A 57,671-nucleotide genomic window follows, 5' to 3' on the forward strand; every position below is an offset into this window, starting at 1 on the left:
AAACACTCATGCGGGAGCCCTGATAACAATACGCAGCACTCGCTCCCTTCGGTCGCTGGGACGCCAACCCGCTGCGCGGCTTGTCGCCCGTGTGCTATGCGTTATAGCTTTTCAAGGGATATTCATGTTTGGCACCAAACTGAAGCATAAAATTTTTTCTAGTGTATTATTTTTGTTTGCTGCAATAGTTTTTATAGGTATAGCGCTAAGTGTTTCTGAGCATAGAGCAGTGTCTTTCGGCAATGTTTCAAGTTTCGGTGCTGCATTGGTGCTTTTATCTTTCGCATTAATTCCTGAGTTTGTCTTTTCAAACAAATTAAGAAAGCAAACCCAAATGGATAAAATCTCACAAAAGATTTTTTTTATTGGTATGTTGATAGTTGTTATAGGGTTTATTGGTAAATTCGCGCTATAACAAACGCCTTAAACAACGCGGCCTACGGCCGCTGGACTCGCAACAAGTTGCTCGCCGTTTAGGCGTGCGTTAGAAGCCAAAGAAACTACGGAGTAATCATCAAGTGCCGATTTTTGATATTTCAGGGGATAGACTATCTGCCGTAGAGCAGAAGAACTTCGCCCTGGAAAAGGACTTACAGACGCTGATTGAGAAAAATCTCGAAACCGTTTTCAATTGTAGGTTTGTTGCCAGCGAATTTTCAACGGGTGCTCAGCACGCTGGTCGAATTGATAGCTTGGCTTTGTCTGAGGAAGATAACCCTGTCATCATCGAATACAAGAAAGTCGAGTCATCTGAACTTATCAACCAAAGTCTTTTCTATCTGCACTGGATTCAAGACCACAAAGGCGATTTCGAGATTGCGGTTCAAAAGCGACTTGGAAGTGGCGTCAAAGTTGATTGGTCAGATGTCAGAGTAATCTGTATAGCTCCCAACTATAAAAAATATGACTTGCACGCTGTGCAAGTGATGGGTGCAAATATAGAGCTGTGGAAATACCGCTTGTTCTCCAACGATTCAATATATCTTGAGGAGGTTTTTCACTCTACAAAGTCGGCGGCTTCCTCTGTCGCAACCATGCCAGCAGAGAACGGATACAAAAACCCTGTCATGGTCGAGGCGGGCAAGAAGGCAGCTCTTACTCGCGCCACAGCGACCTATACATTTGATGAAAGACTTGACGGCAAAAGCGAAGATATTCGCGAGCTAACAGCATCGATCCGTGAGTTCATCCTCGGCCTAGATGAATCTATTGAAGAAGTGCCGAAAAAATTCTACGTTGCTTACAAAATCTCCCAGAACATCGCGTGTATGGAAGTCAAAGGTAAGAACATCAAATTGTTCTTAAAGCTCAAGCCGTCCGACGTTCCAGAGGGCACCAAAAACTATAGAGATGTAACATCAATAGGTCATTACGGTACTGGTGATGTTGAGTTTACTGTGTCTTCGGAAGCGGATTTTGAGCCGGTTAAAGAATTTATAGCAATGGCGTATAACAAGGTTGGTGGCTAATGGCTTCTAACAATCGCAGACACAGCGACGGCTTTTTCATTGCGGCTGCGCCTCCATTACAAAGCCGCGCGTGCTGCGGGCGTTATAGCGTGCGAATTGTTTTTGAACGTGCATCGTAGAAATTCTCTGCCAAGCAAATACTTTTAAGCTTTATCGTGATTTTCAAAGGGCGCTGTGTCGTTCCGGTGCTAATAGAAATTCAGCACAAAACGCACTTCGCATTACGGGTTGCCACTAAGTTAGTTTGCGGTGAATAATCGCAGTTGTATTTTTAATCGGTAGCTTCGGTTAGCTTTTCGCAGAAACGCAGTTTCTAAAAGCTCAAACCATCGCTGCCATAACAAGGCGCAGCAACACGCCACTGCGTGGCTGGACAGTTTGTAAGTCGCGCTTATGTGGTTTTGCTTCGCAAAAGTATTCCACAACGCGCGCCTTACAAACTGCCGTTGTGCTTGGCGTTAGCTTTCGCCGGAGTCCAAACATGGTTTCCAAAGAAGAAATTACAGAGTTCTTAAAAACGGAGTTTCCTCAAACAAAGTGTACGGTCGAGGAGATCGGTTCGCGTGGCGCTACGGTTAGGCATCGTATCGGTTTTGAAGAACTCCGTCCTGGCGGTACGGTCTCCGGTCCCGTATTGATGGCAGTTGCCGATGTGGCACTCTACGTAGCTATCCTGGGTGAAATAGGTTTGGTGCCGCTTGCTGTAACGACCAGTCTCAACATTAATTTCCTGCGTAAGCCGTCTTCCGATCGGGATATTATCGGGCGTTGCTCATTATTAAAGATAGGAAAGAGCCTTGTGGTCGGAGAGGTATTTTTATATTCGGAAGGTCTTGCTGAACCGGTGGCGCACGTTGTTGCTACTTATTCGGTACCGGTATCAAAAAGCTAACAAGTAAAGGCAGCGGAAAACCAAAAGCTCCGCTCTGCTACACTTTTGTTTTCCGCTGCTTTAAGCGTTATGTTTTCTAGGGAGGTTTGCGACATGTTTGGAAATCTGTTTTTTCTAATTATTGGATTGGTCGCTATTTTTGTTGGTATAAGAAATAGTGATGTAGTACTTATTTTATGTGGTGTTGTTAGTTCGCTGGGTGCTGTGGGGACTTTTTATTTTTTTAAAACAGGAAAAAGTCCTGGTCAGCAAGAGAAGTAGGCGCTATTAAATCGGCCGTCAACCTTATCAGGCTTTAGCTGCGATTGAGCAAGTATTGGGCCAGACAGATCTGACGATTGAGCGGCGCGCCTGGCTGGGAGCTGCGCGCGCTCAAGCTAAACGCATGCTTGGTCAGGAAAAAACCGAGCTACCACTTGCTTTAGAGGCGGCGCAGGCACTGCCGGCCGATCATCCGGCATTATTGCATCTACAGATTGCTCATCTTTACGGTGGCGGCTTGCGCGCCTCAGTTGACGAAACCCTCGATCGGCTGCTACCGCAGCTTGCCTTATTGCCTGTCAATCAACCGACCTCGCTTTGTCTGAAAATTCGTCTTGCCTCTGTTATGGCCGACATCGAAGCACTTAATGGCGAAACCTTTGAATTGGCTTCAAATGCTTACCGGAGCGCTGATAATGAGTCGCTGGCCTGGATGCGTGCCGAAGCAGCATCAGTGCTGGGGCAGATTGCCCTGAGAACAGATGGTGACTACGGTCGGGCGCTGAGCGAAGAGGCGCTGCGTTACTTCGAGGCTCAGCAAATGCACGATATGGTTGCCAATGAGTTATATATGAGTGCGTTTTCCTGGTGGAAGCAACGGGATAGCCAATCGCTGAAAAACGCCGAACAGCTCTTTCGCCGCTCTGCCGAAGCGGCACAACGGGCCGATAATCCTTTTGGTGTGGCCTATGCCGAAGCCGGGCTTTGTGGTGTGCTGGAGCAGCAGGGACGGGTGGCAGAGGCTCTGCTAAGCTGCCGCGCCAGCTTGCCTAAACTAAAGGGTATTCGGCATATCACCGAGTACAGCACTAACGTGAATTATGCGGCGGCGCTGCTGGCGAATAAAGAGCCGGGGCAAGCCATGGTGATACTTGAATCGTTAGCAAAGGACTGGCCAGAATGGGACGTCGGTTATCATGGCTATCGGTATTACTTTATCAGAGGGCAAACTTATGCCGCTTTGGATCATTACGAAGCTGCGGTGTCAGATCTTAATGTCGCCTTAAGCGAACTGTTGGAGTTTGGCGATAACAGTTGGGCACGTAATAACAGACTGGTACAGGCGCGGTTTCGTGTAGAACAGCTGGCACAAAGTCTGGAGCGCAAAACTCTGGAAGCAGCAGAAAAGGATCGCCGCCACCGCTTGCTCGTGGTCAGTGGTGTTATAGTGACGCTGCTGCTTAGCGTTATCGTGATGATGCTGCTGCGACACCGGCGTTTTTACCGGCGGATGGCCTTTACTGATCCCTTAACCGGCTTGGCAAACCGCCGCTACACAGAGGCACGGGCACAGGAGGCCTTTGTGCATGCGAAAGCCCGGCAACAGCCGCTCTTTATTGCACTACTGGATTTGGATCGCTTTAAAACCTGCAACGATCGTTATGGTCATGATGCCGGCGATGAGGCGCTGAAACGTTTCGCTTATGTGGCGAGTAAAATTCTACGTCCGGGGGATATATTCGGCCGTTGGGGAGGCGAGGAATTTTTGCTGGTATTACAGGGCGTTGATCGTGACGAGGCGAATACCATCCTGGAGCGGTTGCGCAGTGCCGCGGCTGCCGAACGATTGAAGCTGGCGCCGGATTATCCATTGCATTTTAGCGCGGGTGTTGTGGGATTACAGCACGATACCGAGCAGCTTGCTGAATTGCTGACTCTGGCAGATCAGGCGCTGTACCAAGCTAAGGAAGCCGGGCGGAATCGGAGTTATTTTGCGAAGGACTACGCAGTTTTAAATTGAAAGTGTTATCACAGTCTTGTCATACTGGCAGTTGGCCATAACACTGATTGCTTTGGCCCTGCACAGCGAATTATTCTCCCGTCGCAGGGCGCGTCATTGTGATTACCCCAAAATAGTAAAGGTTGCCTCTTTTCAGGAGCGGATATGCAAGGTAGCGCAGTAAAAAAATGGACATTGGTGTTGGGTTTTGTGCTCGCCATGGGGAGTGGTATCGTATTTTTCCATCAAAAGCTGATTTCGGCACTGATACTGCCGCAGTATATTGAATGGGCCACTGAGACTGAACTGCTAGGCCTGCAAACTGGCCAGCCGTTGGATGACATACAGTTGGCACTCGCCCGGGAAATTGGTATCAAGAACCCGCAACAGGTGAGGCTGGTCTTTGTTGATCAAGTCCCTTTTCCGTACGATAACCTGCTGTTAAAAACAGTGGGTGAAGCCGTGGGCTTTATCGGCGAGGGTATCGTCAATAATGCTCAGGTATTTGGCTACTCCATTTATGTCCGCGAAGACTACCCGCTTACTACGCCACGTCTGGCCCATGAGCTGGTGCATGTTTTGCAAATTGAACGTTCCAGTTTGCAGCAAGTTATCATACAGCATTTTAGCGATCTGGCGACCTATGGCTATGACAACGCCCCCCTGGAAGTGGAAGCATATCAGGCAAATGAAAAGTATCGTGATGTGTTATAGGCTAGGATTTTAAGTGCTTGCTGTTCAAACAAAAGCAATCCAGCGCCCGGCGAAAAGTATGGTTAGCCAGAGCAGTAGCGAACTGGCGGCGGTGAGCTTAAGACTGTTACTGACTGGCCCGCCACTGCAGGCCTGCTGCCAGGCCCGGCTCAGGTGCACTATTAGTAGGTTAAGCAGTGCCAGGGCCAGTAACAGCATTTTCAGCAAAAAAGCCTGATTACTCAGATATTGCAGGGGTTGCACGCTAAATAACAGCACGCCACTACCGATAGCCAGCAGCAAACCGATGCCCGCCAGCCGGCTAAACAGCTTGAATAAGTCTGATAACGCGCTTTGACGTAGCACTCCGAGTAGCCGCAGATCCAACAGCAGAATATTACCAAGCAGCAGGGCGATGCCCAGAATATGCAGCGCGCTCAGCGCCGGATACGCCAGTGTCGACTGGCGGATAAGGTTAATGAGCGCCAGTTCGGACAGGCTGGTCAGGCTGTTTGCCAGCAAGGCTTAGTCTTCGCGCAGCAGCTGCGGATAAAAGGTATACACCTTCCCATTAATGGTGGCGCGAACTGCTTTGATAATCCGCTCATCCGTTTTTGCCGAGCGATGGCCACGCACCAGCACGGTATCACCGACTGCGGCTTCGCCTTCGACAAAACCGGCATCCCGGGTTTGCCGTGGATTACCCAGGTCGACCTGCCAGGCACCATCCGGGGTGTTGATCATTAAACGCGGATGCGGCGGGCCAATATAGATTTCGGTAATTTCCCCGCTCATCTCGGTTTGCTGCTGTTCGGTCCAGTTCCAGCCGTGGTGGGCTGCGGCGCTTGCAGCCCAGAGTGCGGCAGCGATTAAACTTAACTGGCTGACTTTAGTAAGGGTGGTACGCATCTTTACCTCGTCTCCTTTGCTTTGTTCTCACCTTAGTATACGAAGCAACAGGCACTATGGCGCACAAAAAAGCCGCTTTTGCGACCACCCGACAATCAGATGGGATTTGTTACAGTGCTTCTGCGTAGCGATACAAGGCTTTTAAAATCGCCATTTTCTGCTCATCGGCGCTGTGCTCATGCGCCAGATTTTCCAGTGCCAGGCTAAACTGTTCCAGAGTCAGGTTGGGATTATCCAGGCCGTGCATCAGCTTGTCAGTGCGGTAACGTTGCCATTTTTGCAGCTCGCTATCGGTAAGACTGAGCGGGTAATTACGTGCCCGGTATAAAAAATATAAGCGGTTTAGCCGCTCTTCGCTAAAGATCAGGCTATCGGCGGTTAGGCTGGCCGGATCCAGCTGGTGCAGCTGTTGCATTTTTTGTTTATCGGCGTCGCTGATAAAGCCGTTGTACAGCTGATAATCGGGGTTGGTTTCAGCGCCGTAGTCGCCGGCTTGTTGATACAGCTCGACCACTTTTTGTTGTAACTGGCGATTTTGGCGCAGCCATTCCAGATGGTGCAGGCATTGGTTGCGGTCAATGCCAAGCTCGGTTGCGCGTTCGGCACTCAGGGTTTTCGCATTGGCCAGCACCGGGCATTTATTCAGATGGATCAGTTTTAACCCCAGTCGCTGTTCGCCTTCGGCCAGTTCACTGCTCTTACGGTAGAGTTTTTGTTGCAGTGTAGCCAAATCATCATCCAGCAGCGCTCTGGGGTCGAGCTGCAGGTTATAGCAGATAACCGCGTTCTTATTGCTTGGGTGGTAGGCCAGCGGCACTATCCAGCTGGCACAGCCCTGAGTCGCCGGGAACTTTGAAGAAATATGCACCAAGGGTGTTAAGCCTGCAACGTCAATCAGCTCGGCGACTTTTTGCTTTTTACGCAGTTCAAACAGATAGTGAAACAGTTTAGGTTGTTGCTGTTTAATCAGTTTGGCAATGGCGATGGTGGCGTACACATCAGACAGCGCATCGTGGGCGGCGCTGTGTTCTAAATTATTGGCTTTGGTTAGCAGCTCCAGCTTGAAACTGGGGCTGCCATCATCACGCAGTGGCCAGTTAATACCCTCAGGGCGCAGCGCGTAGCAGGCGCGCACCAAATCAATCAGATCCCAGCGGCTGTTGCCCTGCTGCCATTCCCGGCCGTACACATCATAAAAGTTACGATACAGGCCGTAGCGGGTGACCTCATCGTCAAAGCGCAGGCTGTTATACCCCAGCACGCAGGTATTGGGGGTACTAAAGGCGTTTAGGATCCGCTGCATAAACTCGGTTTCAACTAAGCCTTTTTTATTACAGAGCTGCGGGGTTAAACCGGTGATCAGGGCGGCTGCCGGATGGGGCAGGTAGTCGTTGGCGAGCTGGCAATACCACATCTCGGGCTCGCCAATAATATTCAGTTCATGGTCGGTACGGATACCGGCAAATTGGGCTGGGCGATCTTTTTTCGGATCGGCGCCCCAGGTCTCAAAGTCATAGAAATAAAAGCTTGGCGCTTGGCTCATGGCGGTTCCTGTCCGGAATTTCAGCAGCTTACTAGCAACATCAGATAGCCGCATCATAACCGATAGCCGGCCTGCAGGTACAGTCAGGCGGGAGTCCTCAGCATGGTAAGCCGCAGCTCACTTAATCGGATAAAAAGCGCTGCTACACGCTTTTCTACCTCCAAGGTGGTAAATTGCGCTACAATGTTTGATGTGTTTTTCTAATTATTTAAAGAGCTTACACCATGCGTAAAAACCTGCCTGTTACTAATCAACGCCGTACTTTTGGCCCTGAGGAGCGGTTAATCTCGGTTACCGATACCCGCGGTATTATTGTTGACTGTAATGAGGCTTTTGTCGCGGTAAGTGGCTACAGCAAAGAGGAGCTGCTGGGACAGCCGCATAATCTGGTACGGCATCCGGATATGCCTGCGGCAGCCTATGAAACCATGTGGCGTTACCTGAAGCAGGGTAAAAACTGGATGGGCCTGGTGAAGAACCGCTGTAAAAACGGTGATTATTACTGGGTGGATGCCTATGTGATGCCGATTTTCGAAAAAGGCCAGATCGTGGGTTATGAGTCGGTGCGTTGTGCGCCGAAAGAGCAGGATGTCACCCGCGCTGAACAACTGTATCAACACATCAATCAGGGCAAAGCTGCTGCAAAGCGCTGGTCGGTGGAGGCGGGGCTCGGTTTATTGACGCTGCTGGTCGCTAGCTTAGCGCTGTGGCAAGGCGGTTTAATGGCGCTGGCGTGGGTGCTTGCTGCTGCGACACTGACCTGGGCGCTGTTACAAAAATGGCAGCAGGCCAAACTCTTTAGTGAGCTGGATGCCTTATTACCCGGTGCCTTTGGTGATCGCTTGGCGGTGCTAAGTTATACCGATGATCGTAATGCGGTAGGCAAGTTAAAAGTGAATGTGCTTAGCGAACGCTCGCATTTGCGTGCCATGCTAACCCGGATTGAAAATGCGGCCAGTAGCGTAGCTAAGGACTCACTGCGCGGCTTACAACTGACGCAGGAAGCCAACCAGGAGATTGATCGCCAGCAGGCCGAAACCATGCAGGTGGCCACGGCGATGAATCAAATGACGACGACTATCGCCGAAGTGGCGCACCATGTTACTGATACTGCAGCCCAGGCCGATAAAGCCAACAAATTAGCGGCACGGGGCAATGAAATTGCCGGTACCACCCGCTATTCGATTGAGAAATTACGCGATACGGTCAGCAGTATCGGCCAGTCGGTGACTGAGGTGTCCGATCAAACCGATAAGATTGCCAAGGCGGCACAGTTTATCGAGCAGATTGCCGATCAAACCAATTTACTGGCGTTAAATGCAGCGATAGAAGCGGCTCGCGCCGGCGAACAGGGGCGGGGCTTTGCGGTGGTGGCAGAGGAGGTGCGTAATCTGGCGCAGCGTACTCAGCAATCGACCAAAGAAATTTATGCTATCGTCGCGGAGTTGACGGCGCGGGCGAATAACGCGGTACATGTCGCGCAGTTAGGGGCCCAGGATGCCGAAAATGGTTTACAAAAAGTGCTGGAAAGTGGTGAGATGTTAAGTGGTATCAATGGCGCAGTGAATGAAATTGCCCATATGTCAACCCAGATGGCAGCTGCGGTAGAGCAGCAGGCCCATGTGGCAGACGATATCAACCGTCAGGTTGTCAGCATTTCCACGTTGGCGGGACATAGCACTCAGGCGGCGACGGAAGCGGCCCATACGCTGAGCCAGCTGAAAAAAGTGTCGGATAATCTGGCCGATTTGGTTCATCGGTTTAAACGCTAAACGCAAATCGCAGGCCCGGGGGCTCGATGTTAAGGTCGTTACGTAGTCAGTTAACCTTATTGCTGGTCGGTTTATTGCTGTTGCTGGCTGTATTTACCGGTTATGCCACCCTAAATACTATGCGTAACGACAGTGAGCAGCAAGCACGACAGCTGCTCATGGTTGCCAGTAACGCCGCTGGTCAGACGCTGCAAGTGCGCAGTGATCAGTTAACTGACAGCGTCCGCCTGTTAGCGGCCGACTTTGGCTTTCGTCAGGCCGTGGCCACCGCCGAAGCGGAAACCATCAGCAGTGTTTTAGACAATCATGGCGCCCGGATTAACGCCGATCTGGCGTTTTTATTTACCCCGGATGGCCGGATGCTGGCCAGTACCGCTGCGGTGCAGGATAACGCCGTATTACCCGGTTTATTTGAACAAGCCCGTGCTCAGCAAGGCTCACAGGCCAGCGTGCTTAGCGTGGGAGAGCGTGCCTATCAGTTAGTACTGGTGCCGGTACGGGCGCCGCATATTATTGCCTGGGTTGGTATGGGCTTTAGTGTCGATCAGCAACTGGCCAGCCAAATCGCCGATTTAACCGGGCTGCAGGTGAGTTTTATCAGGCTCAGCGGCGAACGTTTGGTGCTAAGTTCCACGCTTTCGGCAGCGGCCAAACAGCAGCTGGCCGAGCAGCTGCAACATATCATGCTTGATGAACGCGTATTGCCGGAGTTGTTACCCCAGCATATCAGTCAGCTATTTGCGCTTAGTGAAACCCAGCAGTTATGGGGCGTATTGCACTTGCCAAATGCGCAGTGGCTGGCAAATTATCAGGCACTGCGTAATCAGCTGCTACAGATCTTTAGTCTGGGCCTGGCGCTGGCGCTGGTGGTGGCCTTTGTATATACCCGTAGTGTCACCCGGCCATTGGATAAACTGGTGCGCTACGCCAAGGCGATCGGGCGTGGTCAGGAAGTACAGCCGCCGGCGGTAGCCCTAGCTGAAGTGGGCTTGCTGGCAAATACCCTTACCCAGATGCGTGCGGCAATTCAGCAGCGGGAGCGGCAACTACTGGAGCAGGTGGAGCGCGACCCGTTAACCGGGTTAGCAAACCGGCTGGCGGTCGAGAAGCACCTGGCAGCCAGGCTGCAGCAACAGGCGTCGACTTTATTGCTATTAAATATCGCAAAGTTTCGTTACGTAAACGATAGTCTGGGCTATCACAGTGGCGATTTGTTATTGCAACAGCTGGCGCTGCGGCTTAACAATGAAACCACAATCAGTTTTTGTGCCCGGCTGGGGGCTGATGAGTTTTTACTGGTGATCCCCTCCGCGCTGGAAGAGGAGCAGATCAATAGCTTGCTGGTTAATCTGGCGCAACCCTTCGATTTGGCCGGTTCGGCGATTAATCTACAGTTGGTGGCCGGTGTCTATGCCACCACGGCGCTGGCGCAGGATGTCAATGCGATATTGCGGCGGCTGGAAATTGCCCTGGCTAACGCCAAAGCGGACAATCTGCCGCAAGCCTGGTATCGCACCGGGCAGGATGAAAGCCATCAGAGGGAGCTGACCTTGATCCGCGATCTGCCACAGGCGTTAGACAGTGGTCAGTTTTCTGTGGTATTCCAGCCGAAGGTCGATATCGTTGCCCGCCGCTGTCGGGCGGCAGAGGCGTTGATCCGCTGGCAACACCCTACACTGGGTTTTGTCTCACCCATGGAGTTTATTACCCTGGCCGAGCGAACCGGCAATATTAGCCTGATCTCGAACTGGATGTTACAGCAGGTGATCCGGCAACTCGCCAGCTGGCAACAGCTGCACCCGCAAGTGGCAGTGGCAGTAAATTTATCGGCGGCCGATCTGCTGGATGATGCTTTGCCGGCGCGTATTTTGGCCGCACTGGCTGAAGCCGCTGTGCCAGTGAGTGCCTTAACACTGGAAGTGACCGAAAGTGCGGTGATGCAGGATGCCAGCCGGGCTATCGCTAATCTGAAAGTATTAAAGCAGGCCGGGATCAAGCTGGCGATTGATGATTTTGGGACCGGGCAGTCATCACTGGCTTATCTGAAGAATTTGCCGGTACATGAAGTGAAAATCGATCGCGCCTTTATCAAAGATATCGAACACAACCAACAGGATGCGTTGATTGTGCAGGCGACCGCGCAGCTGGCGGGAGGGCTGGGGCTGACCGTTACGGCAGAGGGGCTGGAGAATCATGCCGGTTTAAGCCGGGTATTGGATGCCGGCTGTCAGCAGGTGCAGGGGTATTACTTCGCCAAGCCGCTACCCGCCAAAGATTTTAGCCAGTGGTTGCAGGATTTTGCGACCCAGGGCGAGCGTTTCTTTCCGCCTGCAGTGGATCCAGCCACAGCGCCAACTGCTGCTCAATAAAGCTGCCGAGTTTGACGGCGGCCTGCGGCAAGCGTTTATTACTGTGTCGTACCAGATACCAGTGACTTAGCAGCGGAAAACCGCTTACCCCCAGTACAGACAGCAGATGTTGCTGTCCCTGCAAGGTATGGGCAGATAACAAGGCTACGCCCAGACCTGCCATCACACTAAGCCGGATCGCTTCATTTGACTCCATTTGCATACTATATTTGATTTCAGTGGCCTGGCTACTGAGCCAGCTATCAAAGGTCATACGGGTGGCAGAGCCGGGTTCGCGCAGAATAAAGCGTTCCTCCTGCAGCATCCCAAAACTTAAGCCGCTTTGCCGGCTGGCCCAGTGCCCGGGCGGGGCCACCAGATACAGCGGGTTGGCGACTACGGCCTTGGCTTTAACATTCTCCCCGCCGGGTGGGTGACTAAATAAATACAGGTGATCCTGTTGCTGGGCGAAGCGGTTTAAAATATGGGCCCGGTTGCCGATCTGCAGGTTGATCACCACCCTCGGATAGTCACGGCTAAAGTCGGCCAGCAGTTGTGGCAGCAGATATTGGGCGGTATTGACTACCGCCAGCGAAATGGTGCCGGCATCGCCACGGCGCTGTTGATGTAGCTGCTGATTAAATTCTGATAGCCGTTCATCAATATCCAGCACCGCCTGATACAGCAGTTCACCACTGGCGGTCAGTTGTAAGCGTTGTTGCTGATAATCAAACAGTGGCTCGCCAATGATTTCACTCAGTTTTTTAAGTTGTAATGATACCGTGGGTTGCGTCAGGTGCAGTAAACGGGAAGCGGCGGTAATATTGCCACTTTCGGCAACCTGGCGGAAAACCTGTAATAGCCGGAAACTAAGATGACGGGCGTCCATAGATAATTATCAATAGTGATTTCTTAAATTATTAATTAGCATAAAGGGTAGGTTGCAGGCAAGATCGGCGCCGATATTTACACAACTTAAAACGATAACTAGAACAGGGAGAACTTAATGCCAGATGTGGTTATAGCGTTTTTTGCTTTGGGTTTAATTGCCGGCCTGGTGAAATCCGATCTCAAAGTGCCGGTGTCGATTTATGAAATCCTGTCAATTTTACTGATGTTGGTAATTGGCCTGAAAGGCGGTATGGCGCTACATGGTGAACCCTTGTTGCCGCTGCTGCCGGAGCTGGCGCTAATCGTATTTTGTGGTGCCCTGATCCCACTGCTGCTGTATCCGCTGTTAAGACGCCTGATTAAGCTGGATAGTGCCAACGCTGCCAGTATTGCCGCGCACTATGGCTCCGTTAGTGCGGGTACCTTTGCGGTGGTGCTGGCGGTTGCGATGGCGAATAATCTGGAATTATCCGCCCAGACCACACTGTATCTGGTGCTGCTGGAATTGCCGGCTATCGTGGTAATGCTCTGGCTGTACCGCTTTATTAATGGCACCAAGGCCAATGGTCTGGCAATTTTACATGAAGCCCTGACCAGCCGCGGTGTGCTGCTGCTATTGGGCGGCATGTTGATTGGGGCCTTTTATGGTAATGAGGGCTTATCGGAAATTACCCCGGTATTGCTGGGTGGGTTTAAAACCATGCTGGCGCTGTTTTTACTGGAAATGGGCCTTTGTACGGCCCGGGTCTGTAATCCGTTGCCGTGGAAGCATTGGCGGCTGATGATTTTCGCACTGGTTACCCCCTTGGTGCTGGCCAGTGTCGGACTGCTGGTCGCCGGCATCCTGGGCATGCCAGCGGGTAGTGCCCTGGTGTTTGCGACGCTAATGGCCAGCGCTTCTTATATCGCGGCACCCGCGGCGATCCGGGCCGCCATTCCACAGGCCGATATCGGCCTGTCGATGCTGGCGGCGCTGGGGATCACCTTCCCATTTAATATCTTAATCGGTATTCCACTTTACCAAAGCTGGATCCTTTAGGTACCACAAAAAGTCTGGCAGACGCGCTGTTCCGGGCGTGCTGCCAGGCTGTATGGCTCACCTGCTGCTGATGGCTGATAGGGTTGTTGCCATAGCTGCTGCAACTGTTGGAATAAAGCTAAATCACCATCCTGGCTGACCTGGTCTATCACCTGTTGGATCAGGTGATTGCGTGGGATCAGATAAGGGTTGGCGGTTGCCATAATAGCCTGCGGATCGGCAGTCTGCTGGCTCAGGCGCTGCTGCCATTGCCGCTGCCAGGCACTGTACTGTTGTTTGTCCAGTTGCTGTGTTAAATAGGCACTGTCGCCTTGCCGCAGCGCAAAAAAACTCTGGCTAAAATCAGCCTGGCCAGCGCTCAGTAACGCAAGAAAATCGGCGATCAGCTGATCGTCCGCCTCCTCCTGTGCCGGTGCCGTTAATCCCAACTTGGCCCGAAAGCGCTGCCGGTATGCAGTTTGATAATACTGTGGAAAGGCGTTCAACACCGACATTGCCAGCGCAATCGCCTGCTCTTGATCCGGGTCAATCAGGGACAGCAGGGCTTCGGCCAGCCGGGCCAGGTTCCACTGCGCAACGGCTGGCTGATTCTGATAGGCATAGCGACCCTGTTGATCGATATAACTGTAAACCTGCCGCGGTTGATAGGCTTCCATAAAGGCGCAGGGACCATAGTCTATCGTTTCGCCGCTCAGGCTCATATTATCGGTATTCATGACACCGTGGATAAAACCCAGGCTCATCCAGTGCGCGACCAACTGCGCCTGGCGCTCCGCTACCTGCTGTAACAGTGCCAGATACGGATTATCCTGTTGCCACAGCTGCGGATAGTGACGGTTTATGACATAGTCTGCCAGCGCGGGCAGCGCAGCCGGATCAGGCTGGCTGGCAGCATACTGCATTGTACCGATCCGGATATGACTACTGGCAACCCGGGTTAAGATAGCGCCCGGTAGTGTTTCATCACGGAACACTAACTCACCGCTGCTCACGGCTGCTAACGCCCGGGTGGTGGGTACGCCTAAGCCATACATGGCTTCGCTAACCAGATATTCCCGTAATACCGGACCCAGTGGGGCGCGGCCATCGCCACTGCGTGAAAACGGGGTACGGCCAGCGCCTTTTAGTTGCAGATCGTAAAGCTTACCATCCTTGGCCCGCAGCTCTGCCAGTAGCAGCGCCCGGCCATCGCCTAAGCGGGGAACATAGTTAGCAAATTGGTGGCCAGCATAGGCCTGAGCCAGCGGCAATGTCCAATCGGGTAGGTTGTTACCGCTAAACAGCGCTAAGCCCTCAGCTGTCCGCTGATACTGTTCTGGCAACTTTAGTTCGCTGGCCAGAGTCTGGTTAAATGCCAGCCAGGCCGGGGCTCGCACCGGCGTTGGCGCACAATCGGCGTAGCAGGCAGCAGGCAGGGTTCGGTAGCTATGTTCAACCTGAAATAATGACATAACGGCTCTAAGGCAGTGACAGAATAGTTGAGTAGTTTACTCAGATATTCCCGCTCTGGCTAGGTCGCGTGCATGCTTTAGCGTTTACGGTATTCAGCTACTGCCTGATTTGAGGCTTCGACCATTTTGCGCCCGCGTGCTGAGCTTTGCGTCAGCATAATAAACAGCAGGTCAATGACCAGCTCCTGAGCATTACGTGACAAAATAGACGACAGCCGGGCGGCATTTTCATTGGCGACGGTTTTTAAATTCAGCACTGAGAGTTTCGCTACGGTATTAGGCGCAAAACCGGTCAGGCTCAGCAGCGGAATGCCACGGCTACTGGCATACTGGCTGACGACGATCATCTCCGGTGTTTCACCGGATTCACTGATCACCACCAGTAAATCTTTATTGTTGTAGTGGGCTAAATCAGCCAGTTGGATATGATTATCACTTTCTGCGATGGCTTGTAGCCCCAGTTTGCGTAGCTTCAGGCAAAAATCCTGTGCCACCAGAAAGGAGGCACCTTTACCGGTTAGCATAATGCGTCTGGCTTGGGTCAGCAGTTGACAGCCTTGCTCCATACTGGCCTGATCATTGGCACTAAGGGTATTGGTCAGAACTTCAATTTTACCCGCCAGCAGTTTGCGCGCCATTTCCTGAAAATTATCATTCAGCGCAATATCACCATGCAATTTAATGCTTTTCGGGCTGGCTTGCTGGTGCAGGCTGTCGTTAATTGCAAACTTAAAATCCGGGTAGCCCTTATAACCCAGCTTTTGCGTAAAGCGGACCACTGTAGCCTGACTAACGCCAACGGCCTGTGCCAGTTCCTGTGATGATAATTGACGAATTTGTGCTGAGTTCGCCAGTACATAGTCCGCTATCGCCAGTTCAGCGCTGCGTAAGCGGCTTTTTAGAAGCACAATTTTTTGTAATACGGCCATACCTGGCTCCAAACTGCTGTTATGGTTTGAGTATACGCGTATTGCGGGCAGAAAGACCAGCCGCACGCCCACGCCAAAATGCGGTGCCGGCTAACGTTGCCAAAGGCGGTACTTCTGCATAAAATCGCCGGCCTGGATCTTCAACTCGAAGCGGAGTGCATGGTGAATAAAAATCTACTGACAAATGGGGCGGCTTTGGTGCTGGTACTGGGCGGCGTGCTGCTTGCTCAGCCACTGCTGCTGAGTATCGGTATGTTTGCTTTGGCCGGCGCCATTACCAATACCCTGGCTATCCATATGTTGTTTGAGCGGGTGCCTCTGCTGTATGGCTCAGGTGTGATCCCGGCGCGCTTTGTGGAATTCCGGCAGGGGATCTATCAGTTGGTGATGACCGAGTTTTTTAGCAGTGAAAATATCGACCGCTTTTTAGCGGAGAAAAAACAACAACACAGCCGGGCCTTTGATTTTGAACCGGTAATCAAGCAAACCGATCTCAGTCCGGCCTTTAATGCGCTGGTCAGTGCCGTGGAGCAATCTTCTTTTGGCAGTATGCTGTCGATGTTCGGCGGCAGTGCGATGCTAAAACCCTTACAACAGCCCTTTACTGAAAAATTACAGAGCGCACTGATTGAGATTAGTCAGAGTGAGCAGTTTAACCAGTTGCTGTTGACGCAATTGGACAGCCCGGAGCAATTAGCCGAGCTCAGACAACAAATTGAGCAAATTGTTGAACAGCGGCTGGCTGAGCTGACCCCAGAGCTGGTGAAACAGATTATTCAACGGATGATCCGCGAGCATCTGGGCTGGCTGGTGGTTTGGGGCGGGGTCTTTGGTGGTGTGCTTGGTCTGCTGGCAGGACTGATTAGCCGCTAATCCCTTGCTGAACCGCTGAAATGGCAGTACCGTAGTGTAACTGCCAGTTGGCGTTCTTAAAGCGAGGTACAACCATGACGGTAACAACCAAGACCTGTAGTATTGCAGCAGCGCTATTGTTAAGTCCTCTTTGTTTGCAGGCAATGCCTGAACTGAAAGGCAATGAACAGCTGTGGTTATTAACGGCTGAACAGCAGCTGGTTAAAGTTGCGGCCAAGGCGCCACAACAAGTTATCGAGCAACGTGCCTTGCAGGGACTCTCTGCAGCAGAGCGGTTAATTGGTATTGATTACCGGGTGGCGTACGGCGTGTTGTTTGGTTTATCGAATCAGGGCCAGCTCTATCAGATCAATACGACAGACGGCAGCCTGACTAAAGTTGGTACTGCATTACCCGCCGGCAGTCTGACTGAGGCTGCTTATGGTTTTGATTTTAACCCGGCGGCAGATCGGATCCGGGTTGTTAATGTGCAGGGACAAAATTTACGCCTGCATCCGGAAACCGGCGCGCTGGCCTTTACCGATCCCAAGCTGCATTATGCCGCGGACGACGTCAATGCGGCCAAGCAGCCGGCGATAGTCGCTGCCGCTTATACCTACAATCAGCAAAATGAGAAACTCACTACCAATTACGCTATCGATCTGGCACAAGGCACGCTGGTGACTCAGGGCAGTATTGAAGGCCAGGAGCCAGTAGTTTCACCCAATACCGGTACCCTGTTCACAGTTGGTAGCCTGGGCCTGGCAGCACTTAGCGACGTCGCCTTTGATATCTCCGATCTGCGTAATATTGGCCTGTTGGCAGTCAGCAAACAAGGCGCTGCGGTAAGTAGCCTGTATCAGGTGGATCTCGCCAGTGGTAAAACGCGGTTACTTGGCGAGTTACCGACCACGATAACGGGTATTGCCATTGAACCCTAAGTTACATGCCACCCTAATGACGCTGGCGCTGCTGTTTAGCAGCGTTAGTCTGGCCGCCGGGTTGCAGGTACAGGTGATTGACGAGCAGGGCCAGCCGGTTGCCGGGGCGGTGGTGTTTTTAGAATCCGCTGCTGCCAGTGCGGCGGTAAAGCCTGTCGACGATGCCCGTATTGTGCAAAAGGATAAAACCTTTATCCCGGATGTGCTGGTGATCCCGCGCGGTACCGCCGTGTATTTTCCCAACGAAGATACGGTGCGGCATCATGTGTATTCGTTTTCTGCCATCAAGCCGTTTGAAATTAAGCTTTATGTTGGCACCCCTGCCGCGCCGGTGCTATTCGATCAGAGTGGCGTCGCGGTGCTTGGCTGCAATATTCACGATGAAATGATTGCCTGGGTAGTGGCGCTGGATACGCCTTATTACAGTCGCAGTGACCAGCAGGGAATATCTCGGCTGGAGCAGGTACCGGCCGGATCTTATACCTTGCGGGTTTGGCATAAAGACTTATTAAACGAGCAGGATGTGCCAAGGCTGGCGATAGAAATCGGCCAGCAGCCACAGCAAACGACAGTGCAATTGCCGAAACTGGCACCGGTATTTTAAACCTATTTTATGCCGCCGGTAATACGGCGGTCTTTTCCGCGTCTATACTAGAGCTGGCGTTTTGATGTCGCTTCGGTTGGTAGTTATTATCAGCAATATGCATCAAGGAGAGCCAGTATGTTCATAAGGTCTATCGTGGCGCAGTTTTTCAGCGTCAGTCTTTTTTTTAGTGGGTCGCTGCAGGCTGTACCGAGCGAGCAGTTAGATATTGCCGGTATTAAGCTTGGGATGACCGCATCGGAAGTGAAAACTGCGATCAACGTCTTTGACCCGGCGCTGCGGATTGAAGAAGTTGGCGCAGTATTTAATATCCATGATGGTGCCAGCTCGCTGCAAAGTCCCGAGTTTTTAGATCGGATAGAAGCCTTGCAGGGGAATCAGGGGGCCGTGTTAAAGGTATTCTTCTCCGGTCCGGTGGGCGAGGTGCGGGTAATTGGCGTGGCCCGTAAGGGATTGATCCTGAGCAACCAGCCGGCGTCAGTGCAATTTATGCAGTCGCTTACGGCACGCTATGGTCAACCGACGGCATTTAATCGTAATCAAAAAGATCAGCCGGTATGGGAAGCGCGTGGCAAGATGTCCTGTCTGAAAGCCCGGGATTATAAGAATGAGCCGCAGGTGAATATTGCACCGGGTTTTGGTGAAAGTGTGTTAGTCAATGTCAGTGCGGAGCAGTTCTTTAGCAGCCGGGCCGGCAATAATACTGGTAAGGGATTATTCCCGAAAGAATTTACTGACTGTGGTAGTTACCTGAGTTACTTTTTCCCGGGCGATCCGATCAGTAGCTTTAGTGGCGAACTAATGGATCTGGGTGCGATAGTGCACACAGAACGCAGCCGACAACAATGGGTTGAACAGTTAACGGCAGAAGCGATACAGAAACGGCTATCAAAAGGTCAGGTACCGAAGTTTTAGGCGAGATGCAGATTACGAAACAAGCCGGTCTGGTGACCGGCCTGTTTGGGTAAAGACCACTTATTTCAGATCAAAACGATCGGCATTCATCACTTTTACCCAGGCGTTAACAAAGTCTTGTACAAACTTCTGTTTGTTATCATCTTGGGCATAGACTTCAGCATAAGCGCGCAGAATCGAATTGGAGCCAAACACCAGATCAACCCGGGTCGCGGTCCATTTCACTTTGCCGCTGCTGCGCTCGACAATGTTATAGCTGTTGCGACCGGTCGGTTGCCAGCTGTAGTTCATGTCGGTCAGATTGACGAAGAAATCGTTGCTCAGCACCCCCGGCTTATCGGTAAAGACACCATGCTTGCTGCCACCAAAGTTGGTATCCAATACCCGCATGCCACCGATTAAAGCGGTCATTTCCGGGGCGGTTAAACCCAGTAACTGGGTTTTATCCAGCATCATTTCCTCAGGCTGTACCACATAATCTTTTTTCAGATAATTGCGGTAGGCATCATGTAGCGGCTCCAGCACTTCGAATGACTCAACGTCAGTTTGCGCCTGAGTCGCATCGCCACGGCCCGGTGCAAAAGGTACTGTGATATTCACACCGGCCGCTTTAGCTGCCTGTTCAATCGCCGCCGAGCCACCCAGTACAATCAGATCAGCCAGGCTGACTTTTTTACTCAGGCCAGCTTGAATGCCCTCCAGCGCTTTCAGTACCTTTTGTAACCTTGCTGGCTCATTGGCTTCCCAATCTTTTTGTGGCGCCAGCCGGATGCGGGCACCGTTCGCGCCGCCGCGATAATCTGAACCGCGGAAGGTGCGGGCGCTATCCCAAGCGGTGGCGACCAGTTCACTTACCGTTAAACCGCTGGCCAGAATTTTTGCTTTTAGCTCGCTGATTTCGGCTGCAGTCAGGCTGTAGCTCACGCTGGGTACCGGATCTTGCCAAATCAGTTCTTCTGTTGGCACATCTGGTCCGAGATAACGGCTTCTTGGTCCCAGATCGCGGTGGGTTAATTTAAACCAGGCCCGGGCGAATACATCTTCAAAATAAGCTTGATCTTTGTAGAAGCGCTCAGAAATTTCGCGATATGCCGGATCCATCTTCAATGCCATATCGGCATCGGTCATAATGGGGTTATAGCGAATGGCGCTATCTTCAACATCAACCGGTTTGTCCTGCTCTTTAATATTTACCGGCTCCCACTGCCAGGCACCGGCAGGGCTCTTTTTCAGCTCCCAGTCGTGTTCCAGCAACATTTTAAAGTAGCCGTTATCCCACTTGGTCGGTTCGCTGGTCCAGGCACCTTCAATACCACTGGTAACGGTATCACGGCCAATACCGCGGGTTTTATGGTTCATCCAGCCCAAACCCTGCTCATGCAGCTCAGCGCCTTCTGGTGCCGGCCCCAGGTTTTCGGCGCGACCGTTACCGTGCGCCTTACCGACAGTATGACCACCGGCGGTCAGCGCCACGGTTTCTTCATCGTTCATCGCCATCCGCGCAAAGGTTACACGCATATCGTGAGCGGTTTTTAGCGGATCCGGGTTACCATCGACACCTTCCGGATTGACATAGATCAGACCCATCATTACCGCAGCCAGCGGGTTCTCTAAATCGCGCTCACCAGAATAGCGGCTGCCTTCGCTACCGGATTTGGCCAGCCATTCTTTTTCGCTGCCCCAATAGGTGTCTTTTTCCGGATGCCAGATGTCCTCACGACCACCGGCAAAGCCAAAGGTTTTAAAGCCCATCGATTCATAAGCCATATTACCAGCCAGGATCATCAGATCGGCCCAGGAGATTTTGTTACCGTATTTTTTCTTGATGGGCCACAGCAGACGGCGGGCTTTATCCAGGTTGCCGTTATCCGGCCAGCTATTAAGAGGGGCAAAACGTTGGTTGCCAGTACCGGCACCGCCACGACCATCCGCTACACGATAGCTACCGGCACTGTGCCAAGCCATCCGAATCATCAGGCCACCATAATGGCCCCAGTCTGCCGGCCACCAGCTTTGGCTTTGCGTCATCAGCGCTTTCAGATCGTTTTTAACGGCTTGCAGATCCAGCTTGGCAAACTCGGCGGCATAGTTAAAGTCGGCACCAAGCGGGTTGGACTTGGTGTCATGTTGGTGCAGAATGTCAAGGTTCAATGTTTTCGGCCACCAGGCCATCACATTGTCGCTGCTACTGGTATTGGCGCCGTGTGCGATAGGGCACTTGCCACTGGAGGGGGTGTTCTTGTCCATGGGTCACTCCTGTTTTGGTTATTGCAAAGGGTACGACGCGCGATACGTCAATAAGTTGCAATAACTATAGCCCCCAATATGGAAAAGGAAAAATAACTTAAAGCGAATAGCCTAATAGCTTTTAGCAATTAAAAAGAAAGATTTTAACTGTTTATTTCAACCTTGCTGACCATTAAACCACTGGATGCCATAGTGTGAGAAGATTTCCGCATCGCGGTTATACCAGCGCCGGAACGGTTCAATATTAAAACCATGGAGTTGCGCCAGATAGGCATAGCGCATGGCGGTTTGCAGCATATCAGGATAGCGCCAGATCCGGCCGTAGGCGACTACATACAGCTGTGGGTGCTCTCCCAAGATATCCAGTGCCTGCATTACCTTATGTAAGTAACGCAGTTCCGAGGTTTGCTCCGGGGTAATTGCCTGCGGATCAAATTTGGCCATGCTTAGCTCCGATCAGAACGGGTTTAACGTCAGTATTTTTATATCGGCTGTCGCCGCCCAGATTTGAGCTGCATTTTGAGCGGACGCTGAAATTTCCTGTCGACCTCTTGTTTAATGCTGCTTGCGGCGCCACCTCTGAGCTTTTAGCCGAGCAGAATGGCAGGATAAATGATGAGTGCTTCGCCACAACAACAGCAGCCAGGCGTTTTACGCTGGGTTGCCGGGTTTTTAAATCCTTATCGCGGCCGGGTGTTAGCGGCGCTGCTGTTTTTATTGCTTAGCTCGCTAGCCTGGCTGGCTTTAGGGCAGGGTGTACGTTTACTGGTAGACGAAGGCTTTGTTGCCGGCAATAGCAGCCGGTTAAATGAACTGACGCTACTGGTACTGGCTATCACGCTGGTGGGGGCTGTGGCGGTATTTTTCCGCTTCTACTTTATGAGTTGGCTCGGTGAGCGGGTCAGTGCCGATCTGCGCAACCGGGTGTTTCAACATTTACTTAAGCTGTCACCGGCGTTTTACAGTGAAACCCGTACCGGTGAGGTGATTTCACGTTTTACTGCCGACACTACCTTGATACAAAGCGTGGTCGGCTCCAGCCTGTCGATGGCGCTACGCTCAGCGGTTACCGCTATCGGTGGCCTGACGATGATGGCTTTTACCAGTATTAAGCTGACGGTATTGGTATTTTTGGCGGTGCCCCTGGTATTAGCACCGATTTTTATCCTCGGCAAAAAGGTGCGTAAGCTGGCGAGGCAAAGTCAGGATCGGTTGGCTGATATTGGCGCTCATGTTGATGAAAGCCTGCATGAAATTCATACCGTGCAATCCTATGGCCATGAACAGCGCGATGAACAGCATTTTGCGCAAAAAATCGATGCCGTACTGGCAGCGGCACGGGGCCGGATCTTTTATCGTGCCTTACTTATTGCCTCGGTGATGCTACTTAGCATCGGCGCTGTGACTGTGGTTGGCTATATTGGTGCGCAGAATGTGTTAAGCGGCAGTATCAGCGCCGGCCAACTGACCGCGTTTTTGTTCTATGCGGTGATGGTCGCCGGCGGCATGGCTACCATTAGCGAAGTGATAGGAGAAGTACAGCGGGCCGCGGGTGCAGCAGAGCGGCTGCAGGAACTGGCCAGTGAACCGGTACAAATCGCTGCGCCTGCGCAGCCGATTGCACTGCCAGCAAAGCTGAATGGCGATTTACGTTTTGACGCCGTCAGCTTTGCCTATCCGCTGTCGCCGGCACAGCCGGTGCTGCACCAGCTTAGCTTTGAGGTGAAGGCGGGTGAGCGGGTGGCGTTGGTTGGCCCCAGTGGCGCCGGTAAAAGTACCCTCTTTCAGTTGTTGCAGCGTTTTTATGATGTTAGCGCCGGTGCGATTTATCTGGACCAACTGCCGATCACAGCGCTCGAGCCGGCACAATTGCGCCGTCAATTTGCGCTGGTGCCACAGGAGGCAGTGATCTTTGCCAACTCGGTGCTGGAAAACGTGCGTTATGGCCGGCCCGAGGCCAGCCTGGAGCAGGTGATTGCCGCCTGTGTTGCGGCGCGGGCTGATCAGTTTATCCGCGACTTGCCAGAAGGGTATCAGACTCAACTGGGCGAGCGGGGCGTACGCCTGTCTGGCGGTCAGAAGCAGCGTATTGCGATAGCGCGTGCCATTTTGGCGGATCGCCCAATTTTATTACTGGACGAAGCTACCAGTGCGCTGGACGCGGCCAGTGAACATGCGGTCAAACTGGCGTTGCAGGAGTTGATGCAGCAAAAAACCACACTGATTATCGCCCATCGGCTTAGCACGGTATTAAATGCTGACCGGATCCTGGTGCTGGAGCAGGGGCGGCTGCTGGCCAGTGGCAGCCATAGCGAACTGGTGGCGACCTGTCCGCTTTATCGCGAGCTGGCCGAGTTGCAGTTATTGGCCTGATCGGTTTTACTTAGGATCCGATCCTCAATAATGATAACGATAACGGAGTACCCCATGCTGCGAGTAAGCCAAGTCCTGCTGATCCTGCTATTGAGCCTGTTTAGCTTCTCACTACAGGCTGAGCAACCTACATTACATCCAAAACTTGAACCCTTCAGACCCTATCTGGATACCTACTGGCAGGGCGATCTGACCCAAAGCGGCGCTGCCGAAAAAATGATTGATCGCTCACACTGGCAACGGGCTTTAAACGGCAATGCGATAAAAACGGTGCATTCGATTAATGATGGTGTTTATGGCGGCGAGTCGATTATTTATTGGGATGAAGCCAAACAAAGTATTAATTACTATTATTTTACGACGGCCGGCTTTTATACCCACGGCAGTATGACGTTTGAAGATAATAATCAGCGGATCATCGCCCGCGAGGCGGTCGAAAATAATGCCAACGGCATTACGATGGTGGAATCGGTCAGTACCCTGAGCGCTGATACTTTAATCGTTAGTTCGCGTTATCTGCAAAACGGCGAATGGGTGCCGGGGCACAGTGCCACTTATCAGCGAGTGGCGCCTCATCAAGTCAAGTTCAAATAATTTGTTTAAAGTTCGGGCAGTTAGCAGTGTCTGGCTTGCACTGCTGCTGGTTTAGGGTACAGTGGATATATTTACAGTCTGACAGCTGAAGCCGGATCTTCTATGCTGTCGGCCTGCTGTTCACTGTCACCCGTGAAAAGGAATCTTGATGCTGACGCCCGGTTTTATTGTTGCGCATAGCCACCGCCTCGAAGATCTGACCGCCCTAACTGTCGAATTGCTGGATCGCTATCCACTGCCGCCGCTGGAGCAGGAAGTGCTGTTGGTGCAATCCAATGGCATAGCGCAGTGGTTAAAGCAGGCGCTGGCACGGCAGACCGGTATCGCGACTATGCTGGAAGTCAGTTTGCCGGCGCGTCTGGTATGGCGGCTTTATCGCAGTGTGCTGGGCCCGGATATTCCGAAACACTCCCCCTTTGATAAGCAGCGGCTGCGCTGGCGTATTCTGCGGTTATTGCCGGCACTGGTCGCTGCGGATCCAGACTTTAAGGCGCTGGCGCATTATATCGCGCCGGCAGATAAGGCCGCTGCTCACCAGCTGCAGTCTGCCACCGACGCGCAGCAAAGCAGTCAGGTCGTGCCTGATCAGCGCAAATTATTTCAATTAAGCGACAAGCTGGCCGATCTGTTTGACCAGTATCAGGTGTATCGCGCGGACTGGCTGGATAGTTGGGGCCGTGGTGAGCTGGTGCTGGCCCACTCGGGGCAGAATATCCCCTTGCCCGACGAGCAGCGCTGGCAGGCAAAACTGTGGCAGGCTCTGGTGCAGGATATTGGTGCCGAGCAAATTTGTAGCAACAGGGCGGCACTGCATCAGCGCTTTTTAAGTGCTGCGGCCAGCCTGACGGCGCAGCAGCGCCCCGACGGCGTGCCACCGCGAATTGTAGTGTTCGGTATTTCCTCATTACCCCGGCAAACGCTGGAAGTGCTGCACGCCCTGAAAGGACTATGTCAGATCGTGCTCTGCGTCCATAACCCCTGTCAGTATCATTGGGCCGATATTATCGCCGGCCGCGATCTGCTGCGTCAGTATGCTAAGCCCAGATTTCGCAGCAAAAAACAGACCTCCGGCTCGCTGCTGCTGTCAGAGCTGCATCAGTATGCGCCGCCGTTACTGGCGTCCTGGGGCAAACAGGGGCGGGATTATATCCGGCTGCTGGATGAATTTGACGAAACCGCAGCCAAAGCGGCGGCCTTTACCAATTTACGGTTTGATCTCTTTGATGAAGCTGAGCCAACGCATTTATTAGGCCGCCTGCAACACGATATTCTGCACCTCAGGCCCAATCAGGAAAGTCAGCAATATTGGCCAGCGCCGGACCCGCGAACGGATAAATCGATAGTATTTCAGCGATGTCACAGTGCTTTGCGGGAAGTGGAAGTGTTACATGACCATTTGCTGGCGGCCTTTGATGCCGATCCCAGCTTACAACCGCGCGATATTATGGTGATGGTGCCTGACATCAACAGCTATGCGCCCTATATTGCTGCCGTGTTTGGCCGGCTGGCGGCGGATGATCCGCGTTATATCCCCTATACGCTGGCCGATCAGGGCCAGCGTCAGCGCAACCCGCTATTGCAGGCGCTGGAGCTGATATTACAGGCGCCAACGCAGCGCTTTAGTCACAGTGAACTGTTTGACTTACTGCAGGTCCCGGCACTGCGGCGTCGTTTCGCTCTGAGCGAGCAGCAGGTCAGTCAACTACAACAGTGGGCAGCTGCCGCAGGGGCACGCTGGGGTCTGGATGCTACTCAGCGTCAGGGGCTGGGGTTAAGTTATAGCTGGCAGCAAAACAGCTGGCAGTTTGCGCTGAACCGCTTGCTTTATGGGTATGCTGCCGGCTCAACGGCCGCATCCTGGCAAGATATCGCCGCTTATGCTGAGGTGTCAGCACTGGAAGCGCAAGCGATAGGGGCGCTGGCAGCTCTGGTGGAAACCTTACAGCACTGCTGGCAGCAGCTGCAGGTTGAGCGCAGCCCGGCCAATTGGCATCAACTGCTGAGTAACCTGTTAGATCAACTGTTTACGGCTGACAACGAGCAGGAAATGTTGCTGCTGGTTAGGTTACGCGATACGCTGGATGATTGGTTGCAAAGCACCCAGGAGGCGCAGTTCGACGCGGTTTTACCTATTGGTATCGTCGCAGAGCTGTGGCTTGCCAGTGTCGACGAGCCAAATCTGCAGCAGCGGTTTATGGCCGGTAGTGTGAACTTCGCCACGCTGATGCCAATGCGGGCCATTCCGTTTCAGCGCATTTGTTTGCTGGGGATGAATGAGGGCGATTACCCGCGGCAAAGCCCGAAAACCGATTTTGATCTTATGCGCCTGCATTACCGGCCCGGCGATCGCTCGCGTCGTGAAGATGACCGCTATCTGTTTTTAGAAGCCTTGTTATCGGCCAGACAACAATTCTATATCAGCTGGGTTGGCGCCAGTGCCCAGGATAACAGTGAACTGCCGCCTTCGGTGCTGGTCGGCCAACTACAGGATCAACTGAATGCACTTTGGCCAGCGCCAGCCGGCTCCCCGACACTGGCCGAACGCCTGACAACCGCCCATAAGTTGCAACCTTTTGCGCCGGCATACTTTACTGCCCAGCCAGACTCACCTTACTTTAGCTATGCCAAAGAATGGCTTAGTATTCATCAGGATAGTGAAAAATCCTCAGGTGAACGCGTAACTGAGTTATTGGATGATGCGGTACGCGTTACCGGCGGCAAGGCTGAGCCTTTGGCGCCATTTCAGGCCGAAGCGCCCTTTAGCTTATTGGATTTACAGTTGCTGTTAAAAGAGCCGGCGCAGTTATTGGCCCGGCGCCGCTTAGGGGTTTACCTGCAGAGTACGCCAGAGGCCTTGCCGGATGTTGAGCCCTTTGCTTTGAACGGACTGGCGGTGTGGCAGGTGAAACACCAGCTACTGACAGCATTGCTGGCAGAGCAGCCGCAAACTGATGAACAAGCTTTAGCACTGCTGCGGCAGCAGCAACAACGTCTAAAGCAAGCCGGTGACTTACCCTACGGTGCGGCAGCCGGGCCGGATCTGGCCCGCACCGAGCAAACCGTATTGGCGTTATATCAGGCACGCTCAGTGTTGGTGCAGCAAAGTGCGCCGCTGGCGGCCAAGACTTATCAGTTGCAACTGGGTGATGTCTTGCTCGAGGCGGAGCTCAACACACTCTATGCCACGCCAGAGGCGATGCTGCAACTGGAGCTGACCGCCAGTAAGGTGGTCGAAGTCAAACCGCGCAGTGTCAGTTATCAGTGGCGCAGTCTGGTTACAGGGTATCTGAAACATCTGGTCGCCTGCACTGTACTGGCGCAGGCACCCAGCACGGTGATCCTGGGCGCCGATGGTTTTCTGACCCTGGCGCCGCTGAGTGAGTCGCAAGCCAGAGCAGAGCTAGAGCAACTTGCAGCTTGGTTACAACAGGCGCTGTGTCAGCCATTACCGCTGGCATTAGAGCTGGCTGCTGATTGGTATAAAGCCGAGCAGAAGCAGGAAGAGTACAGTCTGTCGAAACTTGCCGGCCGTTATCACGGTAACGCGTATCAGCCAGGGGTGCGGGCCGATACGCCTTATCTGGCGCGCTATTACCCGCAGGCACAGCAACTGTTGGATGCCGGCTTTAGCGATTGGGTGGCGTATTACCGGCCGTTCTTCCAACAGCTGCAGGCAGCAACAGCACAACCGCTTAGTGCCCTGGTGGCATCGTTAGGCGCTTTAGATCAGAATTCCGCGGATATAGCAGCGGAGGCGCAGCCATGATTCAGGCGCAGCATGAGCCATTAGCAATCACGAGTCAGGAGCAGCCATGAGCCAAGAATTAACCAGCCCGCTGCAATTGCCGCTGCACGGCAGTGTATTGATTGAAGCCAGTGCTGGTACCGGTAAAACCTATACCATAGCAGCGCTGTATTTACGTTTTATTCTGGCGCATCTGCCGAGGCTGACAGCGGCAGCTAGTCGCAGCACACCGCTATTGCCGGCGGATATTCTGGTGGTGACCTTTACCAAGGCGGCAACGGCCGAGCTAAAGGATCGGATCCGTCAGCGTTTAGTGGAGGCGGCGGCGGTGTTTCGTGACGCTTCGGCCAGCGCCGATGCGGTGTTGCAGGCACTAAAAGTCGATTTTGCGCCGCAGCATTGGCCGGAATGCGCCTATGCGCTGCAAATGGCCAGCGAAGCCATGGATGAGGCCAGTGTAAAAACTATCCATAGCTGGTGCCAGCAGCTGCTGCGCGAGCATGCGTTTAATAGCGGCAGTTTGTTTCAACAGGAGTTGCTGACCGATCTTAGCGCCCTGCAATTAGAGGCGGTAAGAGACTTTTGGCGCAGCTGCTGCTACCCATTACCAAGCGAACAACTACAACAGATCCAGGCTTTATACCGTGAGCCGGAAGCCTTACTCGATGATCTACGGCCGTTATGGGCCCAGGCCAGTGCCAGTTCTGAGCCGGTACAGTTAGCTGAGCTGCTGTTGGCGGCTGAGCAAGCTTATCAGCAGCGGCTCAGTAGCGCCTTTTACTACTGGCAACAGGCGTTACCGGCCTGGCTGGATTGGATTGCCGCGGCCGAAGCGGCCGGCAGCTTTAGTAAACCCAGAACCTATAATCTGAAAAAAGCCCGTCAGGATTTTGCCCCCTTGCTGGATTGGACGGCCTTAGCTGTTGCTGAGGCCGTAACGCAGTTACCTGAACTAAAAACCTCTTTTGTCGATAATTATGGCAAGCAGTTTTACCAGCATTATCAGGGTGAGCCGCTGGCAGCGGATTGGCCGGCGGCCTTGCTGGATCTGGTTGCGCTACTCTCCGAGGGGCCGGCGCTGCGGCCATTACTGTTACCACAGGCGGTAGCTTGGTGTAAGGCCCGGCTGGAGCAACAACTGCAGCAGCAAGCCAAAATGGGCTTTGATGACATTATCCAGCAATGCCGGCGTGCACTGGAGGGGGATGCCGGGCCAGCACTGGCCGCTATTTTACGCCAGCAGTACCCGGTGGCAATGATTGATGAGTTTCAGGATACCGATCCGGCGCAGTACGCCATTTTCAATGCGGTATACCAGCTGGCCAGCAATGCAGCGGCACAGGCAGTCTATTTGATTGGCGATCCGAAGCAGGCGATTTATGCCTTTCGTGGCGGTGATATTTTCACCTATCTGCAAGCCCGCCGCGATACCCTAGGGCGCCACTATACGCTGACCACCAACTTCCGCTCCAGTAAGCAGATGGTGGCGGCCGTTAATGCCTTGTTCCGACCAGCCGAGCAAAGCGCCGCCAGGCAGGCATTTTTATTCGCGGACAGCAGCGGCAATCCGTTGCCCTTTACTGAAGTTAACGCCAGGGGCGTTAAAGCCGAGCTAGTGATTGACGGTCAACCGGCTGCGGCTGCCTTAACCCTGTGGACTGCCAGTGCCGGTCGTTTCGATGAGGGTGCAGACGATAGCAAAGCACTGAGTAAAACCCTGTACCGGGAGCAGCTGGCGGGCCGGGTTGCTGACTATATTGGTGCTCTGCTGGGTAGTGCGGCAGCCGGGCGCACGGGTTTTATGCTGCGGCAGGAGGCTGCGACTGCGCCGACCTTACAACCGCTGCAAAGTAAAGATATCGCGATTTTGGTCAGTACCCATCAGGAAGGGCATTTGATCCAGCAGCAGCTGCGCGAGCGCGGTATGGCCAGCGTGTATTTATCGGATCGTAATTCCGTGTTCGACAGTGAAGTGGCCGGCGATCTGTATTTACTGTTGCAGGCCTGTGCCGAGCCGGCCAATCAGCAGGCGTTGCTAAACGCGCTCTATACGCCACTGGTAGCCTTGCCGCTGGCGCAGTTGGATGCGCTAAGGCATGACGATAGGCTTTGGCAGCAGTATCAGGAATGGTTTTATCAGTTTAGCCACTGCTGGCAGCAACGCGGCGTATTGGCGCTGATCCGCCAGTTAGTGCAGCAGTTTCAGGTGGCAGAGCGGGTGTTAGCTGACGCCGGTGGCGAGCGCTATCTGACCGATTTACTGCACCTGGCCGAGCTGTTGCAGCAGGCCAGTGTCAAACTGGATGGTGTGCATGCGTTGCTGCGCTATTTCTATCAACATCTGTACCAGCAGGAAGCCATTGCCCAGCCTGCCGATGATCAGATAGTGCGGCTGGAAAGCGATGCTGAGCTGATCCAAATTGTGACCATCCATAAATCGAAAGGGCTGGAGTATCCACTGGTATTCTTGCCCTTTATCAGCTTATGCCGTCCGGTAAGTCATGATGACCGGCTGGTCAGCTTTCATAATGAAGCCGGCGAATTGGTACAAAGCCTGACGCCCGGCAAGCTTGAACTGGCAACCGCCGATCAGGAGCGGCTGGGCGAAGATATCCGCAAGCTCTATGTGGCGGTGACCCGGGCCAAATATGCGACCTGGCTTAGTTTAAGTCCGGTAGGTGACTGGCAGCGCTCAGCGCTGGCCTATCTGCTGGGCTGTGATCAGGCGACAGAGCCGCTGCAGCTGCTACAGCAAGCCGAGGCGCTGTGGCCTGCTAATGCCAATGAAATTCAGGTGGTTGCCTTGCCTGCTTTTAGCACACCGCAGCATTTGCTACCGGCGCTTAGCGGCTCAGCCTTAGAGTTTGCCGCCCGGCAACGCAATACTGCGCAAGCTTTTGAGCCCTGGTGGATCGCCAGTTATTCGGCTTTAACCTATGGTGCTGCCAGTCAGGGCGATACCGCGCTGGAACATAACCTGTTGGAAGAACAGGCCAGTGCGCTGCTTGCAGAAGCCATGTCGGATCCATCCCCGGCAATCTTGGCAGCAGACAGTACAGCGCAGTTTGCCGCTGTAGCGCAGTCCTTGCCAGCAACGCCAGACTTAGTCAGTTTACATGACTTTCCACGCGGCGCCGGGCCAGGGACCTTGCTGCATAACTTGTTGCAGGATGCAGCCGAGCACGGCTTCGCCGCCGTGGCTGCAGATCCTGAGCTGTGTCAAAGCCTGGTTGCCCGGCGCTGCCGCCACGGCAGCTGGGCGCAGCGCGCAGAGTTATTAAGTCGTTGGTTACATGGCTATCTGCAGCTGAGTTTTCCGTTACCGGGGGGGGGGCAGGTAGCACTTAATGCCTTGCGTAGCTATCGGGCTGAGCCTGAGTTCTGGTTCGCCGTGCAGGGGGTCAGTACCCGGCAACTGGATAAGCGGGTTAAGGCAGCTGTGCTGGCCGATGCCGCCAGACCAGAGCTGAGCCGCAACTACTTAAATGGTATGTTAAAAGGTTTTATCGACTTGCTGTTTGAGCATCAGGGTAAGTACTACGTGCTGGATTACAAATCAAACTATCTGGGGCCGGATGATGCGGCTTATCACCCGGCAGCGATGCAACAGAAAATCTTACAAAGCCGCTATGAGCTGCAATATGTGCTCTATAGCCTGGCATTGCATAAGCTTTTAAAAGCCCGCTTAAAAGACGCTTACAGCTATCAGCAGCATGTCGGCGGCGTGGTGTATCTGTTTTTGCGTGGCCAGCAAGCCAGCAGCCGGGGCGCCTTTATCGATCGGGTACCGGAGTCGTTGATCCTAAGTTTAGAGCAATACTTTATGCAACAAGAGCCACAGTCTGCTGTGGAGGTCGCCGATGCTGATTAGTGCAGTGCTACCTGAGGTATTACAACGGCTACAGGATCGTCAGGCGATGCTGGCGCTACTGGCTGCTTATCAGCGGCAGCAGCTGTTAAGTCAGCTTGACCTGGCCTTTGCCCGCTTTCTGGCGCAGAACGCACCCACAGTACAACCCCTGAGTTTATTGCTTGCGGCCTTACTGTCACGCCAGGTTGGCCGCGGCCATGTCTGTTTGCCACTGGCGGATTTACTGGCCGATGCGCCACAGCTGCTCAATTACCAGAGTGCGCAGTTAAGCCCTGAGGCGTTAAGTCAGCAGGATGGCAGTCTGTTACCGGATCCGGCACTGCTGCTGGCGTCATATAGCCAGGAAGAGCTGGAGGCCTGCTTGGCACAGTGTGATACGGTGCTTACCGTAACACCGGCCAACGCTGAGTCGATTGCCAGTGCAGCGCCGGGCCGGCCGTTGGTATTAGATCAACAGGTACTCTATTTCGCCCGCTATTGGTTTGCGGAGCAACAGATCGCCGCCGACTTGCGCGCTTTAATGCAAGCGGTAACCCTGCCGGCAGAGCCGGCGCAGCTAAAACTTTATTTGGATCAGCTGTTTGGAGCTGAGTCGTTAGCAGCCAGCGCTGGCGATGCCTTCGCTCAGATCAATTGGCAAAAGCTGGCCTGTGCCAATAGCTTGCGTAGCCGTTTTAGTGTGATCACCGGCGGGCCGGGCACCGGTAAAACCTATACCCTGGTGCGCTTACTGGCGCTGTTACAGCGTTTGTCGGCCACGCCACTGACCATCAAGCTGGCGGCGCCCACCGGTAAAGCCGCGGCGCGGATGAAAGAGGCGATTACCCAGGCGATGCAAAGCTTACAAGCGCTGGCAGCGGACTGGCAGAGCGCGGTTGCCGCGATCCGCGCCGACAGCTCGACCCTGCATAAACTGTTGGGGGTACAAGCCGGCAGCCGGCAATTTAAGCATCAGCGCAGTAAACCGCTGGCGCTTGATGTGTTGATTGTCGATGAAGCCAGCATGATTGATATTGAGCTGATGCAGGCGCTGCTAGCGGCACTGCCGGCGGATGGCCGCCTGATTTTGTTAGGTGATAAGGATCAGTTGGCCTCAGTGGAAGCCGGCGCTATTTTAGGACAGCTTTGTCAGGATGCCGAGCAGGGTGGCTATAGTGCAGAAACTATGGCTTATCTGCAGCAATTCAGCGCCGCACCTATACCGGCGCAGTTGGCAACCAGCGCGCCGCGGCAGCGGCTACAACAGGTGGTGATGTTGCGGGTTAGCCGGCGTTTTGATCAACACAGTGGTATTGGCGCCCTGGCCCGCGCAGTCAATCAGGGTGAGCAGGCGCAGGTCGATTATTTGTTATCAGGTCAGGCGGGCTATCAGGATCTGCAGTTATTAGCCGGGGAGCCGGAGCAAGATCCGCTGCAACATTTAGCAGCCTTGTGCCGTCGTGGCTTTGCCGCCTACTGGCAGCAGCTAGCGGCCAAACCTGACGCGGGTGCCGATGCGGCTGCTATTGAGCAGTGGGCGCGGGCCGTGCTTAACAGCTATCAGCAATTTCAGTTATTAACGGCCGTACGTGATGGCCCCTTTGGCGTGGCCGGTTTAAATCAGCTGGTACAACAGGCCTTGCCGCAACTGCCGGCCAGTCGCAGTTTGCAGCAGGATAGCTGGTATGAAGGGCGGCCGGTAATGGTTAGCAGTAATGACTATAATCTGAATTTGCGTAATGGTGACATCGGCATTGTCCTGATATCACCGCAGGATCAGCAAAAACGTGTGGTCTTTATTGATGCTGATAACCAGTTAAGGTGGATCTTACCCAGCCGCCTGGGCGCTGTTGAAACCGTCTTTGCGATGACAGTGCATAAGTCGCAGGGCTCAGAGTTCAGTCATACGGTGCTGGTGTTGCCGGAGCGGGATAACCCGGTACTCTGCCGCGAGCTGTTGTATACCGGTATTACCCGGGCGGCAAAGCAACTGACTCTGGTGGTGCCAGACTATCAGGTGCTGAAACAGGCGGTGCAAAGACGCACCGTGCGGGCCGGGCGCTTGCCCTTAGATGAATAAAACCATTAGCAAAGGATACTACTATGGTGTTTCGGATCGGTATTTTAACAGCCTTAATGATATTACTGAGCGGCTGTGCCCAACCGCTTCAATCAAAGCAGGGTGCGGCAGCTGCGATGTCTGCTGCGCCCCCAATGTCTGCTACGCAGCGAGCGCAACAAGACGCGGCGGACCAGCACTATCAGCTGTTGCTCTCAGAGGTGCAGCAAGCACCAGAGCCAAGGCGACTGGCCAGTTTGCGGCAGGCCTATACCAAAACCTCAGCTTACCGGCCATACAGTATGGTGGAGCGGGCACTGTCCAGTCTGATGTTTGAAGCCATCGCCAAAAAAGACTGGCAGCAGTGTTTGAGTCATACTACCAAACTATTAGCGGAGCAGTTTATCAGCTTAAACGGCCATTATGGTGCTATGGTCTGTCAGTTTGAGTCGGGCAATACCGAGCAGGGCGAGTATCATCAGGAAGTGTTAGACGGTCTGATGGCCGCAATCTGGCAAAGTGGTGATGGTAAAACGCCGGAAACCGCATTTTTCTGTACCAGCACCACTGAGCTCTATACCTTTATCAATCTGCATGGTTTTAATGCTAAGGCTCAGGCGCTGGTGTGGCATCAGGAGCAACCCTTTGATTTGATGACTATCGTTAATCCACGCGATGAGCATGAGTTTAACTGGTATTTTAATATCAGTGCCCAGATGGCGCGTGGTATCGTTGAATAAAATCGCTGAGTCAAATTGCTGAGTAATGGCCCTGATGCAAGAACGTAATCTGCGCAATTTCTATATCCCGGAAGAACAGTCGATCTATCTGCTGAACGCCAATGACGCGAAAAAGCTGAAAGATTGGGTGGCGCTCTGTATCAGCAAGTTACAACAACTGGGATACCGGGATATCCATTTGCTCGGTAAAGGTGCTTACGGTTTTGCCTTTGCCGGCTTTGGCATTAACGACGAATGCTATGTGTTTAAGTTCTCGCGGATTAATCTGCCGCAGCATATTCAGGAACGGCTTGCCGATGAAGCCTATATGTTGTCGCAGGTACAACATCCGGCGGTGCCGCGTTATATCACTTATCAGGTAGTGCGCAAGCAGGGCATTCTGATGATGGATCGGGCGCCGGGTATTGATTTAGAGCAATACAGCCTGCAGCATGGCCGCCTGCCGGTGCGTTTGCTGGTGGATTTGGCGGCGCAACTGGCTGAGTTGTTGCAATATTTACGTAGTATCGAAAAAGACGGCGCGCCGGCGCCGATAGTCCATGGCGATATTAAGCCGTCCAATCTGGTGTTTGAGGAGCAAAGCGGCCACCTGAGCCTGATTGACTGGGGCTCCTCGGTGTTTGCTCAGTTGGATCACGAGGGGCATTATCTGTCGAATAATGTGATGCAGCTGATGTCAGCCGATCTGCAACACTCCAATGCCCGGATGGGCGATGTCTACTTTATTGGCCCGGAACAGCGCAGCGGGCAGTTATCCAGCCCACGCTTTGACGAGCAGGGCGTCGCCAGTACCCTCTATGCGCTGGCCTCGGGGCAGGCCTGCCGTTTCGGCCGCAAAGCTATTCCGGCACGTAGTCTGGGTTTGCCGCTGGAGTTTGCCACCATGCTTGATAGTATGCTGGCCGATGATCTGACATTACGCCAGCAGGCCGGTGATTATTTTATTAAGCAGATGCCGCGTCTAAAGCAGTTGGTATTACCGGAACTGCCGCTGTTTGATGACAGCCCCGTATTGCCGGTTTGGGTGAGCCCACAGCGGCGTGAGCTGGATACCGTGGTGTACTCGTCGCGCAAATCCTTTTTACGCGAGCATAACGAAGAGCTGGATATCGCCTACATCGATGATGTGCAGCTGGAACGCTATTACAAAAACTATCTGGAAGGGATGGGCGAAACCGAAAAAGCCTTTATCGCTGCCGTCAGCCGGCTCGGGCGCTATCCGGTTGTGGGCGGTTTAGCCATCCACTGGCAGGCCGGCGGCATCTATATCGACAGCAGTCTGAATTTATATGATCAGAGCCTGAGTCAGGCCTTCGCGCTGGCGGTCAATAACGTGGTGACGCTGGCCCGCGCTATTGGCAAGGTCGGGATCTTTAAAGCCTGTTTATTTAATGCCCGCAATACTATTCATATTAGCCGCGCATCGGAAGCTGAGCCCTTTGTGGCGCCAGCAGAGAGTCGAATTCCGTATCAGCTGGCGCCGGTACTCAGTGCAGAAGAGGCCAGTAAGCAGCACTCTTATTTTGAAGATGGCAAGGATCCGGATGAGCAACTGGTATTACCCGATGCCATTATGGACGATATCGCGCGGCTTAACCTGATCCGGCATACCGGTTGTATTATCTTTGAGGTCACGCCCTTATATATGAAAATCCACAGCTACTACCGCCTGCTGGATCCGGCGGCTGAACCAGAATTTAACCGGCTACTGCAGAGTATTCTCAGTAAGGTCGGTTTAATCAGTGGTGACGGAGTTGGGGGCTTTATGAAGCTGCCATATAAAGACACCCGCAAGTTCAGTCATCAGAGTCAGGCACCACAGCTGTTGTATCCCGCCAATCCATTACAGTTTAACGCCGCGAGCGGCCCTTGCTGAAATAAGCAGCAATTAACGCTGTTTAGTGTACTGACTGCGCCTGGCCGCCAGCGCGACGCGCTAAAAAAGGTTTAAATTAGTGCTTAAAACAAGTAATGTACTGCTTTTGACCCTAACTCACTTTACGAACGAAGATGTCGAGCGAAAAACACGCACTCTATGCTGAATTGCTGCAGCAGGCTAAGGCTTTGCTGCAGGAAGAAACCGATGTGATTGCCAATATGGCCAATTTCAGTGCTTTATTATTTCAAAGCCTGCCTGATTTAAACTGGGCAGGCTTTTACATTATGCGTCAGGGGGAACTGGTACTGGGCCCGTTCCAGGGTAAGGTGGCGTGTGTACGGATCCCGGTGGGCAAGGGCGTCTGTGGTACCTGTGTCGCAACGGGGGAAATCCAACGCGTTGCCGATGTGCATGAATTCCCGGGTCATATCGCCTGTGATGCCGCCAGTAATTCAGAGATTGTGTTACCGGTAAGGCAAGGTGGTGACATTATTGCGGTACTGGATATCGACAGTCCGTCACTTAACCGCTTTGACGACGTCGATCAGCAAGGCCTGGCTGCCTTGGTTGCTGCGTTTGAACAAGCCTTGGTTGCCGCCTGATGAAAGACTTGCTCTCGGTACAGGATTACCTGCTGCAGGTGGAAGAAGTCGGTGACTGGGACGGCGAAGAAGAGCTGGTTGCCGATAAGTTTAATGCCATAGTGCATAGTGTATGGGATGCCTTGCCTGACAGCCTGAGTATTACCCAAATCCAGCAATTGATGCCACAATTGTGGGAACAGCTGCGCGGCGATACGGTATTACTGGACGCTGACGAAGACGAACTGATTGATTGGGCGCTGTCCTATATCCAACAACAAATAGAAGAAGGCATGGCTGATGACGAGCCTGCTGCTGACGAAGAAGAGTGAATGCTGCATGACCATTGCAACCCCCGTAACGGCTGAAACCCCGGAACAAGCAACAACCCTGGAACAAGTAACAACCGAGCAACAAGCTGTTCCGACATCAGAAAAACCTGCTAATGTTAAAGATGTACTGGCATTTCTATGTCAGAGCTTTCCGAAATGCTTTATTAGCAGCGGACCTTTACAGCCATTAAAAGTCGGTATCTTTCAGGACTTGGCCGCCCGCTTAGGTGAGAACGCGACGGTGAGTAAAACCCAGCTGCGCCAGGCGCTGCGCGTTTACACGTCCAGTTGGCGTTACCTGGAGGCGACTAAAGAAGGCGTAAACCGGATTGATTTGGAAGGCCAACCGGCCGAGCTGATTGACGCCCAACAGGCAGAGCATGCGGCAAAATTATTGGCGGAAAGTAAACAAAAAGCCGCTGAGAAACGTAAGGTAAAACAGCAGGAGCAACGGGCACAGCAAACTGCTAAGCCTCAGGCTGACAGAGCAGCTGCGAAAGACAAAGTGGCAAGACCGGTACAAAAAAACGCGAACAAAAATCCAAAAGCAGCCTCTAATGCTGCACAGCGGTCGGCAAAACCAGCCCGTGCAGCAGAAAAGCCTGCAGTGGTACAGCCAGTAGTACAACTAACAGCCTTGGTTGCTGAACAGCTGAAAGTAGGGGCAGCGGTGCTGGTTAAACTTGGTTCAAGCCCAATGCCGGCGACGGTAACCGAAGTCAATTTGCCTGATGTGACAGTGCAGTTGAGTTCAGGCATGGTCATCAAAACCCGTCAGGATAGCCTGTATCAAGCCTGACGTAAAACGAGAGAGTTATGAAGAAATTTTCCCTGATAGCGGTTGGATTATTTTTAGCTTTAGGTGTAGCAGCGGAGTCGGTGAGTCCGCCGGATATCAATGCCTTGCCGGTGATCAATCAGTCACCGCAGCATGCCACGGCAAGTAAGCGTGTCGCAGCCACCTTTACCCGGGCTCACTATATTCCGGTACAGTTAAATGATGAGCTGTCAGGGCGAATTTTCGACCTCTACCTAAAAAACCTCGATTTTTTCCGCAATCATCTGCTGGCCAGTGATGTGGCGCAGTTTGAGCAATATCGTAATCAGTTTGACGATGCGATTAACCGCGGCAATCTGAGTTTCGCTTTTGATATGTTTAATCTGGCGCAGCGTCGCCGTTTTGAACGCTTTGACTTTGCCATTGCCCAGTTGGCGCAGGAGCATGACTTTGAAGCCGATGACTATTATGTCTACGATCGTGAAGATGCGGCCTGGCCGGTCGATAATGCCGAGCTGGATGAGTTATGGCGGCAGAGAGTCAAGTTTGACCTGTTGAATCTGAAGCTGACTGGCAAAAAGCTGGATGAAGCGAAAGAGATCCTGGAAAAGCGTTACCGCAATACCCAAAAACGCTTAATGCAAACCAATAGCGAAGACGTTTTCCAGCTGGTGATGAATTCGTTCGGCCGTGCAGTGGAAGCGCACACCTCTTATCTGTCGCCGCGCAATGCAGAGCGCTTCCAGCAGGATATGAATCTGCAATTGGAAGGTATTGGTGCCGTGCTGCGTGCTGAAGAAGACTATACCGTGATCCAGAGTCTGGTACCCGGTGGTCCGGCAGACTTAACCCAGCGTCTAAAGCCGAAGGATCGGATTATTGGTGTGGCGCAGGATAACAAAGACTTCGTAGACGTGGTGGGCTGGCGCCTGGATGACGTGGTGGATTTAATTAAAGGTCCCAAAGGCAGCCGGGTGCGGTTACAGGTGTTAGGTGGCAGTGATCTGAATAATCAAACACAGATCGTTGAGATTGTGCGCGACAAGATCCGACTGGAAGATCGGGCTGCAAAATTTGAAGTGTTACAGCCGAAGCTGGGCGAGTTACAAAGCAAGGTAGGTGTTATTACCATTCCGGGCTTTTACAATAACCTGTCTGAAGATGTGAAAAAGTTGCTGACCGAAGCCAATGAACAGAAAGTCGAGGCACTGATTGTTGATTTGCGTGGTAACGGTGGCGGCTCACTGCAGGAAGCGACGCTACTGACCGGCCTCTTTATTGAACGCGGTCCGGTGGTACAAATCCGTTACGGTGATGGCAAAATTGACTTAAATGGCGATCGCGATGGCATTTCTTACTATGATGGTCCGCTAACGGTATTGGTTGACCGGTACAGTGCTTCAGCGTCTGAGATCTTTGCCGCAGCGATGCAGGACTATGGTCGGGCCCTGGTGATTGGTGAGCAAACCTTCGGTAAGGGTACAGTGCAGCAGCACCGTGGTATTGGCCGCATCTACGATATGTTTGAGCAGCCATTGGGTAGCGTGCAGTATACGATGGCCAAATTCTACCGCATTAACGGCGGCAGTACTCAGCACAAGGGTGTGATCCCCGATATCAGCTTCCCATCGGCGATTGATCCGGCGGAATGGGGTGAGAGCAAAGAAGATTATGCTTTACCCTGGGATGCCATAGCCCCGGCACAGTATAGTGCGCAGCAGGACATTCAGCAGCTGGTACCGGCCCTGGTGAAGAAACATCAGCAACGCATTGCCAATGAAGTAGAGTTTAGTTATCTGCTGGCGGATATTGCTGAATATCAACAACAGAAAGATGATAAACGCATTTCACTGAACAAAGCGGAGCGGATTGCCAAACGCGAAGCCGACGAAGCGCGAGCACTACAGCGCACTAATGAGCGTCTGAAGCGGTTGGCCCTGCCTACCGTGAAGTCGGTAGATGATGCGCCGGAAGTACTGACCAAGCTGGATCCACTACTGGAAGAGGCCGCTTATATTACGTCTGACTGGTTGCAGTTAAACCGGCTGGCGAAGAAATAGCCAAAGCAAGAAAAGGCGGTTTTTACCGCCTTTTCTCAATAATAATACGTATTACAACAACATAATAATTATAAAGGTTAACTATGTCGGGAACTCGTCAATCCGTGCACGGCCTCTGGTCGAGCCGTCTGGCTTTCATTCTTGCAGCCACCGGAGCTGCAGTCGGTTTAGGTAATATCTGGAAATTCCCCTACATTATGGGACAAAACGGCGGCGGTGCCTTCGTATTGGTCTACCTGTTATGTATTTTTCTAATCGGTATTCCGGTGATGATGTCGGAAGTGCTGATTGGCCGGCGTGGCCGGCAAAGCCCCGGTTTATCGGTGAAAACCCTGGCACTGGAAGCCAATGCTAGTACCCGCTGGCAACTCGCCGGTTGGAGTGGCCTGGCGGCCAGCTACCTGATCCTGTCGTTCTATGCCGTGATCGCCGGTTGGGCGCTGTACTATGTGTACAAAACGGCCGTCGGCACCTTTGTTGATATGCCAGCCGCCGAAGTCGGCGCTGAATTTGGCCAGTTTATCAGTAATCCTTATTTATTAATGGGATTCTCCGCCGTCGTACTGGCACTGACGATCTATGTGGTTGGCCGCGGTGTGCATAAGGGGCTGGAAAAAGCCGTTAATTATCTGATGCCAGCGTTGTTTGTGTTGTTGTTATTGATGGCAATCTACTCTGCTTTAAACGGCGCCTTTGCCGAAGCGCTGGAGTTTATGTTTAAGCCTGACTTCTCCAAGCTGACTATGAATGGGGTACTGCTGGCGCTTGGGCATGCCTTTTTTAGTTTAAGCCTGGCCTCAGGTGCAATGATTATTTATGGTGCTTACCTACCGTCTAATGTGTCTATCGGCAAAACCACGCTATTAATCGCGCTCTGTGATACCGCTGTGGCTTTACTGGCCGGCTTAGCGATTTTTCCGCTGGTATTCGGTTATGGTTTAACCCCGGCCGAGGGCCCGGGCCTGATTTTTGTTACCTTACCGATTGCCTTCGGTGCTATGCCCTTTGGTACCTTATTTGGTACGCTGTTTTTTGTGATGTTAGTCTTTGCGGCCTTCACTTCCGCCATAGCAATGATCGAGTCGACCGTTGCCTGGCTGGTTGAAACGAAAGGCTTAAAGCGTTACCAGGCAACATTAGGTACTGGTATCTCTTTATGGTTGCTCGGGTTGGCAACGGTGTTCTCATTCTCTGGTGCTGCCTGGGCGACGCTGGACTGGACTCTGCTCGGCAAACCTATTGCCAGTTTATTTGAACTGAAAGATTATCTGACTTCGGCAATTATGTTGCCAATTGGTGGGCTCTTTATCGCGATCTTTACCGGTTGGGTGATGTCGGAGCGGGCCAGCCGTGAAGAGTTGGCGACCAGCAAGCTGGCGTATCAGTGCTGGCGCTTTGCTATCCGTTGGATCACGCCGGTTGCGGTGATTATTGTGTTTTTAAATCTGATTGGGGTGCTGGATGTCTTCCGTGCCTTTAGCGGCAACTAACGGAGAAACAGCAAATGGATAACTCAAAACAAAAAGCGCCGAGTTTGCTTGACGCCTTGCTGCCGATGGTAGTGCTGATTGCCTTATTGGCAGCGTCAGTGCTTCTGTTTAAAGATGACTCGTCCTATGGGCCGAACCAGATTGCGCTCTTTATTGCGGCTGCGGTCGCTGTGGTGATTGGCCTGAAAAATGGCCATAGCTGGCAGTCGATTGAACAGGCCATGGTAAGAGGGATTTCGCTATCGCTGGCAGCGGTATTAATTCTGCTGGCGGTGGGCGCACTAATTGGCACCTGGCTGTTGTCGGGTACAGTTCCAACGCTTATTTATTTTGGTATGCAACTACTCAGCCCGAGCTGGTTCTATGCCGCCAGCTGTATCCTGTGTGGCGTTGTAGCGATGAGTATCGGCAGTAGCTGGACCACCGCCGCGACTATTGGGGTGGCACTGATTGGTGTCGCGACTGGTCTGGGTTTATCGCCGGCGATTACCGCAGGTGCCATAGTGTCCGGCGCGTATTTTGGCGATAAGATTTCGCCACTGAGTGAAACCACTAACCTGGCGCCTGCCGTTGCGGGTGCCGATCTGTTTCAGCATATCAGACATATGCTTTGGACGACCATCCCAAGCTTTATTCTGGCGCTGATTGCTTTCGTATTGATTGGTTTTAATACGAGTGTCAGTGCTGATCTTGCACATATTGAGCAGATCAGTGCTGTGTTGCAGAGTCAGTTTAATATCAGTCTGTGGACACTGGTCCCGTTGGCGGTACTGCTGCTGATGGCGATGCGTAAGATCCCGGCTTTTCCGACGGTCTTTATCGGCGCCTTGCTCGGTGGTGTTTGGGCGCTATTTTTCCAGCAAGAGCTGATTAGCCGCTTAGCAGATGAGCAACTACCGGCACTGGTGGCGGTATTTAAGCTGGTATGGCAGACGCTGTTTGCCGGTTTTAGTATCAGTACCGGCAATGACGATATGGACCGTTTGCTCAGCGGTGGCGGTATGGCCAGTATGCTAAATACCATTTGGTTAATCTTCTCGGCTATGATGTTTGGCGCTGTGGTAGAGCATATTGGTTTATTGCGTAAGTTTGTCGAGTCGATTTTGGCTTTCGCCCGCAGTACAGGCTCGTTAATTACCAGCACTATGGCAACTTCGCTGGCGACCAATATCTTAACCGCTGATCAGTATATGTCGATCGTGATGCCGGGTCGGATGTATAAAGAAGAGTATGAGCGCCGGGGCCTGGCGCCGGTTAATTTGTCGCGGGCACTGGAAGACGGCGGTACCATTACCAGCCCTTTAATCCCGTGGAATACCTGTGGTGCCTATATGCATGGCGTACTGAACGTTAACCCACTGGATTATCTGTTCTATGCCTTCTTTAACCTGATTAACCCGGTACTGGCAGTGATCTATGCTTATCTGGGCATTAAGATCCTACGCTTAACGCCGCCGGAGTCGGTAGCCCCCATCTTAGCCGGTAAAAATAGCTAGCAAAAAAGCCTGAAGTGATTCAGGCTTTTTAACATCAGACAGCAGTAGAAGTAGGAATATATCGTATGAGCGACCTTCGTCAGCCAAAACGTTTAGCGGACTATCAGATCCCGGCCTTTGTGATTGAGCAAACCAGGTTGCTGGTTGAGCTGCATCCGACCGCAACCCGGGTGCAGTCTGAGTTAGTATTCCGACGCCAGTGTGCAGGACCCATGTGGTTAGATGGTCAGGCCTTAACCTTAATCAGTATCGAGCTGAATGGGCAGCCACTGCAGCAGACGGAGTATCAGCTGAATGACAAAGGACTGATGCTCACCGATCCGGGGGCAAGCGGTAGCCTGCAGCTGGTTACTGAAATAAATCCTGAGCAGAATACTGCACTTGAGGGTTTATATCTGGCGGAAGGGGTATATTGCACACAATGCGAGGCAGAGGGCTTTCGGCGGATCACCTATTACCCGGACCGACCCGATGTACTGTCAGTATTTACCACTACGCTGGTCGCTGATATGGCGCAGCTGCCGTTTTTACTGTCGAACGGTAACAAGGTTGCAACCGAGCTACTGGCCGATGGCCGTACAGCGGTTACCTGGCATGATCCCTTTCCCAAACCCAGTTATTTGTTTGCGCTGGTTGCCGGCGATTTTGACCGGTTGGCTGACCGTTTTACCACTGCCGGTGGCCGTGAGGTAGAGCTGGAGTTTTTTGTCGAGAAAGGTAAGGGCAGTCGTGCCGGTTTTGCGCTGTCGTCATTGAAGCGGGCGATGCGTTGGGATGAGCAGCGCTTTGGTCTGGAGTATGATCTGGATCGCTATATGGTCGTCGCCGTTGATTTTTTTAATATGGGGGCGATGGAAAATAAAGGGCTGAATATTTTCAATAGCAAGTACGTACTGGCAGACGATGTTACTGCCACCGATCGCGATTACTTTAATATCGAATCTATTATCGGTCATGAATATTTCCATAACTGGACGGGGAACCGTGTCACCTGCCGCGATTGGTTTCAGCTGAGTTTAAAAGAGGGCTTAACAGTATTTCGCGATCAGGAGTTTAGCGCCGATATGGCCTCTGCCACCCTGACCCGGATTGATGCGGTAAAGCTGATCCGTACTGCACAATTTGCCGAAGACGCCAGCCCGATGGCGCATCCGATCCGCCCGCCGCAAGTGCTGGAAATGAATAATTTCTACACGGTCACAGTGTATGATAAAGGCGCCGAGGTGATCCGGATGTTACAAACCTTGCTCGGACGCGACGGCTTTACTGCAGGCCATAGTCTGTATTTACAGCGCCATGATGGGCAGGCGGTAACCTGTGATGATTTTGTGCAGGCCATGCAGGACGCCACTGGTCAGGATCTGACGCAGTTCCGCCGCTGGTATAGTCAGTCCGGCACACCGGAATTAACCGTTGCCAGTCAGTACGATCCGGATAAGCAGCAGCTTAAACTGCTGCTGCGTCAGCATACCGCGGCAACAGCCGATCAGCTGTCCAAGTTACCCCTGGTGATCCCGGTAAAAATTGAGATCCTGCAACCTGCAACGGGCCGCTGCCAGCAACAACTATTGGTGTTAAGCGCCGAGTCGGGTGAATTTCTGTTTAATGATATTGCTGATAGCCCTTTAGTGGTCTGGCTGGAGGATTTTTCCGCGCCGGTTAAGCTACATTGCCAGTATACTGCCGAACAGTGGCTGAGCATTGCCGAGCTGGCCAGTAATGATTTTGCACGCTGGGATGCAATGCAGCAATACTGGAGTCAGTTGTTGCAGCAGAGTATCGCTGCGGCTGAGCTACCAACGTTAAGTCCGGCTTTGCTTGCGCTGTATCGCCGTTGGTTGCAGCAGCCGCTTGCTGATCTGGCGTTAACGGCGGAACTGTTACAGCTGCCGGATTTTGATAGTCTGGCCGAGCAATATCAGCAGATCCCGGTCGAGGCACTGGTGCAGGCGCTGGACAGCCTGCAGCAGCAACTGGCCACGGCCTTGTATGAAGATTGGTTGGCCTGTTACCAGCGTTTAACCCTAACACCCTATGTTTATGAACAAACGCAAGTCGGCTGCCGGGCGCTACGGAATCTGTGCTTGAGCTATCTGGTGTACGGCGCAGCAGGCGCTGCTTTAATGCAGCAACAATACCAGAGTGCTGACAATATGACCGATCGTCTGGCAGCTTTGCGTTGTGGCCAGTTAGCAGGGTTAGCTGAAACAGCGGCCTTGCTGGAGGATTTCGCGGCACGCTTTGCTGATGATGTGCAGGTATTGGACAAGTACTTTAATCTGGTCGTCAGCTCGCCCAAAGCGCAAGTTTTTGCTGCCATGGCGCAGTTAACCGAGCATCCGGCCTTTAGCTGGAAGAATCCAAACCGGGTCAGGGCGGTGTATGGCGCGTTTTCACAGCGTAATCCGGCGCAATTTCATCGGGCAGATGGTGAGGGTTACCGTCTGCTGGCCGATGTCGTAGGCCGGCTGGATCAGGTTAATCCGCAGCTGGCGGCACGCTTAATTACGCCGCTGTTATCCTGGCAGCGTTATGATCAGCAGCGGCAGCAGATTTTAATCGCTTTACTACAGCAATTGGCCAAGCGCAGTGATCTATCCGATGACCTGTATGAGAAGGTTAGTAGAAGCCTGGTATGAGTCGCAGCTATCTGTTTGGGGCATTTTTGTCAGTTGAAAAATGTCAGCGTTATTACCAGGGCCAGTCGCGCTACGTGCTGGTTACCGCGGACAGCGGCGAGCGGATCCAGCTCGCTTTCCGGCATTTTCAACCCTTTATCAGCGCCATTGGCATCCGTGGCCGTTTCCGGTTAACGGTAACGGACAATGGAGAATTTTTGCAACTGGAAAAAATTAATTAGAGTTTATACTTTAAACAAGAGATTAAAACATTAACTTGCATTATTAGCTGGTTTGACCTTTAATTTCATTAGCTTAGCTTTAGGTGTGGCTGGTCCGGCCTGCAAGGTTAAACTGTAAACCGTCGATACCAGCGCCTAATACCGCAATGCGGTTAAAAATTGAATAAAAATCAACAGATTTACATTTAGGCAAGCCTTGCTAACGCCGGTAAATGATGTAATTATTTTAATGAAAGGAACTGGTTTGAGCTCTGCTCAGCTACCAGCACAATAAATAAAAAAGCACATAACACTACCTGTCGGGACAGGGGGGGAGACAACAACATGAAGAAAAGGCCAATCCGCTTTGCAAAAAGTCCGTTGGCAGCCGGTATTGCCACCGCGCTGTTTACGCTGTCTTATGCACCGGCTCAGGCAGCCACTTTTAATTTCGGTGATGTAGAAGTGGTGTTTGACTCGACCTTCTCATACGGCGCCAGCTGGCGTACTGAGGAGCGTAATTGGGACACTATTGCCAAAGTTAATCATCCACGCTTTAACTGGACCGGTTACAACGCTGCGACTAACGTCATTTACCCTGCTTCTGATATCTGGGCTCAGCCAGGCGCCTATTCCAGCAACGGCGACGCCGGTAACCTGAATTTCGACCGTGGTGATATGTTTAGCAGCCTGTTTAAGGGCCTGCACGAGTTATCCATCAAAAAGGATAATATCGGTTTCTTCAGCCGTTTTATGTACTTCTATGACACGGCAATGAACAGAGGCAGCTTTGCCTATACTAATCCGCTCAGTGGTAACAAGGTTGATCCTTGTGACGATAAACGCTCGCGCGAATTAGCCTGTAAAGATATACGTTTACTTGATGCCTTTGTTTACGGCAACTTCTCCTTTAACGATGGTATGAATCCGGTCACTATCCGGGTGGGTAATCAGGTACTAAGCTGGGGTGAAAGCACCTTTATCCCGCATGGTATCAATATTACGCCGGTTGACGTCGGGATCCTGCGCGCACCGGGTGCGGATTTAAAAGAAGCCTTTATTCCTACCGGTATGGTGACGTTGGCTGTCGGTCTGACCGATCAACTGTCAGCAGAGTTGTTCTATCAGTACAGCTGGCAGGAAAGCTATCTGCCACCTCCGGGCACTTACTTCTCAACTAACGACTTCGCTGGCCGCGGTGGTTATGCCCAGAATATTCAGTTAGGTTTCTCCGGTAACCCGGATATTGACCTGGCATTCTTACTGCAAAATCTGAACGGTTTAGGAGCTGCAGTAGCGGCCGGTCAGATTTCTGCTGCTCAGGCATCACAAATTTATCTGGCGTATCCTACCAAGGTTGCACTGCGGCCTTTTGGTGATGCCGGTGAAATTAAGCCGGATGATGGCGGTCAGTACGGTATTAAACTGGAATATTTCGCGCCTAACTTAGGCGATACCGAGTTTGCGCTGTATTACATGAATTATCACAGCCGGGTGCCGGTGATCTCAGGTATTGCCTCAGATTTCCGTCAGCAAGCGATTCAAGCTGACCTGGGTTATCTGGTACAAAATGCCGGTAATCTGAACAAAGATAATGTACAGAACCTGCGGGCCTTCTCTAAAGGCTTACTGGAATATCCGGAAGATATCAAACTGTACGGTTTTAGCTTTAACACCAACTGGGGTACAACCTCGGTTGCCGGTGAAATCGCTTACCGTAAAGATGAACCGCTACAGATCGACGACGTTGAAATTCTGTATGCCGGTATGCCAGAGCAGCTTGGTAATGCCGGTATTCGTCCGGATCTGGTCGGTATCTCGCAACTTGGTCGTTTTATTGGTACCAAAGCGACACCGGGAGATTATGCCCAAGGCTATATTTTACGTGATACCGTGCAAGCACAAACAACCATCACTCATCTGTTTGGCCCGACGCTGGGTGCAGATAACTTCACAATGTTAGCGGAAGTGGGTGGCGTGCGGATTAACAATATGCCAGCGCAGGACGTGCTGCGGCTAAATGGTCCTAATACTGACCGTAGCGGCGCGCCATTAATTGGTGCTAATGGTCCGTCACAAGGTTTACACACTGGTTTATCGAATGGCCCTGAAACTAACCCGTTTCCAACGGCATCGGCCTGGGGTTATCGGGTGTTAGCCAAGGCGGATTACAACAACGTTTTTGCCGGGGTGAACTTATCACAGCGTCTGGTGTTCTCACATGATGTGAACGGTATCACACCTGATCCGTTGTTTATGTTTGTCAAAGATCGTAAGTCCGCTTCTTATGCGGTGTCTTTCGACTACCTGAACAAATGGTCTGGCGAATTAAGTTATAACTGGTTCTGGGGCGGCGTGGGCACCACCAATAACACTGCTGACCGTGACTTTATTTCTTTCAATATCAAGTACTCTATTTAAGGGACGAGCGCGAATTATGAAAAAACTCACCCTATTAGCATCAGCCGTTGCGCTGGTGTTCAGTTGTAACGCTCTGGCGAAGTTACCGGCAGATCAGGTGGCGCGTCTGGGGCAGGACTTAACGCCGGTTGGCGCTGAGAAAGCAGGTAATGCTGCCGGTACCATTCCAGAGTGGACTGGCGGTATTCTGGCAGCACCAGCGGGTTATAAGCCAGGTGATCATCATCCTAATCCGTTTGCGGATGATAAAATCCTGTTTACTATTACCAAAGCCAACCTGGAGCAATACCGGCAATTCCTGAGCCCGGGGCAGATTGCGTTGTTTGATCTGTATCCTGATACGTTCAAAATGAATATCTACCCAACTCGTCGTAGTGCTTCATTTCCACAATATTTTTATGATGCTACTAAGAAGATTGCCGCTAACGCCGAATTAGTTGAGGGTGGTAATGGTCTGCGTAATGCTGCCATTGGTATTCCGTTCCCGATCCCAAGCAATGGCCTGGAAGCGATTTGGAACCATATCGTCCGCTACCGTGGCGTTGCGGCTAGCCGTAACGGCGGTCAGGCTGCACCGACCGCGCAGGGCGCTTATACGTTAATTGGCTTTGAAGAGCAGATTATGTTTAAGTACTCGCATCCGGACGCGACTCCTGAGGCATTACAGGCTGAAAATATCCTGTTCCGTTTTAAACAAAGTGTCACGACACCTGCGCGTCTGGCCGGTACTGCTTTATTAGTACACGAAACCATGGACCAGGTGGCAACGCCGCGTCAGGCCTGGACCTATAACACCGGTCAGCGTCGGGTGCGTCGCGCGCCAAACGTGGCTTACGATGCGCCAGGTACGGCATCGGATGGTCTGCGTACTACCGATGATTTTGATATGTTTAACGGCTCGCCTGACCGTTACAACTGGGAGTTAAAAGGTAAGCGCGAAATGTATATCGCTTACAATGACTACAAGTTGCACAGCAATAATCTGAAGTACTCAGATATTCTGATGCCTGGTCATATTAATCCTGAACATGTTCGTTATGAGAAACATCGGGTCTGGGTAGTGGAAGCGACCTTGAAAGAGGGCACCCGCCACGTTTATGGCAAACGAGTGTTCTTTATCGATGAGGATAGCTGGCAGATCCATGTTGCCGATCTGTACGACAACCGTGGTGATCTGTACCGCGTTGCCGTGGCGCATGGTTTAAACTACTACGAAGTACCAACGCACTGGAGTACGCTGGAAGTTTACCATGATCTGAACTCGCGCCGTTATATCGCGATTGGTCTGGATAACGAAGATAAGATGTATGACTTTTCTGTCACCTTGTCTGATAACGACTTCACACCAGCATCGCTGCGTCGTGAGGGTACCCGCTAAACCGGGTGCCGGAAAAAGGCTGGCTCGAGCCAGCCTTTTTTTTAACTGCAGGCATCAGCCTGCGCTTGATAATCAGAGCGTGTAACTAAGCTATGCATAAGTATTTTCTGGCCGGCTGTATGTCGGTGTTGTCCCTGACCCATCTGACCGCAGCCGTTGCCGAAACTGACGATGAAATTGCCGATGCCGCACCCAAGGCGGCCTTTATAGTGCCACTTGCCGAGCGCAGTTTATTAACGGATGTGGTCGCGATCCCAACGGCAGGTTTTGCTGCGGTCGGAGAGCGCGGTCATATATTGTTAAGTGCGGATGGCCAGCAGTGGCAACAGGCACAGGTACCGGTGCAGGCCCTGCTGACCTCAGTCTATTTTGTTGATGCGGATTATGGTTGGGCCGTTGGGCATGATGCCACTATTCTGCATACTCAGGATGGCGGCAAGAGCTGGCAGATCCAGCAGTTTTTGCCACAACTCGACAAGCCATTAATGGATGTCTATTTCTTTGACCGCCAGCGTGGCATGGCCATTGGTGCGTACGGCATGTTTTACACCACTCAGGATGGCGGAGACAGCTGGCACAAGGCCTTTTATCTGGCACTGGCGTCGGAGGAAGATCAAGAGTTTCTGGCTGAGTTGGCAGAAACGGATCCGGAAGGCTATTTGCTGGAACGTGAGTCGGTACTGCCACATTTTAACCGTTTAATGGTACAGGGCGATGAAATCCTGATGGTGGGCGAGGCGGGTTTTGTCGCCGTCAGTCAGGATGGCGGAGAAAACTGGCAACGGCTGGAGAATTTTTATAACGGCTCTTTGTTTGATGTGCATCGCACCAAGCAGGGTTCGTTACTGGTAGCGGGGCTGCGCGGTAATCTATTCCGCAGCACAGATGACGGCGAAAGCTGGCAAGATATCAGCTTACCGCAATCGGCAACCCTTAATAGCATCTTTGAAGATGAACAGGGACAACTTTTCCTGACCGGTAATGCCGGCACCCTGTTAATCAGTGGCGATGACGGGCAATCATTTCGCGATCTGTCGCAAACTGACGGTCGGGCAATTTTAAATGGTCTGCCGTTGGCAGGACAGTTGGTGCTGGTGACGGAAACTGGTGTGAGATTAACCTCGATAAGTAAGTCTGAATAATATGAGTATAAATTGGCTGGTTAATAAGTTCGAATATAGCCTGTTTCGACATCGCCTGGCGGTGCTGGTGCTGTTTGCGCTGGCCACGCTGTTTTTATTATGGCGGGCCACCGACATTAAGCTCGACGCGGCCTTTAGTAAGAATATTCCGCTCAAGCATGAATATATGCAAACCTACCTCAAGCATGAGCAGGATTTTGGTGGCGCCAATAACATCTTGATCGCCATGTGTGATGCCAGTGGCGATATTTTTAATGCCAACTTCTTTGATAACTTCCGCCGTGCTCACGATGATGTGGTCTATACGCCAGGGGTGGAACGGGTACTGGTTAAATCACTGTTTAGCCCCAGTACACGCTTTATTGAAGTGGTAGAAGACGGCTTTGCCGGTGGCCCGGTGATCCCGGCTGATTTTACCGCCGATGCGGAAGGTTTAGCCCGGGTTAAAGAAAACGCCGAGAAAGCGGGCATTGTCGGTCGCATGGTCTCAGATGATTATAGCTGTGCGATGATCACCGCCTCCTTGCTGGAGATCGATCCGGAAACCAACTTACCACTTAATACCATCGCCTTTGCCGGCAAGTTGGAAAATGATATCCGCGGTAAATATCAGAGTGAGCAGATCAGCGTCCATATTATTGGTTTCGCCAAGATGGTGGGTGATGTCGCTGAAGGCGCAAAGGGCGTAGTAGCGTTCTTTGGTATTGCCATAGTGATTACCACTATTATGGTGTTCCTGTTCTCGCGCTCAGTGATGTTAACGGTATTACCGATAGCCTGTTCACTGATAGCGGTGATTTGGCAGATGGGGCTGTTAACCGTGCTGGGCTTTGGGATCGATCCGATGTCGATTCTGGTGCCATTCCTGGTATTTGCTATCGGCGTCAGCCATGGCGTCCAGATGATCAACTCCACCGGGAAAAGGGTTGCCGCCGGCATGAATGCCAAGGCCGCCGCACAAGCCAGTTTCCGTAAGTTACTGGTACCAGGCGGCGTGGCCTTGTTATCAGATACGGTCGGCTTCCTGACGCTGCTGATTATCGAAATCGGCGTGATCCGCGAACTGGCGATTACTGCCAGTCTGGGTGTGGCGGTGATTATCCTGACTAACCTGATCCTATTACCGGTGTTAATGTCTTTTGTGCGCTTTAGCAAGAGCTATCAGCAGCGGGTATCAGAGCCAAGCCCGGCCACCGAGAAAGTCTGGTATGCGTTATCGGCTTTTGCGACCCGTCGTTACGCTGCGGTGATCCTGCTCTGTACTGCAGCACTGTTTGCTTACGGTTATTGGCAGAGCCAGCAGCTGAAAATCGGTGATCTGCATGCCGGCGCACCGGCGCTGCATGAAGACTCGCGTTATAACCAGGATACCTTTTTGATTACCGACCGCTTTGCGATCTCGGTCGACTACATCAATGTAATGGTAGAGAGTATCCCAAGCGCCTGTACCAGCCATGACATTATGGATCGGATCGACCAGTTCCAGTGGTTAATGGAGAATGTGCCCGGCGTCCAGTCGGCGGTGTCTTTATCCTCAGTGTCGAAAGTGATTAACGCCGCCTATAACGAAGGCAATCCGAAATGGCGGGTGTTACCGCGCAATACCCAAAGTCTGGTACAAGCCTCGTCACGGGTTGAAACCAGTACCGGCCTGTTAAACGCCGATTGTTCGGTGATGCCGGTAATGATTTTCCTGGAAGATCATAAAGCTGAAACCATTGAACGGGTTGTGCGCGCTGCCAAGCTACACGGTGCTGAACTGGGTGATGCCGATACGCGCTTTATGTTAGCCACCGGGCCTGCCGGTGTTATGGCCGCTACTAACGAAGCAGTGAGCGCCGCCCAGCAACCGATGATGTGGTACGTTTATCTTGCGGTGATAGTGCTTTGTTTGCTGAGCTTCCGCTCTGTAAAAGCGACCGCTGCCGTGATCATCCCGCTGTATGTGGTGTCGGTATTGGCAACGGCACTGATGACCAAGCTACAAATCGGTTTAACCGTTTCGACCTTACCGGTTATTGCATTGGGTGTCGGTATCGGTGTTGACTATGGTATCTATATCCTGTCGACGATGAGCCAACAGCTGCGCGATGGTATGCCGCTGCGGCAGGCCTATTTTGAAGCGCTGAAAGAGCGCGGCAGCGCCGTACTCTTTACCGGTATTACGCTGGCGATAGGTGTCAGCACCTGGGTATTCTCAGCGCTGAAGTTCCAGGTAGATATGGGGATCCTGTTGACCTTTATGTTTATTGTAAACATGTTAGGGGCGATAGTAGTACTACCGGCACTGGCTGCATTTTTCTGGCGCAAAAATAATTAAAAAATATTTTTGCAAATAATTATGCAATGAAAACCAAGAAAATGGCCGAAAGGCCATTTTCTATTTAGAGCCATTGAATAATCAGCCAGAACTGCCTGCAATTCAGTGGTATAACCAGCTTAAAAGCCACAAATATCGCTTCAAAAGCGCTACAATAGCTACTACACTGCGCAGCTTAAAACATCCCCGTTAATTTTGTGGATCCTGCAATGTCGCAGTGATTGATAAAAGGATGCAATAATGGCAAAGATAGACGGTCTACCCTCAGTACTACTACAAAATGTCAGCAAACTCATCAAACAAAAAGTAAAAGAGCAGGTCGAGCTGGTCGATAAATTTGCCCATACTTTGTATGGCAATATTTCCAGTGAAGATTTGGTAGGTCGTAACGACAGTGATCTGTACGGTGCGGCATTAAGTTTGTGGCAAACCTTTAACCAACATGCCGAACCTCAGGCGCGGATCCGGGTGTTCAATCCGGAAATTGCCCGTCATGGCTGGGAATCCAAACACACCATTGTTGAAATCGTGGTGCAGGATATGCCATTTCTGGTCGATTCGGTGCGGATGGCACTAAACCGGCACAATATTACTGCGCATTTACTGTTGCATTATCCGCTGCAAACCAAACGTGATAGCAAAAACGCCATCACTGAGTTCGCTAAGCTGGGTCGCTTAGCCGACGCCAGTACTCAGCAAACCGTATTCCATATTGAAATTGATCGTATGACCGATGCCGATGCAATAGCGGCGTTAAAAGCCGAACTGCTGTCGGTCATGGAAGATGTGTCGCTGGCGGTGCAGGATTGGCAGCCGGCGCGGCAAAAGCTGTTAGATGTGATCAAAGCCTTACCTAAACATGCCGGTAAGGCATCGGCAGCCGAGCTGGCTGAAACCACCGAGTTTTTAAACTGGTTGGTGAAAGATAATTTTACGCTGCTGGGTTACCGCTCGTATGAAATCAAGCCGGTAAAAGGTGATTACCAGATCGTCGGTGACCGTGATTCGGCACTGGGTTTGATGCGCCGCTCTGAGCCGCGAGATCTGATGCTGTCAGAATTACCGGAGCGCGGTCGTCAGCAAGCGCTGTCCAGTGGCTTGTTGATCCTGACGAAAACCAATGCTAAATCGCGGGTCCATCGTCCGGCCTATATTGACTATATCGGTGTGAAGCGTTTTGACAAAAACGGTAAGGTGGTCGGTGAAGACCGCTTTATCGGCTTATATTCATCCAGTCTGTATAACAACAGCGCTGCCGATATTCCACTGCTGAAAAACAAGCTGCAACAGGTGATGGAGCAGTCTGAGTTTGCGGTGGGGACCCACGCCTATAAAGCCTTACTGAATATTCTGGAAACCTATCCCCGCGATGAGCTGATTCAGGCTAATGCTGACGAGTTGTTAGACGTAAGCCGTGGTGTGTTACAAATGCAGGAAAGGGATATGACACGGCTGTTTGTGCGTGAAGATACCTTTGGCCGCTTTGTCACGGCGATGGTGTATGTACCGCGTGAGCGCTACAACACCCAGTTGCGTAAAGACACCCAGGCCATCCTGGCGCAGGCCTTTGGCTCAACCGAGCCGGTTGAATTTACGACCTATTTTTCAGAATCTGTGTTGGCTCGCACCCATTATCTGGTGCGGATCAACGATAGCCAAGTCGAGTATAATGTGAAAGAAATCGAACGTAATCTGGTTGAAGCGGCCCGCACCTGGGAAGATAAACTGGAAACAGCTTTGATCGGTGTGTACGGCGAAGCCCGCGGCCGCGAGTTAAGCCGCAAGTATGTTAATGCCTTCCCGCGCGCCTATAAAGAAGACATGTTACCGAATGATGCGCTGGTCGACATCGGTAAACTGGAGTCTTTATCTGCCGAACATAAACTGGAAATGTTGTTCTACCGGCCACAGGAAGAGGGCAAGGACAGTAAAGCTGTGCGGCTGAATCTGTTCCATAAAGATCACCCAATTCATTTGTCTGATGTGTTGCCGATGCTGGAAAACTTCGGTTTACGGGTTATCGGTGAAACACCTTATGCTGTTAAGTGCCCGGACGGCTCGGTGAGCTGGATCCTGAACTTCGCAATGGAGTTAAACGGTGAAGTGCCTGCCGATTTCGCTGCTGCGTCGCAAAGCTTCCAGGACTCACTGACGAAAGTCTGGGCGGGCCAACTGGAAGATGACGGTTTTAACCGCCTGATCCTCGGTGCCGGTCTGAGCGGGCGTGAAGCCTCTATTCTGCGTGCGTACGCCAAATATAAGCGCCAGATTGGCAGCACCTTTAGTCAGAGCTATGTCGAGAGCACCTTTGCCCGTTATGCGACCCTGGCCGGTTTACTGGTACAGTTGTTTAATGCCAAGTTCTCACCCAGTGAAAAAACCAGCGCCAAACAGCTGGAGAAACTGGAAGAGCAAATCGCTGCTCAGCTGGAAAATGTGGCTAACCTCGATGATGACCGCATTATCCGGCGTTTTGTCGATATGATTAACGCTACCCTGCGTACTAACTTCTTCCAGCGTTATGACGATGGTGCTGAAAAACCTTATATTTCCTTTAAGATCAAACCTGATCTGATCCCGGAAATGCCGTTACCAATGCCGATGTTTGAAATCTTCGTCTACTCACCACGGGTTGAAGGTGTGCATCTGCGTTTCGGTAAGGTCGCCCGTGGCGGTTTACGCTGGTCTGATCGACGCGAAGATTTCCGTACCGAAGTGCTGGGCCTGGTAAAAGCACAGCAGGTGAAGAACACCGTAATAGTACCATCTGGTGCCAAGGGCGGTTTTGTTTGTAAGAAGTTGCCGGAAACCGGCGGTCGCGAAGCCTTTATCAATGAAGGTAAAGAGTGTTACCGCACCTTTATCCGTGGCTTGCTGGATATTACTGACAATATTAAACAGGGTCAGATCGTGCCGCCAAAAGATGTGGTGCGTTTAGATGAAGATGATCCTTACCTGGTTGTTGCGGCCGACAAAGGTACTGCGACCTTCTCGGATATTTCTAATGGTATCTCGGAAGATTACGGTTTCTGGTTGGGCGATGCCTTTGCCTCCGGCGGTTCGAACGGCTATGACCATAAGAAAATGGGCATCACGGCCCGTGGCGGCTGGGAAGCAGTAAAACGGCACTTCCGTGAAATTGGTATCGATTGCCAGACCACCGATTTCACCTGTGTTGCTATTGGTGATATGGCGGGTGACGTGTTCGGTAACGGCATGTTGCTGTCTAAGCATATTCGCTTACAGGCTGCCTTTAACCATATGCATATCTTTATTGACCCGAATCCGGATGCGGCCAGCTCCTTTAAAGAGCGTGAGCGTTTATTTAATCTGCCGACATCTACCTGGGATGATTATGATAAAGCACTGATTTCTGAAGGCGGTGGCGTGTTCGCCCGTAGCGCCAAGTCAATTAAGTTAAGCCCGCAAATGAAAGAGATGCTGGGCACGACCAAAACGAGCATGACGCCAAATGAGCTGATCCGGGAATGTTTGATGATGCCGGTCGACCTGATTTGGAACGGCGGTATCGGTACCTACGTCAAAGCCAGCAACGAAACCCATGCTGAAGTCGGTGACCGTGGTTCGGAAGCACTGCGGGTCAATGGTCGCGAGCTGCGCGCACGGATCTTCGGTGAAGGGGGCAACCTGGGTTGTACCCAACGTGGCCGGATTGAATATGCGGCCAACGGTGGTCGTATCAATACCGATTTCGTCGATAACGTGGGCGGTGTAACCTGTTCGGATAACGAAGTTAATATCAAGATCCTGTTAAACTCCCTGACGGCAGCCGGTGATTTAACGCTGAAACAGCGTAATAAATTACTAAATGATATGACGGATGATGTGGCTGCGATCGTGATCGGCGATTGTTACCGGCAAACCCAGAGTATCAGTCTGTCGTCGTTGTTAGGTTCTGAACAGATCAAGGAATATACCCGCTTTATCCATGCCCTGGAGAAAGACGGTAAGTTAAACCGTGAGCTGGAATTCCTGCCATCAGATGACGACCTGGCCGATCGGATGGCCAAAGGCATGGGTTTAACCCGTCCTGAACTGGCGATCCTGACTGCCTACGGTAAGATGGTGTTAAAAGAGCGTTTAGTGACGCCGGAGAT

Annotated in this window: 41 protein-coding genes (1 of these 41 running past the window's edge); 33 read left to right on the plus strand and 8 right to left on the minus strand. The window is 52.2% G+C overall.

Going from position 1 to position 57,671, the window contains the following annotated elements; all coding sequences use genetic code 11:
* The 6 genes from A9165_RS04470 to A9165_RS04490 form a co-directional block, all read left to right on the plus strand.
* On the plus strand, window positions 1–415 hold a 415-nt coding region (locus A9165_RS04470), incomplete at its 5' end, for a hypothetical protein (RefSeq protein ID WP_255365640.1).
* Between the two features lie 103 nt (window positions 416–518).
* The gene (locus tag A9165_RS04475) at window positions 519–1,469 is read left to right on the plus strand and encodes a DUF5655 domain-containing protein (protein ID WP_008608330.1); all 951 of its coding nucleotides are present in this window, start codon (window positions 519–521) and stop codon (window positions 1,467–1,469) included.
* Between the two features lie 481 nt (window positions 1,470–1,950).
* On the plus strand, window positions 1,951–2,361 hold the full coding sequence (locus A9165_RS04480; RefSeq protein ID WP_008983330.1) for a PaaI family thioesterase: 411 nt from the start codon (window positions 1,951–1,953) through the stop codon (window positions 2,359–2,361).
* A gap of 93 nt (window positions 2,362–2,454) precedes the next feature.
* Window positions 2,455–2,622 (plus strand): hypothetical protein, encoded by a 168-nt coding sequence (locus A9165_RS16875; RefSeq protein ID WP_176714593.1) that lies wholly within the window; start codon window positions 2,455–2,457, stop codon window positions 2,620–2,622.
* 55 nt (window positions 2,623–2,677) lie between these two features.
* On the plus strand, window positions 2,678–4,363 hold the full coding sequence (locus A9165_RS04485) for a diguanylate cyclase (RefSeq protein ID WP_255365643.1): 1,686 nt from the start codon (window positions 2,678–2,680) through the stop codon (window positions 4,361–4,363).
* A 144-nt stretch (window positions 4,364–4,507) separates the two neighbouring features.
* Window positions 4,508–5,056, plus strand: a complete 549-nt coding sequence (locus tag A9165_RS04490) for a hypothetical protein (protein WP_065955058.1) — start codon at window positions 4,508–4,510, stop codon at window positions 5,054–5,056.
* Between the two features lie 24 nt (window positions 5,057–5,080).
* On the opposite strand, the gene A9165_RS04495 is transcribed toward A9165_RS04490, so the two are convergent.
* The 3 genes from A9165_RS04495 to sbcB all read right to left on the minus strand — a co-directional run bounded on the left by A9165_RS04495 (window position 5,081) and on the right by sbcB (window position 7,487).
* Entirely contained in the window at window positions 5,081–5,557 is a 477-nt protein-coding gene (locus A9165_RS04495; protein ID WP_065955059.1) for a DUF6644 family protein, read from the minus strand.
* A 3-nt stretch (window positions 5,558–5,560) separates the two neighbouring features.
* Complete coding sequence (locus tag A9165_RS04500; protein ID WP_008608346.1) at window positions 5,561–5,944, minus strand: hypothetical protein; 384 nt, start codon at window positions 5,942–5,944, stop codon at window positions 5,561–5,563.
* Between the two features lie 109 nt (window positions 5,945–6,053).
* Entirely contained in the window at window positions 6,054–7,487 is a 1,434-nt protein-coding gene (gene sbcB / locus A9165_RS04505) for an exodeoxyribonuclease I (RefSeq protein WP_065955060.1), read from the minus strand.
* 224 nt (window positions 7,488–7,711) lie between these two features.
* Here sbcB and A9165_RS04510 point away from each other — a divergent pair, with 224 nt between their 5' ends.
* Both A9165_RS04510 and A9165_RS04515 read left to right on the plus strand, forming a co-directional pair.
* Complete coding sequence (locus A9165_RS04510) at window positions 7,712–9,259, plus strand: PAS domain-containing methyl-accepting chemotaxis protein (RefSeq protein WP_008608348.1); 1,548 nt, start codon at window positions 7,712–7,714, stop codon at window positions 9,257–9,259.
* Window positions 9,260–9,285: 26 nt separating this feature from the next.
* Entirely contained in the window at window positions 9,286–11,628 is a 2,343-nt protein-coding gene (locus A9165_RS04515) for a bifunctional diguanylate cyclase/phosphodiesterase (RefSeq protein WP_065955061.1), read from the plus strand.
* Here the strand turns inward: A9165_RS04515 and A9165_RS04520 are convergent.
* Window positions 11,537–12,496, minus strand: coding sequence for a LysR family transcriptional regulator (locus tag A9165_RS04520; protein ID WP_065955062.1), 960 nt, complete (start codon window positions 12,494–12,496; stop codon window positions 11,537–11,539). The genes A9165_RS04515 and A9165_RS04520 overlap by 92 nt on opposite strands.
* Window positions 12,497–12,613: 117 nt before the next feature.
* Between A9165_RS04520 and A9165_RS04525 the strand changes: the two genes are divergently transcribed.
* Window positions 12,614–13,537, plus strand: a complete 924-nt coding sequence (locus A9165_RS04525) for a sodium-dependent bicarbonate transport family permease (RefSeq protein ID WP_008608350.1) — start codon at window positions 12,614–12,616, stop codon at window positions 13,535–13,537.
* Here the strand turns inward: A9165_RS04525 and A9165_RS04530 are convergent.
* Together A9165_RS04530 and A9165_RS04535 are read right to left on the minus strand one after the other, a co-directional pair.
* Complete coding sequence (locus A9165_RS04530; protein WP_065955063.1) at window positions 13,534–14,988, minus strand: YdiU family protein; 1,455 nt, start codon at window positions 14,986–14,988, stop codon at window positions 13,534–13,536. The genes A9165_RS04525 and A9165_RS04530 overlap by 4 nt on opposite strands.
* A 77-nt stretch (window positions 14,989–15,065) precedes the next feature.
* Complete coding sequence (locus tag A9165_RS04535) at window positions 15,066–15,917, minus strand: MurR/RpiR family transcriptional regulator (RefSeq protein WP_008608352.1); 852 nt, start codon at window positions 15,915–15,917, stop codon at window positions 15,066–15,068.
* A gap of 162 nt (window positions 15,918–16,079) precedes the next feature.
* Here A9165_RS04535 and A9165_RS04540 point away from each other — a divergent pair, with 162 nt between their 5' ends.
* The 4 genes from A9165_RS04540 to A9165_RS04555 all read left to right on the plus strand — a co-directional run bounded on the left by A9165_RS04540 (window position 16,080) and on the right by A9165_RS04555 (window position 19,229).
* Complete coding sequence (locus A9165_RS04540) at window positions 16,080–16,790, plus strand: hypothetical protein (protein WP_039925328.1); 711 nt, start codon at window positions 16,080–16,082, stop codon at window positions 16,788–16,790.
* A 74-nt stretch (window positions 16,791–16,864) separates the two neighbouring features.
* Entirely contained in the window at window positions 16,865–17,710 is an 846-nt protein-coding gene (locus A9165_RS04545) for a DUF4394 domain-containing protein (protein WP_065955064.1), read from the plus strand.
* Complete coding sequence (locus A9165_RS04550; RefSeq protein ID WP_065955065.1) at window positions 17,700–18,314, plus strand: methylamine utilization protein; 615 nt, start codon at window positions 17,700–17,702, stop codon at window positions 18,312–18,314. The genes A9165_RS04545 and A9165_RS04550 overlap by 11 nt, the downstream gene beginning before the upstream one ends.
* Before the next feature lie 117 nt (window positions 18,315–18,431).
* Window positions 18,432–19,229 (plus strand): hypothetical protein, encoded by a 798-nt coding sequence (locus A9165_RS04555; RefSeq protein ID WP_065955066.1) that lies wholly within the window; start codon window positions 18,432–18,434, stop codon window positions 19,227–19,229.
* Between the two features lie 60 nt (window positions 19,230–19,289).
* Here A9165_RS04555 and katG read toward each other — a convergent pair whose 3' ends face one another.
* Together katG and A9165_RS04565 are read right to left on the minus strand one after the other, a co-directional pair.
* Entirely contained in the window at window positions 19,290–21,476 is a 2,187-nt protein-coding gene (katG, locus tag A9165_RS04560; protein WP_065955067.1) for a catalase/peroxidase HPI, read from the minus strand.
* A gap of 156 nt (window positions 21,477–21,632) precedes the next feature.
* On the minus strand, window positions 21,633–21,920 hold the full coding sequence (locus tag A9165_RS04565; RefSeq protein ID WP_065955068.1) for a hypothetical protein: 288 nt from the start codon (window positions 21,918–21,920) through the stop codon (window positions 21,633–21,635).
* Between the two features lie 171 nt (window positions 21,921–22,091).
* On the opposite strand from A9165_RS04565, the gene A9165_RS04570 reads away from it, so the two are divergent.
* The 20 genes from A9165_RS04570 to A9165_RS04665 form a co-directional block, all read left to right on the plus strand.
* Window positions 22,092–23,849: an ABC transporter transmembrane domain-containing protein gene (locus A9165_RS04570; RefSeq protein WP_083216222.1), complete on the plus strand. Its 1,758-nt coding sequence runs from the start codon at window positions 22,092–22,094 to the stop codon at window positions 23,847–23,849.
* 54 nt (window positions 23,850–23,903) lie between these two features.
* Window positions 23,904–24,443 (plus strand): hypothetical protein, encoded by a 540-nt coding sequence (locus A9165_RS04575; RefSeq protein ID WP_065955070.1) that lies wholly within the window; start codon window positions 23,904–23,906, stop codon window positions 24,441–24,443.
* A gap of 148 nt (window positions 24,444–24,591) precedes the next feature.
* Window positions 24,592–28,209: an exodeoxyribonuclease V subunit gamma gene (gene recC / locus A9165_RS04580; RefSeq protein WP_065955071.1), complete on the plus strand. Its 3,618-nt coding sequence runs from the start codon at window positions 24,592–24,594 to the stop codon at window positions 28,207–28,209.
* Between the two features lie 46 nt (window positions 28,210–28,255).
* Window positions 28,256–32,059 (plus strand): exodeoxyribonuclease V subunit beta, encoded by a 3,804-nt coding sequence (gene recB, locus A9165_RS04585; RefSeq protein ID WP_065955072.1) that lies wholly within the window; start codon window positions 28,256–28,258, stop codon window positions 32,057–32,059.
* The gene (gene recD, locus A9165_RS04590; protein ID WP_065955073.1) at window positions 32,049–34,118 is read left to right on the plus strand and encodes an exodeoxyribonuclease V subunit alpha; all 2,070 of its coding nucleotides are present in this window, start codon (window positions 32,049–32,051) and stop codon (window positions 34,116–34,118) included. The genes recB and recD overlap by 11 nt, the downstream gene beginning before the upstream one ends.
* A 23-nt stretch (window positions 34,119–34,141) precedes the next feature.
* Window positions 34,142–34,837, plus strand: coding sequence for a DUF4919 domain-containing protein (locus A9165_RS04595; RefSeq protein ID WP_065955074.1), 696 nt, complete (start codon window positions 34,142–34,144; stop codon window positions 34,835–34,837).
* A 34-nt stretch (window positions 34,838–34,871) separates the two neighbouring features.
* Entirely contained in the window at window positions 34,872–36,713 is a 1,842-nt protein-coding gene (locus A9165_RS04600; RefSeq protein WP_008949314.1) for a protein kinase, read from the plus strand.
* A gap of 134 nt (window positions 36,714–36,847) precedes the next feature.
* The gene (locus A9165_RS04605; protein ID WP_008949313.1) at window positions 36,848–37,318 is read left to right on the plus strand and encodes a GAF domain-containing protein; all 471 of its coding nucleotides are present in this window, start codon (window positions 36,848–36,850) and stop codon (window positions 37,316–37,318) included.
* Window positions 37,318–37,629 (plus strand): hypothetical protein, encoded by a 312-nt coding sequence (locus tag A9165_RS04610; protein WP_008608374.1) that lies wholly within the window; start codon window positions 37,318–37,320, stop codon window positions 37,627–37,629. Before A9165_RS04605 ends, A9165_RS04610 begins: the two co-directional genes overlap by 1 nt.
* Window positions 37,598–38,428, plus strand: coding sequence for an RNA chaperone ProQ (gene proQ / locus A9165_RS04615; RefSeq protein WP_237709275.1), 831 nt, complete (start codon window positions 37,598–37,600; stop codon window positions 38,426–38,428). Before A9165_RS04610 ends, proQ begins: the two co-directional genes overlap by 32 nt.
* Window positions 38,429–38,445: 17 nt before the next feature.
* The gene (gene prc, locus A9165_RS04620) at window positions 38,446–40,467 is read left to right on the plus strand and encodes a carboxy terminal-processing peptidase (protein ID WP_008949311.1); all 2,022 of its coding nucleotides are present in this window, start codon (window positions 38,446–38,448) and stop codon (window positions 40,465–40,467) included.
* A gap of 83 nt (window positions 40,468–40,550) precedes the next feature.
* Complete coding sequence (locus tag A9165_RS04625) at window positions 40,551–41,957, plus strand: sodium-dependent transporter (protein ID WP_039925303.1); 1,407 nt, start codon at window positions 40,551–40,553, stop codon at window positions 41,955–41,957.
* A gap of 14 nt (window positions 41,958–41,971) precedes the next feature.
* Window positions 41,972–43,453, plus strand: coding sequence for a Na+/H+ antiporter NhaC (nhaC, locus tag A9165_RS04630; protein WP_065955075.1), 1,482 nt, complete (start codon window positions 41,972–41,974; stop codon window positions 43,451–43,453).
* A gap of 65 nt (window positions 43,454–43,518) precedes the next feature.
* Entirely contained in the window at window positions 43,519–46,092 is a 2,574-nt protein-coding gene (gene pepN / locus A9165_RS04635; protein ID WP_065955076.1) for an aminopeptidase N, read from the plus strand.
* On the plus strand, window positions 46,089–46,313 hold the full coding sequence (locus A9165_RS04640) for a DUF2835 family protein (protein ID WP_008608384.1): 225 nt from the start codon (window positions 46,089–46,091) through the stop codon (window positions 46,311–46,313). The genes pepN and A9165_RS04640 overlap by 4 nt, the downstream gene beginning before the upstream one ends.
* A gap of 324 nt (window positions 46,314–46,637) precedes the next feature.
* On the plus strand, window positions 46,638–48,713 hold the full coding sequence (locus tag A9165_RS04645; RefSeq protein WP_065955077.1) for a DUF1302 domain-containing protein: 2,076 nt from the start codon (window positions 46,638–46,640) through the stop codon (window positions 48,711–48,713).
* 13 nt (window positions 48,714–48,726) lie between these two features.
* Window positions 48,727–50,091, plus strand: coding sequence for a DUF1329 domain-containing protein (locus A9165_RS04650; protein ID WP_218060730.1), 1,365 nt, complete (start codon window positions 48,727–48,729; stop codon window positions 50,089–50,091).
* Window positions 50,092–50,183: 92 nt separating this feature from the next.
* Window positions 50,184–51,233, plus strand: a complete 1,050-nt coding sequence (locus A9165_RS04655) for a YCF48-related protein (RefSeq protein WP_065955079.1) — start codon at window positions 50,184–50,186, stop codon at window positions 51,231–51,233.
* 1 nt (window position 51,234) lies between these two features.
* On the plus strand, window positions 51,235–53,553 hold the full coding sequence (locus A9165_RS04660; RefSeq protein ID WP_065955080.1) for an RND family transporter: 2,319 nt from the start codon (window positions 51,235–51,237) through the stop codon (window positions 53,551–53,553).
* A gap of 240 nt (window positions 53,554–53,793) precedes the next feature.
* Window positions 53,794–57,671, plus strand: partial view of an NAD-glutamate dehydrogenase gene (locus A9165_RS04665; protein WP_065955081.1) — the 5' portion only. Its footprint extends 949 nt past the window's final position; only the first 3,878 of its 4,827 coding nucleotides appear in the window; it begins with the start codon at window positions 53,794–53,796; the stop codon falls past the right edge of the window.

It is taken from the genome of Alishewanella sp. HH-ZS, from assembly GCF_001704375.1.
Taxonomy (GTDB): Bacteria; Pseudomonadota; Gammaproteobacteria; order Enterobacterales; family Alteromonadaceae; genus Alishewanella; species Alishewanella aestuarii.

What these genes read in the sequence shown, in the direction of transcription:
- A9165_RS04605 (WP_008949313.1), top strand. Translation starts at nt 36,848, where the DNA reads ATGTCGAGCGAAAAACACGCACTCTATGCTGAATTGCTGCAGCAGGCT.
- A9165_RS04640 (WP_008608384.1), top strand. Translation starts at nt 46,089, where the DNA reads ATGAGTCGCAGCTATCTGTTTGGGGCATTTTTGTCAGTTGAAAAATGT.
- A9165_RS04600 (WP_008949314.1), top strand. Translation starts at nt 34,872, where the DNA reads ATGCAAGAACGTAATCTGCGCAATTTCTATATCCCGGAAGAACAGTCG.
- pepN (WP_065955076.1), top strand. Translation starts at nt 43,519, where the DNA reads ATGAGCGACCTTCGTCAGCCAAAACGTTTAGCGGACTATCAGATCCCG.
- proQ (WP_237709275.1), top strand. Translation starts at nt 37,598, where the DNA reads ATGACGAGCCTGCTGCTGACGAAGAAGAGTGAATGCTGCATGACCATT.
- A9165_RS04660 (WP_065955080.1), top strand. Translation starts at nt 51,235, where the DNA reads ATGAGTATAAATTGGCTGGTTAATAAGTTCGAATATAGCCTGTTTCGA.
- A9165_RS04555 (WP_065955066.1), top strand. Translation starts at nt 18,432, where the DNA reads ATGTTCATAAGGTCTATCGTGGCGCAGTTTTTCAGCGTCAGTCTTTTT.
- A9165_RS04655 (WP_065955079.1), top strand. Translation starts at nt 50,184, where the DNA reads ATGCATAAGTATTTTCTGGCCGGCTGTATGTCGGTGTTGTCCCTGACC.
- katG (WP_065955067.1), bottom strand. Translation starts at nt 21,476, where the DNA reads ATGGACAAGAACACCCCCTCCAGTGGCAAGTGCCCTATCGCACACGGC.
- A9165_RS04610 (WP_008608374.1), top strand. Translation starts at nt 37,318, where the DNA reads ATGAAAGACTTGCTCTCGGTACAGGATTACCTGCTGCAGGTGGAAGAA.
- A9165_RS04520 (WP_065955062.1), bottom strand. Translation starts at nt 12,496, where the DNA reads ATGGACGCCCGTCATCTTAGTTTCCGGCTATTACAGGTTTTCCGCCAG.
- A9165_RS04530 (WP_065955063.1), bottom strand. Translation starts at nt 14,988, where the DNA reads ATGTCATTATTTCAGGTTGAACATAGCTACCGAACCCTGCCTGCTGCC.
- A9165_RS04515 (WP_065955061.1), top strand. Translation starts at nt 9,286, where the DNA reads ATGTTAAGGTCGTTACGTAGTCAGTTAACCTTATTGCTGGTCGGTTTA.
- recB (WP_065955072.1), top strand. Translation starts at nt 28,256, where the DNA reads ATGAGCCAAGAATTAACCAGCCCGCTGCAATTGCCGCTGCACGGCAGT.
- A9165_RS04480 (WP_008983330.1), top strand. Translation starts at nt 1,951, where the DNA reads ATGGTTTCCAAAGAAGAAATTACAGAGTTCTTAAAAACGGAGTTTCCT.
- recC (WP_065955071.1), top strand. Translation starts at nt 24,592, where the DNA reads ATGCTGACGCCCGGTTTTATTGTTGCGCATAGCCACCGCCTCGAAGAT.
- A9165_RS04490 (WP_065955058.1), top strand. Translation starts at nt 4,508, where the DNA reads ATGCAAGGTAGCGCAGTAAAAAAATGGACATTGGTGTTGGGTTTTGTG.
- A9165_RS04570 (WP_083216222.1), top strand. Translation starts at nt 22,092, where the DNA reads ATGAGTGCTTCGCCACAACAACAGCAGCCAGGCGTTTTACGCTGGGTT.
- A9165_RS04535 (WP_008608352.1), bottom strand. Translation starts at nt 15,917, where the DNA reads ATGGCCGTATTACAAAAAATTGTGCTTCTAAAAAGCCGCTTACGCAGC.
- A9165_RS04510 (WP_008608348.1), top strand. Translation starts at nt 7,712, where the DNA reads ATGCGTAAAAACCTGCCTGTTACTAATCAACGCCGTACTTTTGGCCCT.
- A9165_RS04525 (WP_008608350.1), top strand. Translation starts at nt 12,614, where the DNA reads ATGCCAGATGTGGTTATAGCGTTTTTTGCTTTGGGTTTAATTGCCGGC.
- recD (WP_065955073.1), top strand. Translation starts at nt 32,049, where the DNA reads ATGCTGATTAGTGCAGTGCTACCTGAGGTATTACAACGGCTACAGGAT.
- A9165_RS04500 (WP_008608346.1), bottom strand. Translation starts at nt 5,944, where the DNA reads ATGCGTACCACCCTTACTAAAGTCAGCCAGTTAAGTTTAATCGCTGCC.
- sbcB (WP_065955060.1), bottom strand. Translation starts at nt 7,487, where the DNA reads ATGAGCCAAGCGCCAAGCTTTTATTTCTATGACTTTGAGACCTGGGGC.
- A9165_RS04565 (WP_065955068.1), bottom strand. Translation starts at nt 21,920, where the DNA reads ATGGCCAAATTTGATCCGCAGGCAATTACCCCGGAGCAAACCTCGGAA.
- prc (WP_008949311.1), top strand. Translation starts at nt 38,446, where the DNA reads ATGAAGAAATTTTCCCTGATAGCGGTTGGATTATTTTTAGCTTTAGGT.
- A9165_RS04545 (WP_065955064.1), top strand. Translation starts at nt 16,865, where the DNA reads ATGACGGTAACAACCAAGACCTGTAGTATTGCAGCAGCGCTATTGTTA.
- A9165_RS04625 (WP_039925303.1), top strand. Translation starts at nt 40,551, where the DNA reads ATGTCGGGAACTCGTCAATCCGTGCACGGCCTCTGGTCGAGCCGTCTG.
- A9165_RS04595 (WP_065955074.1), top strand. Translation starts at nt 34,142, where the DNA reads ATGGTGTTTCGGATCGGTATTTTAACAGCCTTAATGATATTACTGAGC.
- A9165_RS04645 (WP_065955077.1), top strand. Translation starts at nt 46,638, where the DNA reads ATGAAGAAAAGGCCAATCCGCTTTGCAAAAAGTCCGTTGGCAGCCGGT.
- nhaC (WP_065955075.1), top strand. Translation starts at nt 41,972, where the DNA reads ATGGATAACTCAAAACAAAAAGCGCCGAGTTTGCTTGACGCCTTGCTG.
- A9165_RS16875 (WP_176714593.1), top strand. Translation starts at nt 2,455, where the DNA reads ATGTTTGGAAATCTGTTTTTTCTAATTATTGGATTGGTCGCTATTTTT.
- A9165_RS04575 (WP_065955070.1), top strand. Translation starts at nt 23,904, where the DNA reads ATGCTGCGAGTAAGCCAAGTCCTGCTGATCCTGCTATTGAGCCTGTTT.